We start from the raw sequence: 57,671 nt of genomic DNA, 5'->3' as shown, positions 1-57,671 counted from the left end.
GCGTTACTCGCATTCTCCATGCAAATGGTGCTGGTATTAGTCACAGGTTTTGTATTGGCCAGTAGCCCGATATTTAAAAAAGGGCTGGGTAAATTGGCCAGTTTGGCAACGTCACCCGGCAGTGCGATTGTCTTGGTCACCTTGGTATCGCTTGCAGCAAGCTGGATCAACTGGGGTTTTGGCTTGGTTATTGGGGCTTTATTTGCCAAAGAGTTGGCAAAGCGTGTTGAGCATGTTGATTACCGCTTATTAATTGCCAGTGCCTATTCTGGATTTATCATTTGGCATGCTGGATTTTCTGGCTCCATTCCATTATCCATTGCCACAGAGGGGCATCCATTCGCGGATAAAATCGGCATTATTCCAACGAGTGCAACGATTTTTGCCAGTTATAATTTAATCATCGTTGTGGCGTTAGTGATTATCGTCCCATTACTAAACCGTTTGATGATGCCAAAAAAAGAAGACACAATCGCCGTCGATCCTAAACTTCTCGTTGATCCGATCATGGATGAGCTGCCAGCAAAATCGGAAATGACACCAGCCGAGCGTCTGGAAAACAGCTGGATAATATCTATGATTATCGGTGCACTTGGTATTGCCTTTATCATTTATTATTTTGTCCAAAATGGCTTTGCGTTGACGCTCGACTTGGTTAATTTTATGTTTTTATTCCTTGGAATTATATTCCACGGAACGCCTCGCAAGTATTTGATTGCCGTTCAAGAAGCTGTCAGAGGAGCGGGTGCCATCATCGTTCAATTTCCGTTTTATGCAGGAATCATGGGAATGATGACAGCCTCTGGTTTGGCAGGAGTAATGTCAGAGGCCTTCGTCAACATTTCAACGGCAGATACGCTGCCACTTTTCGCGTTTTTAAGTGCAGGGCTTGTCAATTTTTTTGTCCCCTCAGGTGGTGGGCAATGGGCAGTTCAAGCACCCATTATGTTAGAAGCAGCAGAAATGCTGGGTAGTGACCCTGCAAGAGTGGCCATGGCAGTTGCATGGGGTGATGCTTGGACAAACATGATCCAGCCGTTTTGGGCATTACCAGCCTTAGCAATTGCTGGACTAAAAGCCAAAGATATCATGGGTTTTTGTGTGATTGTATTGGTTGTCAGTGGTGTTGTGATCGGCTTAGGATTGTTGTTTTTATAAATGTCATTTAAAGACTGAAAAAATCTGGCCTTGCCTTTTTTATGGGTGAGGCCTTTTTTATGGGTAAAGGTATCAAGGTGACTCAAAAGGAAATTTTCGTAGTCCAATTGGGAAATTTCTGAGTTAGCTTTCACGCCTCACTCTTTGATGAAAAAATGTTTTACGTGTGGTTGATTGGCCAAACTCTTCTCTCCAAATCCTTCCGCTTTCCCTATTCCTTTATAGACCCAACTTCCCACGTAGTCATTCGTCAAAATCTCTGCCCTCTCATTCTCTTACCCATCATTAACCACTATAGTGAATTTTATTCATTTTTTATTTAATTTACATCGTTTTTATTCATGTAATGATTCAGGCATAATTCACCTCATACACAAATTTGGTTTTATCTCAAATAACAAGATTGGTTTAGGGTGGCAGATTATCATGAGTAAAGAATTTACCTGTTCAATTAAGCGCATTCGTTTTGATGAAAATTATCATCCTGCAGACAGCACGCGTCTGACCACTAACTTTGCGAATTTGGCGCGCGGCGAGCATCGCCAAGAGAATTTACGTAAAACATTGAGAATGATAAACAACCGTTTTAACGCTTTGGCGCATTGGGATAACCCAACAGCAGACCGTTATTCTGTTGAAGTTGACATCATTTCTGCAGACATGGATATCGAAGGTAATGGCCATACCTTTCCTGTCATCGAAACGCTGAAAACAACGATTGTTGATCATAAAGACAACACCCGTATTGACGGTATGATCGGCAACAGTTTCTCCTCTTATGTGCGCGATTACGACTTTAGCGTCGTACTGCTCGAGCATTTTGATAAAAATCCAGCATCTGCGCCACCAGAAGATTTTGGTGACTTACATGGCAAATTATTTCAATACTTATTGAACTCAGAGGCATATAAAGCCAACTTTCATAAAAAACCGGTGATTTGCCTCAGCGTGTCAACCAGTAAAACCTATTACCGTACGGCCAATCAGCATCCTGTATTAGGGGTTGAATATAAGCAAGATGACTACTCGTTAACCGATGCGTATTTTCACAAAATGGGCTTAACCGTTCGTTACTTCATGCCTGCAGATAGTGCTGCGCCATTAGCGTTTTATTTCGCCGGTGATTTGTTGAGTGATTACACCAATTTTGAGCTCATCAGTGCGATAAGCACTATGGAGACATTCCAAAAAATCTACCGACCTGAAATTTACAATGCCAACTCAAGCGCAGGTGACGTGTATCAACCAAGTTTGACCTACCAAGATTATTCACTAACTCAAATTGTGTATGATCGTGAAGAGCGTAGCCAAATGGCAGTAAAGCAAGGCAAGTTTACAGAAGAGCAATTCATCAAACCTTACCAAGACATTTTAGAGCAGTGGGCTGCCAGCTATTCTGTGGAAAAAGGTGCGCTTAAAAAATATGCTGCCTAACTGTCCGATATGTAAAAAATTAAAATATAAAAACAAAATGTGAAAAATGGATCAATATGAAACTATTATTACCGACATCTACCGCTGGCAGCTTACCAAAACCATCTTGGCTAGCAGAACCTGAGAAAATCTGGTCACCTTGGGCACTAGAAGGCGCGCACTTGATTGAAGCCAAACAAGATGCGCTACGTTTGACCCTGCAAGAACAACTGCATGCAGGCATTGATATTGTCAGTGATGGCGAGCAGACCCGTCAGCATTTTGTGACCACTTTCATCGAACATTTAGATGGCGTTGATTTTGAGAGGCGCAAGACCGTACGCATTCGTAATCGCTATGAGGCCAGTGTGCCCTCAGTCGTGGGTGCGGTAAGCCGTCAAAAACCTGTATTTGTTGACGATGCTAAATTTTTACGTCAACAAACCGATCAGCCTATCAAATGGGCACTGCCAGGTCCGATGACGATGATTGATACCTTGTATGATGGTCATTATAAAAGCCGTGAAAAATTGGCTTGGGAGTTTGCCAAAATTTTGAATCAAGAAGCCAGAGAGTTAGAAGCGGCTGGCGTGGATATCATCCAGTTTGATGAACCAGCATTTAATGTGTTCTTTGATGACGTCAACGACTGGGGGATTGCCACATTAGAGCGAGCAATCGAAGGACTAAAGTGTGAGACGGGGGTGCATATCTGCTACGGCTATGGCATCAAAGCCAATAACGATTGGAAAAAAACACTGGGTTCAGAGTGGCGTCAATATGAGCAAGCCTTTCCTAAATTGCAGCAGTCGAATATTGATATTGTCTCTTTAGAGTGTCAAAACTCCCATGTACCCATGGATTTGATTGAGCTGATTCGCGGTAAAAAAGTGATGATTGGCGCCATTGATGTGGCAACCAATGCCATTGAGACCCCCGAAGAAGTGGCAAATACGCTACGCAAAGCACTGCAATTTGTCGATGCTGACAAGCTCTATCCTTCGACCAACTGCGGTATGGCACCGTTGTCTCGCGACGTGGCACGAGGCAAGCTGGCAGCATTAAGCGCTGGCGCAGCCATCGCTCGTCAAGAGCTGACCGTTTAGTTTTATTCATAAGCCCTAGCTGGTTTGAGCTGATAAGTGACCTCAGTTATCAATGCACTTAAAGATTTAAAATTTAGGAGTTAAGCCATGATTGAAGCCACCGGTTTTAGAGATGCCATGTCTTTGTTAACAACCGCGGTCAATATTGTTACCACAAAAGGCCGCACTGGTGCACACGGATTTACCGCCTCTGCGGTGTGTAGCGTCACCGACACACCGCCAACCTTGCTGGTTTGCATGAATCAGACGTCCCGCTCACATGCCCATTTTATTGAGAATAGAACGTTAAGCGTTAATGTGTTGGGCGCACAGCACGAGCCAATATCCAACGCTTTTGCCTCTAAGTTGAGTTCGCAAGAGCGATTTGAATATGGCTCTTGGAGTACGTTAATCACAGGCGCTCCCGTCTTAGAAGATGCGTTGGTCAGCTTTGATTGTGAGATTGAGGACATTCAGCAAGTGGGCTCGCACAGCATCTTTATGTGCCGGGTGGTCGCCATCAGCCAAAGTGAGCAAGCAGAAAGTTTGGTGTATTTTAATCGTGCCTACTCTCGAGTTGGTCAAGTGGACCAAGTAGAAATCGCTTAAGTTAGCTTTTAAACTGACTTATTATCACTTAACTAAAACAACCATCGCACTAACTCTAAATAAGAAGCAAATATCCCGTGGAACTAATCATTTTTTTAATTATAGGCGCGCTAGCAGGATTTGCTGCGGGGCTATTTGGTGTGGGCGGTGGCACAATTATCGTGCCATTATTATTTATCGTCTTTACGCAAATGGGTTACAGTCCTGACAACATCATGCACTTAGCATTAGGTACGTCATTGGCGACCATCATTATCACCTCTATCAGCTCGTTAATGGCACATAATAAGAAAGGCGCCGTCATGTGGCCTGTTTTTAAAAATCTGGCACCAGGCTTAGCGGTTGGCTGCTTTTTAGGGGCAGGCATAGCAGGACAGATATCTGGGCTGTACCTCCAACTTATTGTTGGGGTGTTTTTGCTTTGGGTCGCCTACAAGATGTTTTTCGGTGGCAAAAAACAGCTCACAAGTCATGCTACCAATGCGAGTAGTGCCAATGATGCTAATACAGAACTGCCTTCAAAACCTAAGCAATTGGCAGCAGGTGGGGTTATCGGGATTGCCTCTGCCATTTTCGGTATCGGTGGCGGCAGCTTAACCGTACCTTATCTCACTCGTTATGGTGTGGTCATGCAAAAAGCCGTTGGTACGTCAGCTGCGTGTGGCTTACCTATCGCCATTGCCGGTGCATTAGGGTTTATGTTCTTTGGGATGCAGCAGCAAGTCAATGTGCCCAATACCATTGGCTTTGTGCACATTTATGCCTTTTTAGGAATTAGCATTATGAGCTTTTTTACCGCTAAGCTCGGTGCAAAAGTCGCCCATATACTATCGCCAGCGCTTTTAAAGAAATGCTTTGCAATATTACTAACTGTCGTGGGGTGTTACTTTATTTTTAAGGGAGTGCTTTGAGTACATTCTTCCTACTCTAGCATCACTTTGGATTGCGTTGCGATAATGTCTAAGTGGCTGGTAACGTCTTCTTCAGTTGATACTTATTATCTCCTGCTGCCTGAATGATTTTTATAAAAATGAGACAAAAGAAATGAGACAAAGACTATAAAAGCAACATAGTCGAGATAAAATTTTTATCAAAATCGGCGCTGATCGATCCATGAAAGGTGTCACAAACATTCCGTATGGTTTTATTAACACTGTCCTAGTTGATCATTTTATGCGCAGTGCTGGCAGAGATTATTTATTTCTTATCGCGCTGGAAAATTGCTGGTTGTTATAGTGCTGTAATAACAGCAAGGTCTAAGACGGTTGGCAGATGTCTTTGCTTAAAAATTGGATTATAGTAGATATTGATAATATTTATTTAAACAAATTGAGGGATTAAACCATGAAAACACTAGGATTGTGTGTGCTCACAGGGCTGGGATTAAGCGCTTGTGCTGGCGGTATGAATGGTGGGGCACTAGGTAATACCAATCAAAACAATATCGTTACGCAGTATCCTATTGAGACTGCTATGCTCAATATTTATACCAAACAACGGAGCGAAAAATTGGTGGCCGTTATAGGCAATCAAAGCGTCTCAGCAGACATCCAAGTTACGCCTAAAGGCAGCATGCGCTTCAACAATAAACCCGTACAAGGGGCCGAAGTAAACACGATCAATAAAGTAAACAACCAAATCACTGATCAGTCCGTCGCTATCAACTACTTTACCTTGAACCCATTGGTGTTTCATGGATTTACTGACAGTACGGGCAAGTATTCACTATCGAACCAAACGAGCACTATACCTAAGATGGCTACCATTGGTGACTCAAGCGCATTAATGACTGAAAATGTCTACGCGGACAACAGCATGCGCACAAAAATAGGCACTTACCACCAAGACTGGTCTCTGACTCGAGATACCAATAACACGGCATGGTTCTGTATAGAGACGTCAAGCAACTTGCTACTCAGCTATGATCCTGCAGGTACTTCCTCAGAATGCTACAAGATCAATGCCAAAGGCGATATTCTAGCGAGCAAGGTAACTATCAGTCAGCCTGCTAGTAATGGTACTAAACCGGTGACGTTTACTAGTCAGTAGTAGTTATCTTTGTTGCAGAAAAAGTCACATAAAAAAAATAAGAAAGATGGCGCCTTTAATTGGGGCCATCTTTTGAAGAACAAATCACCTAGATAAGCCATGTACGCTCTCTGTGTGACGGCTTATCTCGTGAATAAAAACAGAAATCCATCAGTCATGCGCGGCTTGCCATGCTCCCATTGACCCTAGGTAGATATCAATGTTTTCAAAACCACGACTAGCAAGCCATCCTGCCGCTACTGTCGCTCGAGCACCACTGGCACACATTACTGTATAGTGGCGGCTCGGATCGAGTTCTCGCCAACGTTCATTTAGATGCCCAACATAGATATGCTGTGATCCTTCAATCGCAGTGGCATTTCGTTCATCGATATCGCGAACATCAAGCAGTGTCCAGCATTCAGCGTTATTAAGACGATCCTCAACCTCAGACGTGCCGATCATAGGAGTTTGTTGTATCTTTTCACCCTGTGCAGCAGCCGGTACCACGCCCACATAGCCACCCACTACATTATCAAGGGCGATTCGTACCAGATGCTCCATGGCAGTAGCAAGCTGCTCTTCATCAGAGGCAATCAGTGCGATGCTTTGTCCTTCTTGCACAAACCAGCCAGCAAACGCAGGGAGCATATTCACAGGCAAACTCATTGATCCAGGCAGGTGCCCTGAAGCATAAGCCATCGGCTCGCGAATATCGATAAGATGATCAGCATCACAGCTGTTCAGTTGATCAAGCGAAAGGTTACGCGGGCGCATCACGGTTGGCGGCGCATCACCACCTTCCATATTGAGGCGCTCCATCAGTCGAAAATAGGGCGGCTGATAATGATTTTCACCAACCTTAAACTCAATAAAAGCATCCCGGTCGGTAATCTGTAAACGCGGGTTATTCAATCTCTCGTGACCAACGGTAGAGAACTCACGCTCTGCCATGCCTGACCCGCAGACGGACCCGGCACCGTGCGCTGGGTAAATGATGGCTTGATCACCTAAAGCAAGGATATCTTGTAGTGAGTCATAAAGCAGACCTGCAACTTCTTTGCGGCGATTAGGATAGAAATCAGTACGGCCAACATCACCAACAAACAGGGCATCACCAGTAAAAACGCCTACCGCCTTCTCTGGATAAGCACTATCAAACAGAGCATAAGCAAGGTGGTCATCAGTGTGGCCGGGCGTTTCTAGTACACGGATTTCAAGTTGACCGAGAGTAAAGCAATCACCGTCACGTGCGGTCTGCGCATAGGCAATCGGTTTCTCTGGATTGGGACCATGCAGTACCGATGCGCCCGTCAACGTTGCTAAGATCGGCGCGCCAGAAACCAAATCTTCATTACGATGCGTCTCAAAGATATGAGTGATCTGAAGTCCTGCTGCTCGTGCCTTCTCTACATATATCGCACAATCACGACGTGGGTCGATCACCGCGGCCTGCCCGCCTGATCCCACTAGATAAGATAAATGTGAAAGACCAGGTGTTTTAATCTTTTCTAATAGCATAGCCTTGTCCTTATTATTAAATCAACTAAACGCCTGCTCTTGACAGATAAACACTGTTAGAATGACGCGAAGCCACGGTATTTAATAAAACTAGCACACACTCAAGGCAGCAATCAATATACAATAACATATATTAACCTGATTATTTTTAAGACTCTCTACGCTTCTGCCGTATGGTTCGGCCACCGTTTCTGTGGTTTGAACTCACTTAGTGCCTTATACTTTGTTAGATTTCAATTTTTATCCTTATATATCCTTAAAAACGATATTGCTAATGCTTGATATTAATGAGCATCCAAGCTTTACTCGGCATCAGGTTTGTCATGCACGCCGAATTTTTCTATCATCGCTTGGCTTGCTTCATTGAGACCTATCAGCTCAACGTCAGTCCCTTCGCGGCGAAACTTAATCATGACTTTGTCTATGGCAGCGACGGCCGTCACATCCCAAAAGTGCGCTCGCGATACATCAATGACCACTTTAGAGACAGACTCTTTGATATCAAATGAGTCAATCAAGCGCTCAGCTGATGAGAAAAAAACTTGTCCATCGACCTGATAATAACGCGTTCGTTCTGCTTCATCCAATTGCGTATGCACACTCATATAACGCTCAATCTTATTGGCAAAGAACAGGGCTGATAGCAATACACCAATGAGCACGCCGTACGCCAAGTTATGAGTCGCGACCACTACCGCAACCGTGGAGATCATGACGATATTACTTTGTAATGGCTTCGTTTTTAGCTCTTTAAAAGAACCCCAGTTAAACGTACCAATTGACACCATGATCATCACAGCGACTAATGCTGCCATTGGAATAATCTTTAACCAGTCGCTTAAGAACACCACCATCAATAATAAAAACACCCCAGCCACCAAGGTCGATAGACGGGTATAACCGCCAGATTTTACATTGATGATAGACTGTCCAATCATGGCACAGCCCGCCATACCACCAAAAAAACCACTGACGACATTGGCAATACCTTGACCTTTACACTCTTGGGTGCGATCACCTTTGGTATCGGTCAAGTCATCCACAATGGTCATGGTCATCATAGACTCAAGCAAACCGACGATCGCAAGACTGATGGCATACGGCAAAATAATGAGTAGAGTATCTAAGTTTAAAGGAATATCAGGCAGTAAAAATATGGGTAAAGTATCCGGTAGCTGACCCATATCATTGATGGTGCGCGCCTCTGCGCCTAATAAAATGGCGACTGCCGTCACCAGTACAATACTGACCAGCGGTGACGGAATCACTTTGCCGATTTTTGGGAGGTAGGGATAACCATAGATGATCACTAGACCGAGAGCCACAAGACCATAGACGTGTACTAAGTTTGAGCCGTCTTGCGGCATCAGCTCCGGAATCTGCGACATAAAAATCAAAATCGCCAAGGCATTAATAAAGCCTAAAACAACAGATTGAGAGACATACTTCATCAAATTACCCAGCTTTAAAAAGCCAAAGATAATTTGTATGACCCCTGTCAATACACTGGCAGCCAGTAGATATTGCAAGCCATGCTCTCTCACCAGCGTGACCATGAGTAGTGCCATTGCACCAGTTGCGGCCGAAATCATCGCCGGACGCCCGCCAACGAACGCAATCACAACGGCAATACAGAACGACGCGTAAAGACCCACTTGGGGATCGACACCAGCAATGATAGAAAACGCAATGGCTTCAGGAATAAGGGCTAACGCAACGACCGTACCAGCTAGGACGTCGGCTCTAACATTGGATAACCAATGCTCTTTAATGGTATTTAACATGTTGAACTCAGTTTTTAGAAACTGCTTTAGTCTGTCAATAATCGCGATATTTAAGATAAGAAATATCTAAAATAAGAGATACTTAAAATCAAAGGTCTAACACATTTTTAGCTAGGCACAACGCCCATTAAATAACGAATACAAAAATGTGAACCATCATATTGAGCGAGTTATTGTCACAACTTGCCTTTAATAGCTTGCTCTTAATAACTCAATAGATAAATCGATTATGGATACAGACATTAAAGCCGTGCACGTGCACAGGAAAAAGCGTCAGACGCTCTATGAGAGTAATTGCTATAGGGAGCAATTATTTACTGAGGAGGGGGAGAGACAACTAGATTGGCATATTCATCTTTATAGTAAGGTTTACATCGCATGACATGCTGTGACTTTGTTACTATTATAACTAGGCCTATAACTAGGCGCCACAGCAATATCCTTTTAATAATGGCACTAATGTTAGCACACTAGCACATTCAAAGTAAGACACTATCAGACTGGCAGCGATGCTGTCGGATAAAAAATAGACTCTACACGCTCATCATTTTGCCAGAAAAGAAAACCCTAGGCCGTCATTGAAAAAGCTTAGGATCAAGTAGAACCTCAGTACTTAGTCATCACTATCCGCGGTGCGGGCTTGACTGCGAATGATATTACCAGTCGTGCTATCAATAACGATTTTATAAACCTGATTGTCTTTACCAATTTCAACCTTATAGACAGGTTTGCCAAAATCTGTCTCGAACTCAGCTTCTAGCACGGTACCTTTTAGGGTTTGGTTGGCCTTGCTGATGGCTTGCGTCAAGGTAAGTTTGGCTTGTTTCATGGCTTTGTATTCTGCCATATCTTCTTTATCTAAGCGCTCTACTTCCTCTTTTGTGACCTTACCTGTATTGGCGTGGACTTTTACTTCCTGTTCATTATTATTGGTAATAATTTTGATCTCGTAATTTCCATTTACCGTACGATCTTCTTGATCATACCCTACACTGACGATGTCCCCTTTCACTGCCTTATTGGCGAGTAACAGCGCTTGCTCTAGATCAATCTTACTCTGTGAAGCCGCCTGTAGCTCACTGCTCGGTGCCTTGGTGGTAGCAGCTTGACTGACTGCCACAGTTACCACACTGATACTGGCCATACTTAGTGCCATTACGAGAGGTTTGCTCAATGTTGATAGTTTTTTCATAGTGTTATCCTAGAGTGCTCCAATTTTTCTAAAGACTGTTTATGAGTTTAGACAGTGCCGTGCAACCTGCCTACCTTCATAAGATATTGATTTCGATTTGAATAATGACATAGAGTCAATTGGGATGTCTAAGTGATTTATGCTGTCAAAGCGTAACTGCTCGATTTATTTAGAGATGCCACGCTTCGACTACAGCTATGAAAATACTGGGGTTTTTAGTGATAACAAACGCTATTTAACAAGCGCTCTTTGCAAAACATAAACCACAAATCTGGCCTCAGTCCTAAACGCCTCTTTTTCAACGGTGGCCACTAACGCTTGTCTTTTCTCACTTTTGGCACGATAGGCATACGGGGTCATGGTCATTAGATCAGCCAAATCATCGGCTGACAAAGACATCTCAGCACTGACGCGATAAGTATTCATCAGAGTAAAATATGGGGCTAATTCTTGTAGGAACTTATCTGAATCGTGCTCGCGGACGCTATCAAATAACGCCTCACGCATTGACGCTAAATGCCCCTCATCTGGTTTGGCAATGATTAAATAGCCATTGTCAGTCAACACCTCAGCAAAAGCCTTAGGCAAAATCGGACTAAAAATACTGCTGATACCCGTCATACTGTGAGCACGTAACGGTAGATGAGCGGCGCTCGTTACGAGGGGATAAATGGCGGTTGCCTTGTCGGTGTTATCTGTGTTTTTCTGATACCAAAGCCTTCCCGCCGCCTTGCTCTCTTTCGCCAATTCAACCAATGCAGGCTTGCTGATGTCAGCTGCGATTAAGGCATCTATGGTATCTGGCGTTATTTTTGCCATAGCCTGCGTGTAGTAGCCCTCACCGCAACCGACATCTAACCAATTAACAGGCATGTTATGCGATGTCGCTACTGGCTCACGCTGCGCGAGTAACTGCCCCATTGTCTGACCAATTAACGCTTGCAACTTTTTATAATGTCCCCTATTCAAAAAGCGCTTTCGCGCCTCGATAGACGCTTGGCTATCACCTGGGGCCTTGGACTTCTTTTGTTGCACGGGCAACAGGTTGACATAGCCTTGCCGTGCCACATCAAAAGTATGGACGGTTTGTTTAGAGTTTAAGCTGCCATCACAGCGCCACGTATCTAGCGCGGGCTGTAGTGGTGATTGACAAAGCGGGCAAACAAATAAGGACACAAGCATCTCAAGATCATCGCAATATGGCGAGTATTTTAACAAAGTTCAGACTCGCTAAGTAATAAAAGGCGCAATAAAAAAGCCACCTCAATCACATGTGAGATGGCTTTTGATTGAATGATAAAACCATCAATCAGGTATGTCTGCTTTAACGCAGTTTGAGCGTCATTAACCCAAGGATGACCAATATGATGGCAATGATCCAAAACCTTGCCACCACTTGCGTCTCTTTCCAGCCAATTTCTTCAAAGTGATGATGCAGTGGTGCCATACGAAAGACGCGTTTTTTGCGCAGTTTATACGAACCAACTTGTAACATCACTGACAGTGCTTCGGCCACAAATAGCCCGCCCATAATCGCAAAGGCAATCTCTTGCCGCGTCATGACGGCTATGGTACCGAGCATCGCACCCAGTGCTAGCGCCCCAACATCACCCATAAACACTTGCGCTGGATGAGCATTGAACCATAAGAAACCAAGTCCGGCGCCAATCATCGCACCGCAGACAATAATCACTTCAGAGTTGTAAGCAATATAAGGCACATGCAAGTAATCAGCAAAACGTACGTCGCCTGACACATAAGCCATGGCACCCAGACCTGCCGCGACCAAGACCACAGGCAAAATTGCCAAGCCATCCAAGCCGTCGGTTAAATTAACAGCGTTAGACGCGCCATTAATCACAAAATACGTAAAAATAATAAAACCAATACCAAAAGGCACCGCCGAAAACGGAATCATCCAATCCTTAAAGATGGGCAATAACAAGTCTTGCATCTCACGAGTGGTGGCGACATCTGGTTGGAGCGTCGCGATATAATACAAAGAAACGCCGACGAATAACGCCCCCATGGATAACCAAAAGTACTTTTTGCGCGCGATTAACCCTTTCGGATCTTTGTATTTAATCTTGAGCCAATCATCCGCCCAGCCGACTGCGCCAAAGACAACCATCACAACGAGCAAAATCCAAACATACGGATTGTTCAAACGAGCCCACAGCAAGGTCGATACCCCAATCGCGCTCAAAATCAGCACCCCACCCATGGTCGGTGTGCCAGTTTTGGCCAAATGCGATTGCGGACCATCATTGCGAATGGCCTGACCATACTTAAGCGCCCGTAGACGCCGAATGACACGCCCGCCAAAAATCATGCTGAATGCGAGGGCGGTAATGACCGCGAGTAACGCACGTAGCGTGAGTGAGGAAACCGCAGAAAACGGTGTATAATACTGGCCAAGCCAGCCAAACAACCAAACTAACACCGCCTACTCCTCTACTAGCGCATGAATAAGGGTTTCCATCTGCATGGAACGAGAGCCTTTGAACAGCACAGTGCAAGGCTGAGACTGTTGCGCCTGCAAATACGGTTGTAAATACTGTAGTAAAAGGTCTTTATCGGTAAAAGCATGGGCACTGATATCAGAAATCTCTTGCGCACCCGCCACAGTGTAAGGCGCATATTCACCAACACAAAGCAGTACGTCAATACCAGTAGTCGCAATCGTACGTCCCAAGCTTTGATGTTCGCTAACGGCTGCGTCACCCAGCTCTCCAATGTCTCCTAACACCATAACCTGTATTCCCGTTTGCGCCGCCAGTACTTTTGCAGCTGCACGCACCGAGTGTGGGTTGGCATTATAAGTGTCATCAATCAGGCGATGCATCCCAAGCAGCTGACTGTTTAAACGGCCTTTAGCAGGGCGCGCATTTTCTAGCCCAATCACAATGTCACTCGCAGCAATATTTAACGCATGCGCACAAGCAGCAGCGGCTAACGCATTGTTGACGTTATGCTCCCCTGCGAGCGGCAAATTGATGTCATGTAATTGGTTGCCAATATGCAGTTTAAACTCACTACGCTCAGGCTCTACATCCAAGTGACTCGCACTCACGTCGGTATTACCAAAACCAATGACATGCGAGGTGTATTTTTCAGCGATACGGCGTAGCTGGTTGGTAAAATCATCTTTGTCAGGAACAATGGCAAACTGCGTGTCTGATAAGGTGTGATAAATCTCCGCTTTGGTTTGGCAAATGCCTTCACGACTACCAAACTCACCCAAATGGGCGGTACCAATATTTAAGATACAGGCCACGTCAGGCTGGACAATCTCAGTGGTATAAGCAATCTCGCCAATATGATTGGCACCCAACTCTAAGATGGCATAACGATGATGATCTGACAGCTCAAGAAGCATCATCGGCACACCCAAATCATTGTTTAGATTACCACGGGTAATCAATGTCGGTGCCAGTCGGCCAAAGATACTACCGAGCATCTCTTTACAGGTGGTCTTACCGCTAGAGCCAGTAATCGCAATCACGGTCAAGTCTTTATGCTGCTGGCGACGATACGCGGCCAATTGGCCGAGCGCCAAACGTGTGTCTTTCACCACCAACTGCGGAATACTCGTAGAAATAGGACGCGAGACGATAGCAGCGACCGCGCCTTTTGATGCCGCCATGTTGATATAATCATGACCATCAAAATTCTCACCACTGAGCGCCAAAAAGATGTCGCCGTTTTTTATGGTGCGCGTATCGGTGGCGATACGGTTACTCACCACTGCGTTTTTTGCTAGCTCTGACTGCCCGGTACTTACTTGCTCTTCTGAGAGCTGCCAATGCCCAGCAAGTGCGGTTGTCGCTGCGAGCAAATTGTCTACTTGCCACACATACAGCCCTTGTGACTGGATGGTGTTATCGTTATCGGCTGTCATAGTGCTTACCTTATATGATGACTACTTATTTTTTATATTTGAATTTTTTGTGAAACATGAAAAACCGCGTGCAGCCGCTTCTATCTACACTCGACCAGCGTTGCTGAGGGCATGTTGTAAGACCACACTGTCATCAAAATCATAACGTACATTGTCAATTTCTTGATAGGTCTCATGACCTTTACCCGCGATAACCACAATGTCATCGACAGCTGCATGACTGACCGCATATTCAATGGCGGCTTGGCGCGCAGGTTCAATATGGGTGCGCTGGTATTGCTCGTCACTCATACCTGATTGCATATCTTGCAAAATCACATTGGGATCTTCAGTACGTGGATTGTCTGCCGTTAAAATGACTTGGTCTGCACCCGCCAGACCTGCCTGCGCCATCAATGGGCGCTTGCCAGCATCACGGTCACCGCCACACCCAAATACTGCCCATAGCTGCCCCTTACAATGGGTCTTAAGACTCGCCAATACCTGACGCAGGGCATCAGGCGTATGAGCATAATCCACGATAAAACAACCATTATTAGAGGGCACGCGCTGCATACGTCCAACCGCACCTTGCAGCTTTGGCACCGCCGCAGCAATGCGCTCGATATCAGTATCAACATCAGAGCCAAGTGCCACTGTAGCCGCCATAGCGGCAAGCAAATTTGCCACGTTAAAGCCTCCCAACAGTGGGCTAACGATACTAACACTGTCATTTTTTTCGCCACCAAGACCCGTACCATCACAGTCAGTACTATCAATATCGACGCGCAGAGCAATCTCGACACCTTGTAGGCTTGGTTTGATGTCAGCGGCCACAAAAGTCGCAGTTTTGGACGCGTCTAAGCTGTATGTCCACACGGTTAAATCGCTGGCATGCGCCGTGTCCAGCATCACTTGTGCATACTCGTCATCGATATTAATAATGGCGTGGGTCAAATCTGGAAAGTGCGCTTTATCAAATAATTTGGCTTTGGCCGCCGCATATTCTGTCATATCAGCATGATAGTCTAAATGGTCACGGCTCAAGTTGGTATAAATCGCAACCGACACCGGTACGCCTTGCAAACGCTGCTGATCCAGACCGTGTGAACTCGCCTCGAGTGCGAGTAACTCAGCGCCATCACAGCCCATTTGATATAAAAACTGCTGTACGGCTAGCGCATCACCTGTGGTGTGGCTGGCTTGAACCAACGCCCCCAGTTTACCATTGCCTGCCGTCCCCATCACCGCACTGCTCATGCCAGTTAGCTGGGTTAACTGGGCAACCAATTGACTGATGGTGGTTTTGCCGTTGGTGCCTGTCACTGCCACGACGGTGGGTAAACGCACTGGCTGTTGGTACTGCAAACGCGCTTGACACAAATCCCCTAAAAAATCACGAATGTTGGGTACGTATAAAACTGGACAAGCCAGCGCTGTGAGTTGCTGCTGTGCCGATGACTCGGTAGTATCAGAGGTTAAGGCAATATTGGCATGTGGGGGTACATTGGCGGTCGCGAGCAGCGCGATAGGATCGATTTCTGATAGGATAAAAGCCGCCTTTTTAGCGGCTTGATAGAGGTAGTCGCGGCTTTTTTGACAGTTTGGTATTTGGCTTTTTAATAAGACAAACACATCGCTGGTTGCTAACTGACGACTGTCTAAACGAAACTGGTGAAACGGGATATGGACAACCAAAGACACTTGATTTTCAGTCACTTGATTGACTGATGTTTGCGCCGATGTCGTGATCATCGCGTTTAAGGCTTGCTGTAAACCATGTCTATGACTACTGCTGGCTTCAGCCAGTTGCTGCAAGGTGACAGTAGCGCTGCTTGGCGATGAAGTAGACGTGGTCATTGGCATATCCTAAACGGTTAAAACAAATCAAATAGTGAGTGGTGAAACAGGCAAAAATCTTATAGCAATATCTACTGAGCTTCCGTCTTTAATGGCTTATCCAAGGGCACATTATATAAACGTAGTGCCTCTTTCATAACATTATGAAAGACAGGTGCCACCGTTAAACCAGCATAAATTTGACCGCGTGGGTCTTCGATTAACATCACACCAACCAGCCTTGGGTTCGACGCTGGCGCCATACCAGCAAAAACGTTACGATACTGATCGGTATGATAGCCGCCTTCTGGATTGATACGGCGCGACGTTCCGGTTTTACCGGCGACGCGATAGCCATCGATAGCAGCGCCTTTAGCCGTACCACCATCTTCGGTCACACTTTCCATCATTTGTACGATCGCCATCGCTTGTTCATGTGCCATGATACGTTTGCTGGGCTGTGGTTCGTTATCTTTAATGAGTGTTAAAGGATGCATAACCCCACCTGCCGCCAGTGCTGAGTAAGCCTGTGCGACCTGTGCCAGCGTCACTTGTAGACCATAACCATAACTGACCGTCGCGCGCCTTGCTGTTTCTTTTTCTTTTGGCGTGACCACCAGCCCGCTACCTTCGCCTGGGAACTGTAACGGCGTTTTTGTCCCAAAGCCAAACTGTTTTTGCATATTGGTAATAGCATCAGCGGGTAGCGATAGCGCAATCTTGGTTGAAGCCACGTTACTAGACTTCTGTAACAGCGTCGCCATATTAATCATGCCCAAATTATTATGATCGCGAATGGTATAACCACGAACACGGATAGAGCCAGGATTGGTATCAATTAAAGAGGTGGCTGTATATTTGCCTGAATCTAAGGCGGCAGCAACCGTGAAAGGCTTCATCACTGAACCGGGTTCAAAGACATCAAGAAGCGCACGGTTACGCTGGTTTTCACCCGTCATCTCATTGAGGTTATTGGAGTTAAATGATGGCCAAGTTGATAAGGCGAGCACCTCCCCAGTTTGTACATCGACGATCATGCCAGTAGACCAACGCGCTTTTTGTAAACGTCCGGCTTTTTCCAGCTCTTTATACAGCAAGTATTGCAAACGCGAATCAATGGTCAATGCCACATCTTTGCCCGCTATTTCAGGTTCAATCTGCTTAATTTCTTTAAGACTGTTTTGTTTGGCATCTTTTAGCACCAGTACTTTACCATCGGCACCCGCCAGCTCAGCTTCATACTGGCGTTCAACACCGGCACGCCCTTCGTAACCGCCTTCAGGGTCATTGGCGTTTTGTCCCATAAAGCCTAACAGTTGGGCATTCGGTTGCGGCTGTGGATAATAGCGCTGAAAGAAGTTTTTTTCATAGACGCCAGGAAAATCCAGCGAGCTGACACTTTGGGCAATCTCGGGCGTCACTTTATTCAAAAGAGGAAGATAATGCGAGCCTGCACCAGATGGCAGTGCCGCTTTGACGGCTTCTTCATCAGTCACATCGATACTGTCATCGATGGCAGTTGCTTTTTTTAGCTCACCGACCGAGATGTTGGCTGCCGCCGCCAATTGAGTTAAGTCCATGTTGTCCAAGCGCTTTTGCATACGCGCGACCAGCTGCGGACTCTCAGGGTTGGTGATGATAATGCGTTTAAGCTCGTAATATTCGCGAGCATAATCGTGTGGACTAAAAGAGACCGTCGCCAGTGGCGCACTAACCGCTAATGGCAAATGATTACGATCCGTAATCATACCGCGATAAGATTTTTGCGTCCGCACGCTGGTGATAAGCTCATCGCCTTTATCTTGATAAAACTGGGCATTAGCGACTTGTAAATAATAAGCACGGGCGATTAGCAAGCCCAAGATGACAAGAGCAATAGCCCAAATCATACGAAAGCGATTTTTATCCTGCTCAAAGCCGCCGCGAGATGAAGCCCCAGAGGCTTTCCCCAAAAACGCTCTTTTATTTTTCAGGTTTTTGACACTGGTATAAGCGCCTTGTTCTTCGTTCTTTTTTAGACGGCCAAATAGCGTGGATTTGCGGTTATCGGTGGATTGATTGTCAGCTTTGCTGCTCTTTTGTCCAGATTTAGCCGCACTCACACGGCGTAAAGGCTTGGTGACTTTTCCACTGGTGCCGCTGGTTGGTTTTTTGCTCGTATTCTTTGCGGTGGCTTTGTCGCTATTGGCGTTAGACTTTTTATCCGTCATTGTCCTGCCTCCGCTAGGTCGGAATCGGGCGCAGACATCTCATTAGCGATTGCTGGTGCGATAATATCTGAATCATTAGCCGCAACAACCCCATCCGAGCCACTAGAACCGACTGGTGCTACCGCGACCGCCGCCCCCGGCTGAATAATCAGCTTATCCTCTAACGTCGGTGAAAACATACCCAACTCAGCGACCGCACGACTGGCAATTTGCGGCGTCGCACTAAATGTCTGCTGCTCAATTAACAAACGCTGATGTTCAACTTGTAGCTTACGCTCTTGTTTTTTCATATCTTGCAAGGTTTTATAGTCCTGATGGTATTGCTGAACGCCGTCGGCCGTTTTGATACCACTCCATATAATAGCCGCTGCCAACAGCAACAGTATGACCACATAAATACTAACCACATTAAATCGGCGCACAAACAGTTCGCCAACATCAGCATTGTAGGCCGCTGCGGTACGACGGTTTGCAGGTTTGTCAGATATTGCCATGACCATCTCAAAAAAGTGAACTTCAAAATATAAAAAACGATAACGGTTGGTGAGTTATTAAAAACTCATGAGCCATCAGCATCATCAATAAGCGTAAAACCAAACCAAAAAGTAACTGCCGAGCCTAGCAGATAATGTTTACAGCTTTTTAACAGCAGCGTAATCATTAAAGCATTTACTCGTCTCTAGTCGCTAGAAAGCCGATTAAAATGATTTCCAGCAAAAAAGGAGCGGTTTATTGCTCGACGTCAGGTAAATAATCACTATCAGTACGTGTCGCCAGTCGTAACCACGCACTACGCGAACGTGGATTGTGGCTTATTTCAGCTTTACTTGGACCAACACGTTTAGGCTTACTAAAGTAACGCGGGCGCTTGGGCGGCATCGGTAAATTCTCATCTTCTGGATACTGCCCTTTGCTATGACGCTGCAAAAACTGCTTAATACGGCGATCTTCTAATGAGTGAAAGCTAATGACCGCAAGCTGTCCACCCGGCTTTAAAATTGGAATACTTTGCGCCAAAAAGTCATCGACGTCGCCAAGCTCATTGTTAATAAAAATACGCATGGCTTGAAAGCTTTGTGTCGCAGGATGTTTGCCGCGCTGCCAATTAGGATGGGCAATCTTAATCACTTCAGCCAGCTCAAGCGTTGACTCATAACTGTCCATCTGTTTGATGGCACGGGCGATGCGGCGACTGTGACGCTCCTCCCCAAACTCATACAGCACATTGGCCAAGGTTTCGTCATCGACTTTTTCTAGCCACTCAGCAACCGACTGGCCACGGCTGGTATCCATCCGCATATCGACCGCCCCATCGCGCATAAAGCTAAAGCCGCGGCTGCCATCATCAATCTGGGGTGATGAGATACCCAGATCTGCCATCAACCCATCCACTTGCGTAATACCGAGCGCGGCCAGACTGGACGTCAACGTCGCAAAACTATCATGTACCACATGTACCCGGCTGTCCGTACTTGCCAGCTCTTTGGCAACGCTAATGGCAGTCGGATCTTTATCAAAGACAATAAGCTTGGCATCATCAGCAAGATGACTCAATAATAAGCGACTATGGCCGCCGCGGCCAAAGGTTGCATCCACATAAATGCCGCTCATTTGTAAGCTATTTTGACCTTTGGTGGCATCTTTTTGGGGCGGTAAGGACTTGACGCCCAATACCGCCGCGACGGTCTCTGGCAAAAGCACGGCATCATGGATAAAACTCAACTCATCAGACGTGGCACAGTCTTCACCTGACTCTTGGGCGATATGTTGCCTACTCTCTTCAGTCAGGTTTTGAGCAGAATGAGCTTCTACAGAAGACAGGTTGGTCGCTGACTCAGCATGATCAGCAGCTGAAGAATCGTTGGCGTTAGAATTGGGCGTAGGTTTTGACTTCGATTTTGATAGTGACACAAATAACTCAGTAGATGACGACCATTTTGGCCAGTAATAGTAAAAAATCAGATGAAAATAAACAAGTTATGGCTTGTCTAGCATTATTATCGCAAGGATACACTGGTAGTCAAGCTCTAGAAGGGCATTTCGTTAAAAATATCCCATCTCTCTGTTATACTAACGCTATATTTTACGCTATTTTTCAACTTTGACTGCTATTGTTTCATCCGTATTTTTTACTCATATTTGTGGCTGATACTTGTCATTACCTTTTTTCACTATCTACAATATTCTGAGACCCCTATGATGCAAACCTCGACGACCCTGACGACAACTGCTAGCAGCAAGCGCCCTGTCCGCACGCGTATTGCCCCATCACCTACGGGCTTTCCTCATGTGGGAACGGCTTATATCGCCCTTTTTAACCTAGCCTTTGCTAAGGCACACGGTGGCGAATTTATTTTGCGTATCGAAGACACTGACCAAACTCGCTCGACTGAACAATCTGAAAAAATGATTTTAGATGCGCTGCGTTGGGTCGGTTTGGATTGGAGCGAGGGTCCAGATGTCGGTGGACCACACGCCCCTTATCGTCAAAGCGAGCGCAGTGAGATTTATAAAAAGCACGCTGAGCAATTGATTGATGCTGACCACGCATTTCGCTGTTTTTGTACCAGTGAAGAGCTAGACGCTATGCGCGCTGAGCAAATGGCCAATGGCGAGACGCCGCGCTATGATGGACGCTGTGCCCACCTCGCCGCCGAGAAAACCGAGCAATTGGTGAGCGAGGGCAAGCCCCATGTCATCCGTATGCGTGTGCCAACCGACGGCATCTGTCAGGTACATGACATGCTACGCGGCACCGTTGAGATTCCTTGGACCCAAGTTGATATGCAAGTGTTGCTCAAAACCGACGGCATGCCAACTTATCACTTAGCAAACGTCGTTGATGACCACTTGATGGATATCAGTCATGTGATGCGCGGTGAAGAGTGGCTGAACTCTGCGCCCAAACATCAGCTGCTTTATGATTACTTTGGTTGGGAGATGCCAGTCCTGTGTCACATGCCACTACTGCGTAACCCAGATAAATCCAAACTGTCTAAGCGTAAAAACCCAACGTCTATCACCTACTACCGTGATGCTGGCGTGTTGCCTGAAGCCCTACTCAACTATCTGGGCCGTATGGGCTACTCAATGCCTGATGAAGCGGAGAAATTCACCTTGGATGAGATGGTTGCGAGCTTTGATATTCAACGTGTGTCGCTCGGCGGGCCTATATTTGACATCGAAAAGCTTAACTGGCTCAACGCCGAATGGCTCCGTGCGCTCACGCCTGAACAGCTAAAAAATAAAATCCTTGCTTGGGCAAATGACAGCGATAAATTGACCGCTATCGCCGCCGCTATTCAACCCCGTATCGAGCTGCTGTCTGACGCGGTCAATTGGGGTGGTTTTTATTTCCAAAATCTGCCTGATATTAACGCTGAAAGCTTTACCCATAAGTCGCTGACGCCTGAGCAAATCATAGAAATGCTACAACTGGCACTGTGGCAGCTAGAGACCTTACCGACGTGGTCAGAAGAAAACATCTACGCGACGTTAAAAGGCCTTGCTGCTCATCTTGATATCAAAATGCGCGACTTTATGGCCCCATTCTTTATCGCCATCGCTGGTAGCACTTCATCGACGCCCGTCATGAACTCTATGGCGATCATCGGTGCTGATATGACGCTGACCCGCTTGCGCCATGCGGTTGATATATTAGGCGGCCTCGGTAAAAAGAAACTCAAAAAACTAGAGAAACAAGCGGCAGAGTTGCCAGATTTTTTGGCTGATAAATAGCTTGGCAGTTGCATAACAAATGAGCGGAAGTTTTTGAGTTTAAAAGGGTCAGGCAAGTTCTGACCCTTTTTTTAATTTATAACAACTTTGTACTGAACATCGCAACTGGAAACAAACATGACCAGAAAAACCGTCACAATAGAAAGCAAAGATTATGTCTTTAACACCCTAAAAGAAGCGCAAAAATACTATGATGCCATCGTAAAAGAGCTTTTTGAGGCAAACCTTACCCTAACAACAGGACAGGATTTTGAAGATTTAACATGGATATACAGCACTTACTGCGCCTATACCAAGCATAATCTAGAGAAATTAGGCGCATTTGATATTACAGGCTTTAAAGGTATAAGAACGATCCGAGAAAAAGGCGGTCAGTATGTGCCAGCGGAATGCTGTGCTGTCGTCTTTTCTGATGGCACAGAAGAAGAATTTCACACCGATAAAGCCATCAAAGAGATCGCGCTTAAGCAAAATCCACGCTAATTTGGGCTTGTTGAGCCTTTAAAATAGGCTAAAACGCTTTTTTTTGCATATTTATGAATTATTTTTAAAATAGCTGTTGACAAGAGCGCTGCTCTTACCTAAAATACGCACACTCTTAGCGAGGGGCTATAGCTCAGTTGGTAGAGCACTTGCATGGCATGCAAGGGGTCAACGGTTCGACTCCGTTTAGCTCCACCATCTTATTTATAGCAATGCTCAGCATGGCTGAAACTTGATAATAAATACTCGCTAGAAGGACGATATCAGCACCTAGGCAACGCTTGCTCTATTATTAATAGGTAAGCTATCTGATATTGTGAAGTATCGTTGTAACCATTGGTTATAACACTCTATGCGTCCCCATCGTCTAGAGGCCTAGGACACCGCCCTTTCACGGCGGTAACGGGGGTTCGAATCCCCCTGGGGACGCCACTATTCGGCGTCACTTATTAGCCCTTTTGCGCTGCATTAGATAAGACTAGTAAGCGAACAATAAAAAAGCCCAGTCACAAAGTATGTGACTGGGCTTTTTTATTGTCTGAATTTTATCCCATGCCTAATTTTAATAGCGACTTACTCTCTACCTCTCCTCCAACTCCTCACCTGTCTCTAAAAATTCGTATAAATGTTAATAGTTTAGCGCCTCCTACTTACACCTAGTTACATGTCAGCGATTTTGTCACTTACCTTAACATTGTTATACATAACGATTGTGTTTCTCTACTTAACAGTATTATTAATGCTGGGTTCTTTTCCTTATGCTGTCACTATATTCACTATTAATTGTCTCTGGCGAACACACGTTTAAGCGTAAATCCTGACAGTAAGATAGTGAACACTCTAAACATTAACGAAAGATTAGTGACCTTTAAAAAGGAATGATTATGTTAACTACTTATACCCCCCAACGTCGTCCATCGTGGCGCGGTGTGCTTGCCGGTCTTGTCATAGGCCTGATCGTAGTCATGGCAATGATTGCCCTCGCTTTGGTATTAAGCTCATTTTTACCATTTGATTTAAAAGGCACTAGTATCGCTGGTGGTATTTATGCTGCTATCACTGCTTTAGTGAGTGCTTTTGTCGCTGGTTATTTTGCCATTAAATTTTCAGCCCCTGAAGCTATATTCGGTGATGGGACGGCTATCGACTCAAAAGATGCCACCTTAACTGGTATATTAACGGCCGCATTGATTGTGTTGTTTACCACCTTTTTTACCTTAAGTAGTGCAACTGGCATTTTATCATCAGCTGGTAACGTAGTCGGTAGCACGGTGAGCACAGTAGCTAAGACCGCTGGTGGCGTAGCCGCAGCCAGTACATCAGCCGCTGGTACTGCAGCAGTAGCCGCACCAGATAGCACGGTAGAGCAAGTACAACAAACCGCTCAACAAGTCTATCAAACCGTATCTGGAGACATTAGCAAAGCTGATATCAGTGCGATGGTCGCTGAAAACACTCAGGATTTAAATGATCAACAAATCGAAGCGACAACCAATGTGTTGGATGAGATGATCAACAACACGCAAAATGATGTTGCTGCTATGGACTTCACCAGTGTCGACACATGGCGTAACATCGATGAGTACGCAAAACAGCGTATGGCATCGATTGAACAAACGCTACAAGGTCCTGAACTTATCAATCGCTTACAACAAGAAGGTCTAACTGAAGCGCAGGCTGTCGAAGTACGTAACGAAGTGACTCAATCATTTAATGAGTATAAAACTCAAACTGAGCAATATATTGCGCAGGCCCAACAGACAGTCGATCAAAACCTACAACAAGCTGAAGAGATTGCCCGTAAAACAGCGCTATACAGTGGTCTATTTTGGTTAATCAGCACGATCCTAACATTCGTTGCAGCTACTATGGGTGCAAAAAGTGCCGCTGCAAATTATCGCTTAGACAAGCCTATTGTCACACTCGGTGATAATGTTCGCTAAGACAGTATAAGTATAATTAATAAAATACTTAGTTTAAGTAGAGAAAAGCCCAGTTTATCACTGGGCTTTTTTTTATGAGGTTTTCTGTCTTATCAATTAAAAAGTTGATGCAGTTACCCTATACGTCATACCAATTTTTGTTCTTGAGAACCTAAGGTTTTATTAGACGCACCACGTAAATAGAAGCGCCAATTTGCAGATATTACTGCGCTAAATTATCCACCTCACCCTATAAAATACATAGGAATAGACTATGGTCAGTTGAAAATAAAACGGTTATATAAATTTAAACGCGCTACTAGCACAAATTTTACTTGCGTGCTGTGCCTACGCAGACAGAGGCTGCGTAAAATTCATCCTAGTAGCGCTATAACACTTTTTAAATGCATCGACTATATATAAAAAAGAGCGCAACACAGACAGTAAAGTGGTGGCTCCTATTATAAATTGAGTAGCGTCTAAACGTGCTATGCACGTAACACTTTATCACCGCCCAAAAAAAGCCCAATCCCCTACTTTGTCTGGGATTGGGCTTTTATCATACTAAGACTAACGAGCCATTATGCAGCGTTTTTACTATCCGCGGCCAATTGACGTAGGACATAGTGCAACACCCCGCCATGACGCACATACTCACGCTCTTTTGGCGTCTGTAGCATCACGTTGACATCAAAGGTCTCCGTCGAGCCATCAGCACGGGTAGCCGTGACTGTCGCGGTCTTACTCTCGCCATTATCCAAACCAGTGATGCTAAGCACTTCTGACCCATCAAGCTGATAGGTGTCTGCGTTTTCACCGTCTTTGAAGGTCAATGGTAATACGCCCATACCGACTAGGTTCGAACGATGAATACGCTCAAACGAGCTGGTCAGCACCGCTTTTACACCAAGTAAAATCGTGCCTTTGGCCGCCCAGTCACGACTAGAGCCAGAGCCATATTCTGCGCCGCCAAGCACGACTAATGGGCGCTCGTCTTCCTTATACTTCATCGCAGCGTTATAGATAGGCATTTCTTCGCCATCTGCTAGCGTCGCGTTATCATCTTTGAAGTAATAAGTGTAGCCACCTTCTTTACCGTTCATCATGGTGTTTTTGATGCGAATATTAGCAAAAGTACCACGGGTCATGACCGCATCATTACCACGGCGTGAACCATAGCTGTTGAAGTCCGCTTCCATCACGCCGCGCTCTTGTAAGTATTTACCCGCTGGCGAGTCTGGATCGATATTACCTGCTGGTGAGATGTGGTCGGTGGTGATTGAGTCTCCAAACAAACCTAAAATACGGGCACCTTCAATATCAGGAATACCTTCTGGCTCCATCGTCATACCATCAAAGAACGGTGGGTTTTTGATGTACGTTGAGCCTTCATCCCATGGATACAGCTGACTGTCCGCCGAGCTAATCGCATTCCACGCTGCGCTACCATCGAACACTTCGCCATAGTTTTTGCGGAACATATCCGCATCAATATTGTTGGCAATCAGCTCATTAATCTCTTCTGAGGTAGGCCAGATGTCTTTTAAGAACACATCATTGCCGTCTTGATCCTGTCCTAGTGGATGTGTCGTCAAGTCAATATCGACCGTCCCCGCCAAGGCATAGGCGACAACCAGTGGCGGCGATGCTAAGTAGCTGGCCTTAACATGGGAGTGAATACGACCTTCAAAGTTACGGTTACCTGATAACACGGCAGCAGCAACCAAATCGTTTTTTTCAATACCTTTTTCGATTTCTTCAGGAAGTGGTCCTGAGTTACCGATACAGGTCGTACAACCATAGCCCACTAGATAAAAACCGGTTTTTTCTAGCTCATCCATCAGTTTGGTTTTTTCTAGGTAGTCTGTGACCACCTTAGACCCTGGCGCTAATGAAGTTTTTACCCAAGGCTTGGCTTTGAGGCCTTTTGCCGCCGCTTTTTTGGCAACCAAACCTGCCCCAATCATGACCGCAGGGTTTGAGGTGTTGGTACAAGAAGTAATGGCTGCAATGACCACTGAACCGTCACGTAATTCATGCTGCTTATCATCAATATTGACGTTTGAGAACACATTGTTAGCAGGCTGATACTGACTGTTATCCTCACTATGTGTGTCAACCTCAATCTTTGGTTCCGCTGCTAAAGTTTCGGCTTGTACTTGCTCGCCGCCCTCTTGATCAAAACGTACCTTACCTTCGATTTCTGATTTGCGGTCTTTGGTCATTTTTGCTAACGTTTCACCGAATTTTTCGTGCATGTCAGACAGGTTGATACGTTGCTGCGGCAAGTTAGGACCAGCAAGGGCTGGCTGTACGGACGCTAAATCCAGCTCCAGCTTACTTGAGTAGGTCGCAGCTGGCGTATCAGCATCGTGCCATAGACCTTGTGCTTTCGCATATTTTTCGACCAATTCAATTTGCGTCTCATTACGACCCGATAGGCGCAGATAATCAATCGCCATTTGGTCGATGGGGAAAATACCACACGTCGCGCCATATTCTGGTGACATATTGGCAATGGTGGCACGGTCAGCGAGCGGCATACTGTGCAGCCCCTCCCCATAGAACTCCACAAACTTACCCACTACGCCATGGGCCCGTAGCATCTCTACCACACGTAATACCAAATCCGTTGCGGTGACGCCTTCAGTCAGCTTACCCGTCAACTCAAAACCGACGACCTGAGGAATGAGCATGGAGGATGGCTGGCCGAGCATTGCCGCTTCTGCTTCAATACCGCCCACACCCCAACCAAGAACGCCAATACCATTAATCATCGTCGTATGGCTGTCCGTCCCAAACACGGTATCAGGATACGCTGTCAGCTCGCCTTCCACTTCGGCTGCCATGACCACACGTGCTAAGTACTCAAGGTTTACCTGATGCACAATGCCCGTCGCTGGTGGTACCACAACGAAGTTTTCAAAAGCATTACGACCCCAATGCAAGAACTCATAACGTTCATTATTGCGCTTAAATTCAATTTTTTCGTTCAGATCCAACGCATCTTCGCGGCCATAAGCATCCACTTGCACTGAGTGATCGACCACAAGCTCGCTCGGAATAAACGGATTGATTTGCTCCGCTTTACCGCCCAGCTCAACCACGGCATCACGCATGGCTGCCAAATCGACCACCGATGGCACACCCGTGAAATCCTGCAAGACGACACGGGCTGGCATAAAGGCAATCTCTTTTGACGCTTCAGCGCCCGCATCCCAATTGGCAACGGCTTCGATATGGTTTTCACCGACAGATTGACCACCATCCTCATTCCGTAATAGATTCTCTAATACGATTTTCATGCAAAATGGCAGCTTGCTAATGTTCTCAAAGGTTTTGGTCAACTTGGGCAAACTGTAATAGGCATGATCCTTGCCATCGACCGAGATAGTGTCTTTTACATTGAAAATGTCACTCATGGTAGCTTCCTTATCGTTGTTATAAACCCTAACCGCAAACGCTGGTATGCTTGGGCTAAGGAGTGGTGGCTAGACAGATGATTGATCCATTTTTATTCACAATATCCACTGTTGGAAATAGGGAGACATAGGTTTGAGGTCACAAAATAGATAAGCATCTATTTAATACTTAACAATAACTTGCTATTACCATAACAAACATAGGGTCATTTGTTAACGCCTAGACGTTGTCAAATCGTGGCATAATCGTAACCGTAATAAGGGTTTCATGGTCTATAGATAAGAGCCATTCCTATTAGACGTACGGTCGGTCTATGGTATGATGTAGCGCTTTTTTACTGCTAGATAAGCGGTTTGATATGGCAGTTTTTGGCGCTATTTATTAATGAGTTCTTATGGCAAATTTTAACACCCACTTAAATGTCGCTTTCATGGTCAGTGGTACGCTAAGTTTAACGGTTTATAAAGCGGGATTGATTGATGATTCGGGGTTTTTGATGTGTGTGGCGCTTGGCACTATCGGCGGATTGTTGCCAGATTTAGATTCTGATAACTCAACCCCAATCAAGCTGGGTTTCAACATTATCTCTTTTATATTTGCCTTTGGTTTGGTCATGCACTGGCGCAGTGAGCTGAGCCTACTGGCGTTAATAGTGTTATGGCTGATTGGTTACGGCTTTATGCGGTATGTGGTTTTCTCTGTTTTTACCACCATAACCGTGCATCGTGGCGTGATCCATTCTGTCCCTTACATGGCGATACTGGGATTGGGGTTGACCTGCCTCAGCTACTACGGGTTGCAGCTGCCACTGACGACCAGCTGGTTTTATGGTTCATTTCTGTTTATCGGTGCATTGGTACATTTGTTATTAGATGAGCTATATAGCGTCAACTTGTCTAACATGAAAATGAAGCGCTCATCCGGTACCGCCATGAAGTTTTATCAACACAAAGACAAATGGTGGTATCTGCTTTTATATGCCACTGTGGTGCTATTGGTATACGCCGCCCCGCCCTTTGAGCTGTTTTGGTCAAGACTAAGTAACCCTTCAGCATGGGCTCAGCTAAAAGTGGGTATGCTGCCTGAGATGATAGAAAACATGCTGCGTTAAAATCTATACCGCCATTCAAACCAACATAAACATCAGAGTAAAGTATGCCATTCAACCTACACACTTGTCCTTGCCAGATCACTCCAGTCTCAAACGCTATCAGCTCGGTATTGGCGTATCAGGATTGCTGCCAGCCCTATCATGACGACGTTACTCGGCTGGGCGGTATCACAGCGGACACAGCCGAGCGACTGATGCGCACGCGATACAGCGCCTTTGTTTTGGTAAAACCCGATTATATCGTCAAGACCACGTTACCCGCCCAGCAAGCATTGCTTGATGAAAAAGCGATTGAAACGTGGGCAAAAGAGACAGATTGGGCAGGATTGGCAATCGTACAACACGTGCCACAGCTTGGTAAGCGCCACGCACAGGTGGCGTTTAAGGCCTATTTTAATACCGTAGACGGTATACAGGCGCATCATGAGCTGTCTGCCTTTGTAAAGGTAACAGACAAAGCACATCATGACGCGCGCTGGTATTTTTTAGACCCAACAGTGGCGATGACTGTCACCCAAAAGCAGCCGTGTATTTGCGGGTCTGGAGAAAAGTTTAAACGCTGTTGTGGGAGTTATTTGATTTAACAGCGCAGCCTTAAACACTTGCCCCAACCGCTCGGGCAATCGCAACTCCTTCCTCAATTGTTAAAAACTTACGCTGGCTAGGACTGTCTTTGTAAATCACGTCGCCGTCTTGAAAGATAAGACACTCATTGACCGCAAGCTGCTGCCATTTTTCATTTTCAGTGAGCGGCACGGTCACTAGAATCGTTACTTTGTCTTTATCGGTGGTGACGTCGCCAAAATTAATCGCCAAATCATCATCGGCCAATTTCGCCTCACCAAACGGTGCTTGGCGCGTGAGATAAAACAACAAACTACCCGCGTAAGCCAATTGCCACCTGCCGTTTGATATCAAGCAATTAAACAAACCATTGGCCGATAAATAGCGACATTGCGTGGTCAAAAAATTAAACAGCGTTTGGTCATCAGGGCGGGTTTTAAAACTGCTTTTTAGGCGATTGACCAAATAACAAAACGCCATTTCCGAATCGGTTGAACCGACGGGTTGGCAATGCGCGGCGTTACCATTGTCTTGTAGACGCTGACAGCGTTTAATAAACTCACTATTCATCTGCCCGTTATGAGCAAACACCCACTGCTCGCCCCAGACTTCACGGACAAAAGGATGGGTATTCGCCAAACAGTTCTGCCCTTGGGTGGCTTTACGAATATGAGCGATGACATTCATGGCCTTAATGGGATAGTTATTGACCAGATCGGCAACGGGCGATAAGTGACTGGGACGGTTGTCGTGAAACAAGCGCAGTCCAGTTGAGGTATTTACCGATTCGTCACGATTGGAGCGTTCATGATTAGAGCAGTCACTACGCTCAAAAAACGCAATGCCAAAGCCATCTTCATGGCTGTCAGTCATGCCGCCGCGCTTGCGAAAACCGGCAAAGCTAAAACCAATATCGGTTGGCGTATTACAGTTCATCCCTAAGAGTTGACACATTTATAGATTACCGCCGTTATCGTTGTCTTTTGCAGGATTTAAAGTGGCATTTATAGTGGTGTCTGCCGGTTCATCAAGCATCTCATAAGGAGCGGTGTCTCCCTCCGTATCGATACTATTTAGAATACGCTGGGCATGTGCCAGATCGGTATCTTGTATCCACAATACAACCCCTGAGTTCATACCTGGCATCGCGCTTAGCGGTTGCAAGGAGACGGTAATACCGTTATTGCGTAGCAGATTGGCATGCAGCTCGCCTTGCATATTGGTGTCATAACGTGCCAGTTTGTGCCAGTTATCAATTTGATCGGTCATGGGAGCACCTTTATAATGTAGAGACAGGAATAAATGAATAAGCCGTGTTTACAGACAGTGATCTAGCGTATATTCTTTGATTGACATGTTACCGCTATGGCATAAGTCGTCACGCGCTTGTTCCGCTTGGGTAATACTGCTAAAGACACCTATTATGTGACTACCTTGCTCAACATTCACGTCCGCATTTAAGAGTATAAAAACGGTACTTTGCGCTTTTTCTACGTGCGCCCAATGATAAGCAGACAGACGTTTCATTAAGTCAGGGTTTTTGACCATGATATTGTCGCCCGTACGCCCTTCCGTACGGTTATAGTGGATCACATTTAGACGCAATAACCAAAAAATAACCGCCGCTTTGGCCAGCATCACGGGTAAAGCGCGCTTTTCATCAGTACCAAGAGGACGCTTAGACTCATATCCTTGTAAAAAGGCTGCCATTTTACTGCGGTCAAAATTCACCGATTCGCCTTGCTCAGCGTCGCCCCACGTGGTACAAAAATCATTAATGGTAATGGCAATATCCATGACGTAATGCTCGGCACTGACCTCGGTAAAGTCTAATAGCCCCGTCAAACGCGCCTCGCCTTTTTGCAAATGCCACAAGGTATTGTCCGCAAACATATCTAGATGACACAAGCCTTTTGGCAAGGTTGCAAGTGGTAAATCGGTATAAGCACGCCAAATGTCACTCATCAGCTTGGCTTCGTCACTTGGCATAAATTGGATCTCACGGTCGCGTACCTCGCTCCATGGATACAAAGGCACGCCATATTTTTCGCTAGGTTGCAAGGCTTGCAGGGTTTCATGTAACAATGCTAAGGCAGCGCCAATCTCATGACACATCGCTTGGGTGGTTTGTTCTGGATGCGCTCCTGCAAGGCAAGGCACCAGCGTAATCGCTTTGTCTTCATAATGGATCACATAGCGTTTATCGCCATCAGAGCCCGTTTTAGCCGCATCGGGCTCAATCACGGCGAGTGGCGCGGCAACGGGTAGCTTGCCATCCAACTGATTGAGAATAACTGCCATCTTTTCGATATCAGCAGGAGGACGCTCTTCAAATAAGGTAAACACGTAAGAGTGCGCGCCTGCTGCGTCGTCAGTCGTTTGAATAAACCAGTTAGAGTTTTTGATGCCTTGCGTAATCGGAATGGCACGGGCAAATGACACGCCAAAGCTTTGGCAAAAGGCGGCGAATTGGTCATCGGTTAACTGGGTATATACAGACATGACATCTCACTTTTGGCAATTGAATAAGAAGCTAAACAAGGTGGATATAGAGGGTACTAACAGTAATTGTACCGCGTATGAACAAACTGTGGCGAAAAGCGTAATAATCTTGCGAAAACCTGCCTGAAAGGGCAGTGATTTTGCTAGACTAGCGCTTACGAATGAATTGATTATAAGGTGAAAGACCCTATGTTAGCAAAGCGTATCATTCCTTGTTTGGACGTGGACAATGGCCGCGTGGTCAAGGGCGTGCAGTTTGTCGATATTAAAGACGCAGGCGACCCTGTCGAAGTGGCAAAACGCTACAACGAGCAAGGCGCCGATGAGATTACCTTTTTGGACATTACTGCCACCAATGATGAGCGCGACACCACCTATCATACTGTTGAACGTATGGCAGAAACCGTATTTGTGCCCTTAACGGTCGGCGGTGGCGTGCGTAAAATCGCCGATATTCGTAATTTGCTGAATGCTGGCGCGGACAAAGTCGCGATTAATTCAGCCGCTGTCTTTACCCCTGAATTTGTGGGCGAAGCCGCGCAAAAATTCGGTAATCAGTGTATCGTTGTGGCCATTGATGCCAAACGCGTCGATGATATTACCGTTGATGGCATTGTTATGCCGCGTTGGGAGATTTTTACCCATGGTGGTCGCAAGCCCACTGGTATTGATGCCGTCGCGTGGGCCAGCAAAATGGCAGAGCTGGGTGCAGGCGAGTTGTTGGTCACCTCGATGGATGGTGATGGCACCAAAAAAGGCTATGATTTGGCGCTCATGCAACACATCACCAGCTGCGTCAACGTCCCTGTGATTGCCTCAGGCGGCGTTGGTAACTTACAACATTTGGCCGAAGGCGTCTTAGAAGGCGGCGTCGATGCAGTGCTCGCCGCCAGTATCTTCCATTTTGGTGAGTATACGGTTTTAGAAGCCAAAGAATACATGGCAGCACAAGGTATACAGATGCGTTTATAAGACATTGGTAAAATGCCAATAAATTAGAAAAAATGTTATCATAGCGCTAACCATTTATTTTTGTTCATTTAACTACCCATTCATTTGACTATTTATTCACGAGTAAACAGTCAAACAAGTTATTTAAACCTCTCTACTGTATTTAGCGATTCGTTTACTCCTATATCCCCATTACAAGCCAATTAAGCAAAGGATCTTTTATGTCGAATTTACAACAGCAGCGCAATGACGTCACCCATATCGATGGTAATTTGCATCAAAACACCGATGTCCGTATCGGTATTGTGGTTGGTCGTTTTAACGGTTTTGTCGTTGAATCTTTGGTAGATGGTGCGATTGATGCGCTTTTGCGTCACGGCGTATTGGGTAGCAATATTACCGTGATTCGCGTGCCGGGCGCTTTTGAGTTGCCATTGGTTGCTCAGCGCGCTGCGGAATCTGATCGCTTTGATGCCATTATTGCTTTAGGCGCGATTATCCGTGGTAGCACGCCGCATTTTGACTTTGTCGCAAGCGAATCTGCCAAAGGTTTAAGCAGCGTGGCTATTGATTACAATATCCCAGTGGCCAATGGCGTATTGACGACCGACAGTATCGAACAAGCCATCGAACGCTCTGGCACCAAAGCTGGTAATAAAGGCTCTGAAGCGGCTATGGTTGTGTTAGAGATGATTGCTGTGCTCTCACAGCTAGATATTGATGATGATAGCGATGATGCTTAAGCGTTATTAATCAAGCGGCCTTTGTTTCAGCTACCGCTGTGTCAACGCTCTTTGTTCAAACGAAGGCCCAATGATTCACGTTGTCTAGTCTAAACGTTTGCTTTTAGCGGCTACTTGTTGATAATAACGACAATTAAATAGCCGCTATAACCAACGATAAAACACTGATTGTTTATTGAATTTTCGCCGTATTTCTATACCTTTTCCAAAATATAAAGTAGTGAAAGACGCAAACACACGCCCTATAAGCGGTACGTTTGAGGATTTCCATGGCACCCGTTGCTGACTGATGTGTTGGTTAGGTATTATCTCAAAAATTTAGGTACAGACCCCCTATGACTGACCAACTCAAGCGCGCTATTAGCGCTGCGAAAACCGCACAAGCCAATGATCAACAAGCTGAAGCTACCCGTATAGCGAGCAGTAGTGCGGGCGATCAAACCTTCGATATGAGTGAGTCTTCTTATAAGACCAGTCACACTGCCATCCGTAAGGCACGGCGCTTTGCCATGCAAGGCCTATACGAATGGCTTGTCACTGATCGCCGCTTTGATATAGATGGTAAACTTGGCTGGAAAGCCAATCCCCCACATGACATCGCCGCTCGTACACGCGCGACCAATGCCATGCATACCGTACACATCGGCTATTATCACGAGATGATGCGCGATATCCCAGAGCAGATTGAAGCGCTAGATGCCCTTATCAGCCAGCATCTTGATCGTGGCATTGATAAACTGGATACCGTTGAACACGCCATTTTATTGATTGGGGCTTATGAGCTACAGAATCGTTTAGAGATTCCATATAAAGTAGTGCTTGATGAGGCGATGAAGCTCAACAATCATTTTGGGGCGACTGATGCCCATAAATTGATTAACGCCGTACTCGATAGAATGGCCATTGAACTGCGTGCCGTTGAAGTAGAGTCAGACACCAAAGCCAATCTACGCACATCACAAAAAGCCGTCAGTAAACAGTCTGAAGCCAAACCAGTTAATACGACTGAAACAGCTCCTGAGACCGATAGTGACAGCCAACCAACTGCCTCAAACAAACCGCGTATCAGTGCCAATAATGCCAGCGTCAAACGTAATAGCGCTAGCAAAGCCAGTGCTAATATCAGTGAGTTTAAGGCCAGTAAAAAAGACGCTAACACCAAAAGCCAAGACTGATCATGAACGAATTTGAGCTGATTGAGCGCATATTTTCACAAATGCAAGCAGCACCGCCACCCTCAAGTAGTATCGAAAAAGGTATTGGTGATGATGCCGCGGTAATGGCATTGCCTGCAGGTTCGCGCTTAGTCAGCTGCATTGACACACTCGTTCAGGGTCGACACTTTAGTGCCGACTGGGAACAGGTTAACACCCTAGCCTTTACGATTGGTTATAAAGCGGTGGCCGTTAATGTCTCAGACATTGCGGCCATGGGGGCCACGCCGCATAGTATTTTGCTCGCGTTGGCGCTACCTGAACGTTTAGCAAATAACGAATGGCTCACTGAGTTTGCCAAAGGGTTATTTCATGCTTGCCAGCTATTTGGTGTGGCCCTAATCGGCGGTGATACCACACGCAGCGATAATCTAGTACTGAGCGTGAGTGCGCAGGGAGTTCTAGCTGCTGATACGCCAGCGGTTTACCGTTCAGGTGCGCAAGTAGGCGATAAAGTCTATGCATCAGGCACACTTGGTGATGCCAGTTACGCGTTGCAAAACCCTGACAACGTGCAAGGTATAAAGCTTGCGCATCGTCTGCACATGCCCACCCCAAGGATTGCCTTAGGGGCCGCATTGGCAAAAATCGGTGCCACAGCAATGATAGATATCTCTGATGGTCTCTATCAAGATTTGGGACACGTCTGTCATCAAAGCGCCGTTAGTATGCGCCTACATCTAGAACAGCTACCTATTAGCACGCCATTAGCGACCGTTGATTTGTCTGAGCGTCTGTTGTGTCAGTTGACGGGTGGTGATGATTACGAGCTGGCTTTTACCTTACCTGCTCACATCGAACCGCCTAACGGCAGTACGCCAGTAACTTGTATTGGTGAAGTGGTGGCGCTAGCAGGTAGTACAGACACTACTGTAGAAGGGGCGACAAGTCTGTGTCCTGAGCTGTGTTATCAAGGACAGTCAGTCACCCCCTCCCATCCCGCTCCGTTTTCCACATGGCCCACTCTGACGGGTTACCAACATTTTGCAGGTTAACCCATGACCGATCATGACTTATCTAAGCCCGATATTCGTAAAGCCAATGACTGCCCACCTCTGCCAGTAAATGCCAATATGCTTGACCGTACGGTCTATTGGCTCGGTATTGGTTTAGGTAGTGGTCTACCCCGCCGTGCACCCGGTACTTGGGGTACGGCGGGTGGTCTGATTGTAGGCGTGCCGCTCATAAGCTTGGGGTTTATCCCTTTTTTAGCGCTGACCATTTTGTCTTGTTTGGTTGGGGTTTGGATCTGCGGACGTACGTCTGATTTGATGCAGGTACATGATGATCCGCACATTGTGTGGGATGAATGGGCAGGCATGTGGATTACCTTATTACCTTTGTCTTATATTTTTTCTTATGTGTTCCCGACACCTGAGGACCCCTTGTTGATGCTGTTGCAGCCGATGTTTTGGGGTTGGCTACCGACGGCATTTATCCTATTTCGCGTGTTTGACATCTTAAAACCGCCACCGATTGGCTGGGCGGATAAAAAAGTGGCTGGTGGTCTTGGCGTGATGTTAGACGACATTATTGCCGGTGTCATGGCAGCAGTTGTGTGGCTGGTTATTTTTATAAGTGTGATGACATTTGTTCCTGATAGCCTACCCTTGTTGATACCTCAGTGACTGACATAAGTGACATAAGTGACATATGATTATTAAAAGACAAGCTCAATCGTAAAACGCGATATATTTGACTGCTGATAAGTGCTTACTATCAATCGCCGTAACTTTCTATCAGGTTTTTTTGCTGCTTTTAGCGTCGTAATGTGCTACAGCGTTTGACCATACTGGGTTACAAAGCCTGAACGCGTTGGCACTTTTTTGTCGATACTTTTAGGCTATACTTTATAAAATATTTAGTTACATGTTTAGGATTTTTATGCAACCGTCTCTGTCTGTGATTATTTTAGCTGCCGGTAAAGGCACACGTATGCAATCGGCCAAGCCAAAAGTACTGCAAACGCTGGCTGGTAAATCCCTATTGGCTCACGTATTAGATACCTGTCACCAGCTCACTGTGGATGAAACGATTATTGTCCACGGTTTTGGTGGTGAACAAGTAAAGTCAGAAATTACCAATCAGTATACCCAGTCCTCCATCACTTGGGTCGCGCAAACTGAACAGCTAGGTACTGGCCATGCGGTCAAAGTCACTCTGTCTGATCTACCAACAGAGGGCCAAAGCCTTATTCTGTATGGCGATGTGCCGTTGGTCAGCTGCCAAACATTAGCAGCATTAAAAACAGCAAATACAGATGGTGTGTCTATGCTGACGTTGACCGTTGATAATCCATTTGGACTCGGCCGTATCAAGCGTGACCAAGCGGGTAATATTACTGCCATCATTGAGCAAAAAGACGCGGATACTGATGAGCAAGGTATCAAAGAGATCAACAGCGGCATTTATTGCGTTGATAATGCGCTACTACATAAGTACTTGCCTGAGTTGTCTAACGACAATGCCCAGCAAGAATACTATCTGACCGATATCGTAAAAATGGCAGTCGCTGACGGTATTACTATTGCCGCCATTGAACCTGAGCATACGTTTGAGATTGAAGGCGTTAACAACCGCCAACAGCTCGCCAGCTTAGAGCGTACATGGCAAAGCAAGCTGGTCGCTGACTTACAAGAAGCAGGTGTACAGTTCGCCGACCCTACCCGCGTTGATATTCGTGGCACTTTGACTGCTGGTCAAGACGTGTTCGTCGATGTCGGTGTGGTATTCGAAGGCGATTGCACGTTAGGCGATAATGTCTATATCGAAGCGGGCTGTATCATCAAAAATGCCCACATTGGTAACGCTTGTCACCTCAAGCCTTATTGTGTGATTGATAGTACCGAAGTCGGCGCGGCGGTCGATATTGGTCCTTTTGCCCATTTGCGTCCTCAAACCGTATTGGCTGATAACAGTAAAGTGGGTAATTTCGTCGAGATTAAAAAATCGACCATTGGTCACGGCAGCAAGGTTAACCACTTAAGCTACGTTGGTGATGCCACCGTCGGGTCAGGCGTTAATGTTGGTGCAGGTGTGATTACTTGTAATTATGACGGGGTCAATAAGTCACAGACCATTATTGAAGATAATGCATTCATCGGTTCTAACGCCAGTTTGGTGGCGCCAGTAACCATAGGAGATACCGCTACTGTGGCAGCCGGTTCAGTGATTACCAAAGACGTGGATGCTAAGGCGTTAGCGTTTGGACGTGCTCGGCAAACACAAAAAAACGATTACCAGCGCCCCACTAAAAAGTAACGGATACATTCGCTAAATCAATGACAATCATCCTTTAGCACACTGAAGCAGTGCGGCAATTTTTGTGGTGCTGCTTCATCATATTTATCAATCCGTCACGGTATGCGTCGCTAATCATCAAACAGACGTCTTATTGACTAAATATAATCACTCTCAAAACATCAAAAATTAACTTTAAGGAATAGCCATGTGTGGAATTGTAGGAGCAGTTGCTGAGCGTAATATCGCCAATATCTTACTTGAAGGTCTCAAGCGCTTGGAATACAGAGGCTATGATTCTGCTGGTTTAACCGTTATTCGTAATGGCGAGCTACATCGCGAACGTCAAGTGGGCAAAGTGCAGGCACTGGTCGATGCCGTTGCCGTCAACCCAGAATTCTTTGATGGTCATATCGGTATCGCTCACACACGCTGGGCGACTCATGGCGAACCCGCCCAACGTAATGCACACCCGCATGTGTCCGGTAAAATCGCCGTGGTGCATAATGGTATTGTTGAAAACTACGCTGAGCTCAAAGAAACGCTCGTGGCCAAAGGTTATGAGTTTACCTCACAAACAGATACCGAAGTCGTGGCCCATTTGATTAATGATATCTATCAAGAAACGCCTGACTTACTAGAAGCGGTTCGCACTGTGACCCCACTATTACACGGTGCTTTTGCCCTTGGCATTGTGCATATCGATTGTCCAGATGAGCTGATTAGCGTACGTCTAGGCTCACCACTGGTGATTGGCGTCGGTATCGGTGAGAACTTTATCGCCTCAGATCAGTTGGCACTGTTACCCGTGACCAACCGCTTTATGTATTTAGAAGAAGGCGACATTGCCAAGCTGACTCGTAAAAGTATTCAAATTTATGCTGATGGTGTGGAAGTCACCCGTCAAATTCATGAAATTGATGCAACCCAGCACAATGCTGACAAAGGTGAGTTTAAGCACTATATGCTCAAAGAAATCTATGAGCAGCCAGATGCGGTCGCCCGTACTATTGAGATGGCTTTAGACAATAATGAAACCTCTAAGCTGCGTGATGACTTCTTGCAGCGTTATGAGACGCAACTTGCAGGTATCCGCCACGTACAGATCCTCGCTTGTGGAACCAGTTATCACTCAGGTCTGGTCGCAAAATACTGGTTTGAAAGTCTTATCCGGGTGCCCTGTTCCGTTGAAGTGGCCAGTGAATTCCGTTATCGCAATCCAGTCGTCGTGGATAACTGCTTGGTGATTTGTATTTCTCAGTCGGGTGAAACTGCTGACACGTTATCCGCGCTACGTGATATCCAAAAGCAGACGCCAGCAGGCCTCGTAAGTTTAGCATTGTGCAACGTCCCGACCTCGTCACTGGTACGCGAGACAGATATTTTCTTACCGACCCTAGCAGGACCAGAAATTGGCGTGGCTTCTACCAAAGCCTTTACGACTCAACTTGCCGCTTTAATGTTACTGGTGTTAAAGGTCGGGGTTATTCAACAGCGTGTGACCGGTGAGCGTTTGACTACGTTGATTGGCGAGCTACAACAACTGCCTGGTCAGCTGTATGCCAGCTTAAACCTCGATGCGCCTATTAAGACAATGAGCGAGCATTTTGAAGACAAGAAAAGCTGCCTGTTTTTGGGACGTGGTCTCCAGTTCCCAATTGCACTAGAGGGCGCACTAAAACTAAAAGAAATATCCTACATTCACGCAGAAGGTTATGCCGCAGGTGAGCTCAAGCATGGCCCATTGGCGTTGGTCGATAAAGACATGCCAATCGTCGTACTCGCCCCGAAAGACAGTATGTTTGATAAGCTCAAAGCCAACATGCAAGAAGTACACGCCCGTCACGGTGAGCTATTTGTCTTCGCCAGTGAAGCCAGTCAAATGGTCGCAGAAGACCGTTTGCACGTGGTGTACGTGCCTGAAGTCTGCGAAGTCTTAGCGCCTATCGTCTATAGCGTGCCAGTGCAGCTATTGTCATACCATGTGGCTGTGATGCGCGGCACCGATGTCGACCAGCCACGCAATTTGGCAAAATCAGTTACAGTAGAATAAAGTTTACTATTTTGATGATTTTTTATGTCATTGAGTAATTACCTATCATACCAAGTAATAAAGATTCATACTGAGTAATAAAGATTCATACTATTAACCCCTGCTATTGTTGAGCGCAACATTAGCAGGGGTTTTTTATGCCCTCACAATGACTAAAAAATAGCTTATAGATAATCGTATCGCACGCTGTGTGAGTAAACCGTTAAGTGAAGACCTTTAAATATTAATCTAAATGCTAAACATTTTTCTAATATTTCGTAAAAAGTTAAATGACTGTGTATAAAAAATAGTGATACCCCGATCTTAAATGAGGTATCACTATTAGGAGTGTGCTTAACTAATGATTATGTTTAGCTATTTTAAAGGCGTTTAGTCTCTTTCTAGCACCACTCTATAGCGCGCGTTACCGCTCTCTAGGCGCTCAAATGCTTCGTTAATCTCAGACATTTTGTAGGTTTCAATCACTGGCTGAATATTGTATCGAGCGGCAAAATCTAGCATTTTTCGAAGGGTGGATGGTGAGCCAACTGGTGAGCCTGAGAGACTGTTTTGAGCCATAATCATTGGCGCAGCCGATATCTCTAGCGGCGCTTCTAAAATCCCAACAAAGTGTAGCTTACCCTTTGGTCTCAACGTCTTAATAACCATATCCCAGTTCATATCTACGTTCACTGTTGAGATGATTAAATCAAAAGAGCCCGCGGCTTTTTCGATCTCGCTATCCTCTCTTGAGTTTAATGAGTGGTGAGCGCCCATCTCTTTTGCTTCTTCCATTTTTGACTCACTGGTAAATGCCGTCACTTCACAGCCCCACGCATTGGCAAATTGCAGTGCCAAATGACCTAAGCCGCCAATACCAATCACAGCCACTCTAGAGGTTGGCTTGATGTCGTACTGCATAAGCGGGTTGAACACAGTGACGCCGCCGCATAGCAATGGTCCTACAGCATTAAAATCAAGCCCTTCAGGTATTTTGATAACGCTGGTGTCTTTTGCCCGTACTTTATCCGCAAAGCCGCCATGGTTACCAATGATCGTACCTTCTTGCTCAGGACACAGGTTGTGGTCGCCACCGATACATAGATCACAAACGTTGCAGTATCCTTTATGCCACCCCAGACCCACTTTATCGCCTAACTCGATATGTTTGACGTGCTTGCCTTTTGCAAGAACTTTCCCGGCAACTTCATGGCCACCTACAAACGGATACTCGGTCATGCCCCATTCGTTTTGCCACATCGACAAATCACTGTGGCAGATACCGCAGCTATGTACTTCGATTTCTACCTCATGATCACCCAAAGTGCCAGGGTCATATTGATACGGTACAAACTTTCCGCCTTTTTCTTCTGCTGCATATGCGTTAATCATCGCTATTCCTTATTTTTTCGTATTTGGAGGTATGGGTTTATCGTTCTAGTAATTATTAAGTTAATAATAAATAAGACACGGATAAGATACTGATAAACACAGTGCCTTTAACATACAGTGCCTTTGACCAATTCAACTGAAGCGACTATAGCAAAGACGGGGTTAATTAAGCCACTCAACTTACCCGTTTAAGACTAACGTCATACAAATAACCATACTTAACGCCCATAACCTTAGTCGCTTGTCTCTCAACAATCTATATGACGCCTATTCAATTTTATAAAAGCATCCTCTAGTAGCGAATAGCTGACCCATCAAAAATCTCAAACTGTATTTAGAGACAGTTTGAGCTTTTTACGTCACTTACTAAGGAGGATGAATACTGTGAGAGCGCTATTTTTCCTCCGTCACTGTCTCTGGCTTACCATGCGGCGTGAGCCACTTAGCAAACCAACCTGACACATCATCCATCAAGGTGTAAACCACTGGAATCACCACCAAACTCAATAACGTAGAGGTCACCAAACCACCCAATACAGCCGCCGCCATCGGGCGTCTAAACGTAGGGTCAGCGTCTCCCCAACCAAACACTAATGGCAACATGCCAGCACCCATCGCAATGGTGGTCATAATAATAGGACGCGCACGTTTACGACACGCATCAATAATCGCTTCAAAACGTGCCAAACCGCGACGCTGGGCAATCAGTGCATAATCAACCAGCAAGATAGAGTTTTTGGTCGCGATGCCCATCAACATAATAAAACCAATCATTGAGGGCATAGAGAGGCTACTATTGGTAATAACCAAGCCCACAAAGGCGCCGCCAATAGAGAGCGGTAACGCCATCAGAATGGTAAAAGGTTGTAGTATACGACCGAATAGTAAAATCAGCACCCCTAAGATACAAACCACACCCACCGACATCGCAATCACAAAGCCACTAAATAGATCCGCCATGTTCTCGGCTTGACCTTGATCAATAATAGTAATCGAAGGCGGTAATTTTTGCATCGCAGGTACGGCTTTGACCGCTTGCACCAAATCGCCAAGCTCGCCATTCGCCGGCTGAACCGTAATACTAATAGCACGCTCTCGATCAAGCCTATTAATTTGTGCAGGCCCTGTACCAAAGTCTAAGGATGCGACCTCACCCACACGCACGCCCTGTCCTGCTGGTAGTGAGCTTGGCACGTACAAACCTTCTAACTGACTAACGTTTTGCTTGGCAACATCTGGCAGGCGTATCACAATAGGAATCTGGCGCGTGTCTAAATTGAGCTTGGATAAACGCTGCTCATAGTCACCAACGGTCGCCACACGTAACGTCGTAGCGATGTCTTGTGTGGTCACGCCCTTATCAGCCATCGCCAATCGGTCTGGTGTTACCGTCAGCTCTTGACGCGGCAGACTGCGGTCACTGGTCACTGAGCCTGCACTAGGCAGACTTCGGATCTCTGACATAATCTGCTGAGCGGTCTGTTCAAGCAACTGCGGATTGGTACTGGTCATCGAAAAGTTATAGCCGCTTTCACCGCCACTCGACAGACCGACAGTAAAGCGAGCGCCGGGCACCTCTGCCAACAAACGGCTAATTTTTCGTTCAATCTCTTGTTTGGTGCCGCGCTCTGCCCTTGGGGCAAGCACAATATCTAAACCAGCGATGTTCTCAGCCTTGCCGCCACTCGAGTTTGAGTCCATCGTCGCTTGAGCTTCCCCTACTGACGTAAAAATATTGGTCACTTCAGGCATGGCTAAAATACGCGCGCTTGCCAGTGCTGCTACTCGTTCAGTATCTTCTAGCGCCACATCAGGGGTCAGCTCAATTGCCACACGCGTTTGGTCAATGTCATTATCAGGAATAAAAGACGTGGGCAATAGCTTCACAAGCGTCAGCGAGGCCACAAATAATATTAAAGTTGCCCCCATCGTAAGCCAGCGATGATGCAAGGTCCACGCTACTATTTTAAGATACCTATCCATCAGCGCGCTTTGTTTTTCAACATGCTTTTTTTCTGGTCGCAATATATACGCAGCCATCATGGGGGTAATCAGACGCGCGACCATCAATGACGCAAAAATCGACAAGGCTGCCGTCCAACCAAACTGGCGAAAGAACTGTCCAACAATGCCGCCCATAAAGGCCGTGGGCAAAAATACCGCAATCAAAGTAAAGGTGGTTGCTACCACCGCCAAACCAATCTCATCCGCCGCTTCCATCGCGGCTTCATAAGGCGTCTTACCCATGCGCAGATGTCGTATGATATTTTCGACTTCGACGATAGCATCATCAACCAGTACGCCGATCACCAAAGATAATGCCAACAGCGAGATGATATTGAGACTAAAGCCAAACAAATACATACCCAAAAAGGTTGGAATGACAGACAGTGGCAAGGCAACGGCGGCCACGATGGTCGCCCGAATATTGCGTAAAAACAAGAAAACCACCACCACTGCTAATAGGCCACCTTCAATCAGCATGCGTAATGAGGCCTGATAGTCCTCAGCAATTGGCGTTGCCCGATCATAGACTTTTTCGATACTGATATTGCCGACATCGGCCGTGAGCTTGGCAAGCTCTGCATCGACAAGTTCCATCACTTCAACTTCACTGGCACCGCGTGATCGGGTAATATTAAATGCCACCACGGTTTGACCATTTAGCTTGGCAATAGAGCTTGGGTCCGCCGCGCCATCCGTGATTTGTGCCATACGCCCAAGGGCCTGCGTGCCGCCTGTAGGGACAGCCACTTGTAAGTCATTAAGCTCACTAGCACGCTCAACAGCGCCAAGTACTCGAATGGTCTGAGTGGTTTTGCCCACCTCTGCTTCACCACCTGAGCTGTCTTGCTGAATCCCTGCTATTTGCTGCGATAACTGTGTAATAGGAAATGTTAAGCCGCTGAGTGCGATTGGATCAGCGGCGACGGTAATCTCACGCTGCAGCCCACCAATACGGCTGACCGTGCTGACACCTGGGATATCAGAGAGTCGTTTGGTGACGGTATCATCCACAAACCATGATAAGTCTTCCACATTCATGTTTTCAGACGCGACAGAGTAAGTCACGACTGGAAACCCTGCGGTTGAGACTTTGGTAATAATAGGATCATTAGCGGCAGCCGGCAGATCGCCACGTACTTCGCCGACCGCTGACCGCACATCATCCACCGCTTCTTGGATGTCTTTTTCTAGGACAAATTCAGTAACCATGGTGGCTGCACCAGTTTGGAGCGTCGTCCTAATATGCTTGACGCCTTCGATGCTGGTGAGTTTGTTCTCTACCTTTTTGGCAATGTCATTTTCGAGCTGTGCTGGCGCAGCACCCGGTAAAGTGACCGTGACCACGACCGCAGGTAGGTCAATATCCGGAAACTGCTGCACCTTCATTTTCATAAAGCCGTATATGCCGCCGAGCGTCAGCAGCACAAACAGTAAAATAGCGACCAGTGGGTTTTTAATCGAGTAAGCTGAGACATTTAAACTCATGCGCGCGCCTGCGTGGCTGTGCCAGTGGTTGTTCTATCCGTCGTAGTATCTGCTGGATTGTCTGTTGAGCGCGCACTATTAACGATGCGTACCAAATCTCCATCATTTAAGAAACTACCGCCCTGTTGCACAATTCGACTGTCGCTAGGGAGTGGCTCTGAGACCGCGACACTATCGCCCAAGCGTTCGCCTAACGTGACTCGCTGTTGCTGAATACGACCGATTGTTTGACCGTTTTTAGTCGTTATGTTGGTGACCAGCATCACATAGTCGTAACCATCGTTGCTCACAATAGCGCTATTGGGAACCGTTTGTGTGCTGGTACTGCCCAAGAGGAACTCACCAGTTTGATACATACCGGCGCGTACTTTGGCATTGGCAGCTAAGCTGGCATAAATGGTAACCTGACGGTTGTTGTCCGCCGTCGGTGCAATACGGCTCACTTGCCCCATCACAGAATCCCCATCTGGCAAGCTCACGCGTACGGGCGTACCGATATTAATATCACTGACCAGCTTAGGGTCGATATCCGCACGCCATTCTAAAACGCCGCCTTTAATAATGGTAAACAATGGCTCACCACCGGCCACCATACCAACCTCAGCCATTTTTTCACTAACGATACCACTGACTGGTGCGACAACTTCGGCGTTCTCTAACGTCAACCGCTGCGTACTTAATCTGGCTTTTGCTGCCTGCAAAGCGGCTCTGGCTTTCATCTCGGCGGTGCGATAGCGGTCGGCCTCTTGTTTACTGATGGCATCAATATCTATCAGTGGCAAAACACGCGCGGCATCGGCGCTGGCATTGGCAAGCGTTGCCTCAGCCTCTGCAACATCTGCTTCTGCTTGTAAGACTTGCTGCTCCATGGCATCGGTATCAAACACTGCCAACACTTGGCCCGCTTTGACGCGATCACCTTCTTCAACCAATATACGCTCAATAGCGACGCCGGTCACTTTTGCACTGACATTCGCCGTATTTTTGGCATTGATCGTGCCATCAGCACTCAAGGTATTACCAATATCATCTTGGTTTGGCACAATCGTTTCTACTGACAATACCGCTTGCTCAGCACTAGCAGCACTTGGATTATTACCATCACTTGGCGCACTGTTAGAGGCTATTGAATCAACGTCGGCTGTTTCGTTATTACTGCCCCAATACTTGCCAAGCAACACACCGATGACGAGCACCACTGCCAATACTGGCAACAACCATAATGGTAGCTTTGAGGGCGATTTTTGTGCCCCTGAGTCAGATTGACGATAGGGTGGCAGCTCTGTTTCTACAACTGGCTTGGGGTTGGTTTCTTTAAGATCGCTCATGATGACTCTCTGTAAATACGGGCAATAATAAAATTAAAAGGTCAGATATGTGAGTGCTAATAAAAGAATATTCATACGTCACATGAATCATAAAAAAATAACAGGTCATTGGCATAACATCTAAATCGCTTTACTGCGCGGCTTATCTACTAGAGAAAACTCTCACTCTCTAAAGTGCTGTTTATTATTACAATATCCGATGAAGTTATTGAGAATAGCACATATTAGATCACCGTCTTATGCTTATATATAGGATATGCTGTTCACAGTTTTGGTAAACCCACCCGATAATTTAGGACAAAAAATCAAAAAGATAGGCCATAAAACAATAAAGACAACACGTTAATAAATTGGATCGAACGGTCCATAAATCATAAACTATTGTAAGGCTGGTCTCTCAATCAAAACCCTAATTTTTGGTATACGTTCATACAGACACCTTTCTCTAATAGTCTCCTGCTATCTGAGCAGATAACTTGCCACAGCTACTCATCAGGCATTAGTATAACGACTCGCCTCTGGCATCCAGCGATGAATAAGCTGACTGACATCAGCTTTGCGCGCTGGATCTGCAATCAAGTGTTTGGCCAACCGCTGTGCTATGGCAAATAGCTGCTCATCACGGATGAGGTCGGCCAAGTAATAACCCACATTGCCCGTTTGCCGCTTACCCAACAGCTCCCCCGGTCCGCGCAGCTCTAAGTCTTTTTGTGCAATGACAAAGCCGTCTGTACTATCACGTAGAACGTTTAGGCGCTCAGTCCCCGTTTCAGACAATGGCTTTTGGTACAGCAGGACACAGTAGCTTTTGGTTGAGCCACGTCCAACGCGCCCGCGCAATTGATGTAATTGCGATAGACCCAATCGTTCTGCATTTTCAATGACCATTAATGAGGCATTGGGCACATCGACGCCAACTTCAATGACCGTGGTAGCAATCAATAAATCCAGATGACCTGCTTTAAAAGATTGCATGATGGCTTGTTTGTCTGCTGATTTCATTTTGCCATGTACCAGCCCAATACGAATATTTAACCGCTCGTTTAAATCTTCATAAGTCGCTTCGGCCGCTTGCGCATCGAGCACACTAGACTCTTCTACCAGTGAGCAAACCCAATATGCTTGCCTGCCAGCTTCGCAGTTAATCGCAATACGCTCAATCACATCATCACGGCGGTTGCGGTCAATCGTCACGGTAGTAATCGGGGTCCGCCCAGGCGGTAACTCATCGATAATCGAGGTATCCATGTCGCCGTAGACACTCATCGCAAGCGTACGCGGAATCGGCGTTGCCGTCATAATCAGCTGATGCGGCGTACTGTTGGCCACGCCTTTATTGGTCAATGCCATACGCTGCTCGACGCCAAACCGATGCTGCTCATCAATAATAACCAGCCCCAATTTGGCAAATTGCACCTGCTCTTGAAACAGCGCATGAGTACCAACGACGATCTGTACCGTGTTTTCTGCCACCGCTTCTAACGCTTCACGTCGCTGCTTTGCGGTTTGCTTACCCGCAAGCCACCCCACCCCAATACCTAACGGTTCAAACCAGTGTTTAAAGTTAAGTAAATGCTGCTCTGCCAAAATCTCCGTCGGTGCCATAACCGCCACTTGCCAGCCGCTATCAAGAGCATAGCCTGCTGCCCCTGCTGCTACCAACGTCTTGCCAGCGCCCACATCCCCTTGTACCAGTCGCAGCATAGGAATCGAGGTTGCCATATCAGTCGTGATATCTTTCATTACCTTTTTTTGTGCGCCTGTTAAGTCAAAAGGTAATGCAGCAAATAGTTGCTCAGCCAATGGGCTTTTAATGGCACATTTGGGTGCCTTATGCTGATGCAATTGCTGGCGGCGATATAATAAGCTGAGCTGATGAGCCGTCAGCTCCTCAATGATTAAACGCTGACAAGCAGCGTGCGTGCGCGCACTTAATTGCATTAACAGTTTATACTGCTGACCCGCATCGGTATAAGTGGGCGGCGTATGCAGTAACACCAGTGCCTCAAATATCGTCAAATTATAGACATTATTATTGGACACTCTAACGGCCTCGGTAATGGCATTATGATTGGCGTCATAAGCCATGGTATTGGTTTGATTGAGACTGTTATCTGGCACACTACGCGCCAATGTGGAGAAGATATCTTCTGGATAGTCTGGCTCTGTCGTAAGCGACTTAGTCGGCTCAAAAGGCACTAAGGGTAAGTCGGCCACGACTGAAAAATCTGCCGCTGTCAATAGTGTCATTGGCAGGTCTTGGCTGCGCACGGTCTGTAACGCAAGCTTAATCAATGTGCGCAGCTTATTCTGGTGTAAGCCTTTGACGCTTGGATAAATGGGCTGCAAACCTGTATTGGTAATAGCGGCGTTATCAGTAATGATGTGATATTCAGGATGATGCATCTGTTTGCCGTAACGACTGACTTTGACTTCACCAAACAGTTGCAACCTTGTACCTAGGCTCATGGTCTGGGCCAGACCACGATAAACCTTAAAAAAGCGCAGAGATATGGTGCCAGTATCATCATCTACCACCACTGTCATACCGCTGCGTTTGGCATCAACGTGTACCACACGTCCTGTGATTAACGCCGATTGCCCATGAGCCACCTCTGCGATAGACAATAATCGACTGCGATCTTCATAAGCACGTGGCAGATGCAGCAGCAAATCAAATATTCGTTTAATGCTCAGCTGTTCTAATTGCTCGGCCACTTTTACACCCACACCAGCCAGCGCAGTCACTGGCATCTCTAGCGCCGAGACTGGTGGCTCCGACCTAGGAGGGTCTGAGGGACTGATTGAAGAGTGACTAACCGATGTGGGCATCAAAGATCCTAAAGATAAGGTTTTTAAATTTTATATACGCGACTAACTTATATTACAACGTACCGTGTGTTATAAGCGTAATAATCCGTGCGCGATAAAACATGACTTCAGTTATATCATACCAATAACTGCTGTCTTCTTTGCTAGATTATGGCAATTATATAAGGTCTTTTTTATGCCTGCTTCTTTCGTTTCGCATCTATACCGTCATCATTCAGTAGTAACGCATGTGAGCACACTTATAGCATTGACACTATTTATGAGTGCTTGTAGCACAGTGACCCCAACGATTAAAGCACCTGCAATAGCGTCACCTAGTGTTGCGTTAGTTTTGGGTGGTGGCGGAGCCAAGGGCTTTGCTCATATCGGGGTGATTAAAGCATTAGAAGAGAACGGTATTACGCCGACGCTCATCGTTGGTACCAGCGTCGGCAGCTTGGTTGGCAGCCTATATGCCAGTGGCTATACACCAGCGCAGCTTGAGCATTTAGCACTGACGACGGCTGATAACGAGTTAACAGACTTTGTCTTATCTAACCAAGGTTTTGTCGAGGGCTTCAAACTCAGAAATTTTATCAATAACAAAGTGGATGGACGAGCAATAGAAGACTTCCCAATCGGCTTTGCGGCGGTCGCTGCGGAAAAGCACACGTTAAAAAAGACTGTCTTTACCTCAGGGAATGCCGGACTGGCCGTCCAAGCTTCCTGTAGCGTGCCCAATATTTTTATCGCCCCACGTATTCCAGAAAAAGTGGGCAAAAAATACATCGACGGCGGTGTGGTGAGCTTGGTACCAGTTGATAGTGCCCGTGCTTTGGGCGCTGACGTTATCATTGCTGTTGATGTGACCACTGCTAATAACCGCTCTTTTGCTCTCAAGCGCATATCAACCTTCAATTCAATGAGCAGCTTTTGGGGATTTTTAGAGCATAATATCACCACTCAGCCAAACACCAATCGCGCCTTATCAATGCGTCATGAACGGGATCGTGCTGACATTGTCATTACCCCTGACGTGGGTCACATCAGCTCAATAGATACCAGTCAGCGCCAAGCTTTGATTACCGCGGGCGCGCAAGCCACGACTTCACAAATTTATGCCATTAAACAGTTAATCAAACAGAAATCTGACAGTAAATACGCGACTCTCTGATTTATTGATAAGCAGCCCTGATAAAAATATCTAGATCTTGACGAAAAAAAGCACCACAGTTTAAAGCTGTGGTGCTTTTTTGATTTTATCCATGACAATTAAGCAAAAAATTATATTAAACGTCTACTTACTTAACGCGCGCGCGATACTTAACCACGACTGTGTCATTGAGGCCCACACCTTCAAGATCCCAACGAACCGCTTTGTAATACTTCATTGCGACATCTTGTAGCTGATTATCAACCTTTGTACGTAGTGGCATACGCGCAAAATTGTTGCCATCGACACTGCCATATGGAAAATCAGGAGATACCGTCTTCAATAATTCTACTTGCTCAGGGATACTCATCGTCACTGTCATCTTACGGACTCGATCCGCATTGGTATTGGTAAAATACCCTTGATACTCTAAAACATTCCCTGATTGCAAGCGTGTGCTGGCATTTACAGGAACCAAAACTTCTTGACCATTTGCGTCCGTACTAATCAGTGACGCGGTAATTTTACTATTGACGGCTTGCGCACTTGAGTTGCTGCTTTGATTGGCGCTTGCCTGCACAGCCACGGACCCATCAACCGCTTGTTCTGGCGTCGGCAGCATTGCTGAAGCTTGCGTTACTACCATGGCACCGATGAGCGTACCAGCAACAACGTGAAACAAGCGATGGCCGCTCCAAGCACTAAATGGACTAGCAAATTGGTTATTTTTTTTCATGACTTTCATTATCCCTAGTTAATATATCGGTAAAACGCAGCTGGTAAAGCAATAGCGTTTAGCATAACAAAAAGCGTTTGTACGTACACTAACCCCGTGTAGAGGTTGTGTATATAGTCAATCCCTGATCAACATTGATGAACACTATGAAATAAAAGATAGCTCATAACGGCGTTTTTTGCTATGGTAAATCTTTAGCGATAGGCATTTTTTTGCTGCGCCCTTTTTCTTTTTCTGACAATCACTGCTCCTATTATGACTACTAGCGCTATGCCACAAATCAACCCAGAATACGTCCATTGGTTTCGTAACTCCGCTCCCTACATTAATACCCATCGCGGCAAAACTTTCGTGATTATGTTTGGGGGAGAGGCGGTAAATCATCCTAACTTTAGCACTCTGATACACGATTTCGCCTTGTTACATAGCTTAGGTATCAAGCTCGTGTTGGTGCATGGGGCGCGACCGCAAATTGAGAATAATCTAAAAAACACCGGTATCGCCTCCCCACTACATCAAGATATTCGCATTACCCCAAGGGTCGCGATGCCCGCTATTTTACAAGCGGTAGGGGCGATTCGCTTGCAAATTGAAGCACAGCTGTCGATGGGACTGGCCAACTCCCCTATGTACGGCTCGCGCATCGATGCCATATCAGGGAATTTTGTCACCGCACGCCCTTATGGTATCCGTGATGGTGTCGATTACCAAATGACGGGGGAAGTACGCTCTATCGATGTGGAAGCCATCAAAAATAACCTTTTACACGACCATATCGTGATTTTAGGTTCAATGGGCTATTCAGCCACTGGTGAAGTCTTTAATTTACTGGCTGAAGATGTGGCGCTTAGCGCAGCCGTGGCACTGGGTGCTGATAAGCTCATATTTTTGGGTGAAGAGGCTGGCATCAATCACGACGACCGCCTGTTACGCGAAATGATTCCAAACGAAGTCGACCGCTTTTTACGTGATCGTGATTTAAACTGTGAGATTAACTACTTTTTAAGCTGCGCCAGTAATGCTTGCCGCCAAGGTGTTCATCGTACGCATATTATTTCCTATGCCAAAGATGGCGCGCTACTAGAGGAGCTATTTACCCGTGATGGTTCTGGCACCCTTATTAGCCATGATCCTTATGAAGAAATTCGTCGTGCCAATATTGACGATGTGGTCGGGCTTATTGAGCTGTTATCACCTCTGGAAGAACAAGGCATTTTAGTCAGCCGCTCGCGTGAGCGCTTAGAGCAAGAGATTGATCACTATAGTGTCATTGAGCGTGATGGTATGATTTTAGGCTGTGCCGCCCTTTATCCCCTAGATGCAGACTCAGCAGAAGTGGCTTGTGTGGCCGTACATCCTGAGTATCGTAGCGGAAGCCGTGGCGCTGACTTATTAGCATTTTTAGAGCAACAAGCACGCAGTCATGGTCTGCATAAGTTATTTGTTTTGACCACTCGTACAGCCCATTGGTTCGTCGAACAAGGCTTTGCTGAAGTTGAGGCCAGCGCCCTACCGGAATCACGTCAAGAAAAATACCACAACGGTCGCAACTCCAAAGTATTCCAAAAAAATCTGTAACTAATGCCGAACTGACAACGCATTTATGAGCCAGTTCACTTTTTGAACAGACTGACAACACTCAAATGCAACCAGTTCATCCATAAAAAAGCCTTCATAGTCGCTATGAAGGCTTTTTCGTTCTTTAGCAATGCTTAGCTAATAATGCATTATTTTACGTCTAATAGCTCAACCGTAAAGATAAGCGTGCTATTTGGCTCAATACCTGCATTACCCGCTTCGCCATAAGCGATGTCTGATGGGATATAAAACTCGTATTTACCGCCATCTTTCATCAACTGAAGCCCTTCCGTCCAGCCAGCGATGACTTGATTTAATGGGAACTCAATTGGCTCACCACGCTCATAAGAGCTATCAAATACCGTACCATCAATCAATTTACCTTCGTAGTTTACTTCGACCACGTCAGTGGCTTTTGGTGATTGACCCGTACCAGCTTCGATGACTTTATACTGTAAACCAGAAGCCGTTTCTGTTACGCCCTCTTTCTTAGCGTTTTCTGCTAAGAAGGCTGCGCCCTTGGTTTTGTTTTCTGCCGCTTTTGATTCCATATCTTTAACAAACTTCTCTTCTTGCTCTTTTTGATATGTCATCAATACTTCTTGCATCTGCTCTTGCGTCAACGCGGATTCGTTACCTTCGTAACCATCACGGAAGCCTTGTTCAAAAGTGTCAAGGTTTAGATCACCGACCGCTTCTTTATTCCCTTCAGCCATCATGTAACCCAAACTATAACCTACTTTTTCATTTGCTGAGCTTTGTTCGGTGATAGAAACGCTTTGAGCGGCTGTCTCTTGGTTGCCGTTATTGGTGCTACAACCTGTGATCAATAACATAGCACTCGCAAGTGCACTAACGCTTAAAGTAGTGATTTTTTTCATAAAGTACTCTCAAATTGTAAGAATAGTGGCGAGATGTCACATGCTTCTATCATAACAAATCTTAGTTTTAGGAGCCATATTTGGGATGAAATTATCGGGCGAATGTACAGTCTATGTAAATATACCTCATCATAATAACAAGTTATCACACAAATACAGTCTCACGTTAAGCTTTCTATCTTTAAAACCAGCAATACATAAGCTAAGCTGAATAAGTTAAGGTGATAAGTAATTGAGCGTAAATTTTTATCATGGTTATTTAGAGTTTGGTATTAACGCTATCAAGATGAGGCAAACCGATACTTTTGATAAGACTATATCCTCAAAAATTGTAATATCGCCGCCTAACTTAATTAAAAAATTACTATTTATTATAATCATCTATATATTGGTTCCGCTCACTAATAGCTATCTGCATATTTTTTAGCGGCTTTTATATGATGCTTCAAGGAGGATAAGATGAACCCAACGTATACATCGTTCAATGGTTATTTGGGTGGACCTATTGGTTCTATTATCGGCGCTATTTTAATTTTTATCATCGGTTGGTTGGTGGCCCTTGGCATCGCAGCTCTGGTCCGCGGAGTGTTAGCCAAAGTTAACTTAAACCAACGTATGAACTCGTCAACAGGTAAAACCTACGATCTTGAGGGGATTATCTCTAAGATTGTTTTTTGGTTTATTTTTATCATCGCGATCTCTGGGGCACTTAGCCAATTGAATTTAAACTCTATTTCGGCACCATTTGCAAATATGGTCAACCAAGTATTGGCGTTTATTCCTAACCTGATCGGTGCTATCGCCATTGGTGTGATTGGTTGGGTGGTGGCGACAGTTGCCCGCACAGCGATCAATGCAGCCCTAGCCAAAACGTCAATGGATGAGCGTTTGAGTGCGCGAGCTGGCGTAAAACCAATGAGCAGCACCATTGCTGATATGGTTTATTGGTTTATCTTATTGGTGGTTTTGACCATGGTACTTGGCCAGTTAGAGCTTGATGGTTTATTTGCTCCATTGACGAATATGGTGGATAAAATCTTTAGCTTTATTCCTAACATTATCATTGCTGGTGTGGTTTTCGTGGTCGGTTATATCATTGCGAAAGTCGTACGCGGCATTGTGACCAACCTTGTTTCTACTTTTAATGTACAAGAACTTGCGTCAAAAGCAGGCTTGAGCGAACAGAATAGCCTACCAAATATTGCGGGTTCATTAGCATTTTTAGTGATTATCATCCCAACTATTATTGCAGCACTAAATGCTCTGAAAATCGAAGTCATTGCTCGTCCGGCGACGAACATGCTAAACAAAATCATGGAAGCGCTACCAAACATCTTTATGGCAGCGGCTATCCTAGTGGTCACTTTCTACGTCGTACGTATGGTCGCTAACATTGTCAAAGGTCTAATCGAAAATACCGAGGTTAATCAGCTGCCAGCCAAGGTTGGCCTGCAAGAAACCATGGGTAACCAGAAAATCTCTGACCTCGTTGCCTATGCAATTATCTTCTTTGCCATGTTGTTTGCTGCTATCGCCGCCGCTGATCTATTAGGGTTTGAAGCTATCTCAGCCATCATCACGATGTTTATCGCTTTTGGTGCCAATATCATCTTAGGCGCCATCATTCTATTTATTGGCTTTTGGCTTGCCAATATCATTGCTGGAGTCGTTGAGCGTTCTGAGCAAGGCTCACAGTTTCTAGCCAATATCGTACGCGTATTGATCATGGGCTTGGTACTTGCGATGGGTCTCAAAGCGATGGGTATCGCTGATTCGATCGTTAATCTAGCATTTGGTCTGACACTAGGCGCTGTCGCTGTCGCCTTTGCACTATCATTTGGTCTTGGCGGTCAAGAAGCAGCCGCCCGCTTCCTACGCAAGATGCAGGATAAGGTAGAAGAAGAACGCACTGGTCTTAAAGTAAAAACCACGCGTCACACTAAGACCACATCAGACACTGCAGATAAAGTTGCTGATTCAGTTCGTGAAAACACGCCGACTGCATCAAGCACACCAACATCGACAAGCACGTCAACGACTGACTTGCGTACGGATGTAGTGGACACACCTCACGTTAATACTGATGACATTCACAACGATAACGTGGATGACAACAATACAGTCAATAACGATAAATTACTGCCTGGAAGCGGTCTTAACGACGACTTCAATAATAAGTAGTTATTCATTATTCTTTAGTCTAAAATACAAAAAAAGACAGCTTAAGCTGTCTTTTTTTATGGAAATAGAGGTCTTAAATCTTTAGTCATTTGACTGATGAGTGGCCTCTAAAAACACTACTTTGCTACAACTAAGACTCGCCTTTACGAGCAGGAATAGATAAGTGTAGCCGCACTTGAGACAATTTACTGGATTGTTCGCTTTTTACCATGTTGTCCTTACCCATTGCCTTATCATCGAATGCCTCTATCATTTTGTACGGCACGTTGCTAATGATGAGATAAAATCCCTATTATGAGCACGGCAGATATATTTTGGCCACGAAAATTTAAGCTACATAAGCGCTATCAGACACAGTCGCTTTCATAGCAATGAATTGTTATGATGATATCAAAGCAATATAGCTTGTACGTAGGTCTTACAGTTATAGACTGCGCTCACGTACCCCTTGTAAGCTGTCCATCACAGGTACGTGTATTAAGACTATTTAATGACCCTCATATAATAACAAGGATTGAACATTATGAAACGCTTTAAAGAAAAAACGGTTATCGTCACAGGTGCAGGCTCAGGTATTGGCCGGGCAACCGCCATTCGCTTTGCTCAAGAAGGCGCCAGCGTTGTTTTAGTAGGCCGCACGCCTGAAACCTTACAAGCCACCGCTCAAGAGTTTCCGGAAGATCATTCTTGGATTCACACTGACAACTATCTGACCGTGACGTGTGACATTAGCGTACAAAGCCAAGTACAAGAGATGGTCCAGGCTGTGATAGATAAGTTTGAAAAGATCGATATTTTGGTCAACAATGCGGGCAAAGCCACGCAAGGAAAAATAACAGACCTATCTGCTGAGGACTGGAAGTCAGCCATTGATGTCAATTTAAATGGGACTTTTTATGTCTCACAAGCTGTCATGCCGCATCTAATAGCAACTAAAGGCAATATTGTGAATGTCTCATCACTATCAGGGGTGGGCGGTGATTGGAACATGGCCGCTTACAATGCCGCCAAAGCTGGAGTGACCAATTTAACGCGCACTCTCGCCTTAGACCATGGACCGGATGGCGTTCGTGTCAATGCCGTCAACCCAAGCGTGACTAAAACAAACATGACGACTGCCATTCAAGACAATGAGGCGAAACAGGATAAATTCTTTGCCCGCTCTGCCCTTGGTCGTCTGGCAACGCCCGAAGATATTGCCGCCGCGATTACTTTTTTAGCGAGTGATGATGCGGCTATGATTACAGGCGTTAACTTGCCTGTTGATGGCGGTGTCAGTGCCTCTAATGGTCAGCCAAATTTTTAGCATCTCTGATATTTTGAATGGATAAATATTTAACCCATGTAACCTGACAGTAAAACCCCCCCCTGATATGTACTATCAGTGAACTGACCCCCATAAGTTGGACTCAACTTATGGGGTATTTTTATGCGTTACGATCTGGACTTTAAGATGCAAGTCATCGCATACTATCGG

Annotated in this window: 41 protein-coding genes, 2 tRNA genes and 1 pseudogene (1 of these 44 running past the window's edge); 24 read left to right on the top strand and 20 right to left on the bottom strand. The window is 45.8% G+C overall.

What is annotated here, in order from left to right:
• From B2P60_RS06705 to B2P60_RS06680, 6 genes are all read left to right on the top strand, one after another.
• On the top strand, positions 1-1,158 hold the 3' portion of the coding sequence (locus tag B2P60_RS06705; protein ID WP_193006513.1) for a short-chain fatty acid transporter. It extends 162 nt beyond the left edge of the window; 1,158 of the gene's 1,320 nt are visible here — the last part of the coding sequence; the start codon falls outside the window, past its left edge; the stop codon is at positions 1,156-1,158.
• Between the two features lie 426 nt (positions 1,159-1,584).
• Positions 1,585-2,592, top strand: coding sequence for a DUF1852 domain-containing protein (locus tag B2P60_RS06700; RefSeq protein WP_286740161.1), 1,008 nt, complete (start codon positions 1,585-1,587; stop codon positions 2,590-2,592).
• Between the two features lie 56 nt (positions 2,593-2,648).
• On the top strand, positions 2,649-3,677 hold the full coding sequence (locus tag B2P60_RS06695; RefSeq protein WP_286740159.1) for a methionine synthase: 1,029 nt from the start codon (positions 2,649-2,651) through the stop codon (positions 3,675-3,677).
• Positions 3,678-3,764: 87 nt separating this feature from the next.
• Positions 3,765-4,265, top strand: a complete 501-nt coding sequence (locus B2P60_RS06690) for a flavin reductase (protein ID WP_230710315.1) — start codon at positions 3,765-3,767, stop codon at positions 4,263-4,265.
• A gap of 77 nt (positions 4,266-4,342) precedes the next feature.
• On the top strand, positions 4,343-5,176 hold the full coding sequence (locus tag B2P60_RS06685; RefSeq protein WP_230710313.1) for a sulfite exporter TauE/SafE family protein: 834 nt from the start codon (positions 4,343-4,345) through the stop codon (positions 5,174-5,176).
• A 433-nt stretch (positions 5,177-5,609) separates the two neighbouring features.
• Positions 5,610-6,314 (top strand): hypothetical protein, encoded by a 705-nt coding sequence (locus B2P60_RS06680; protein ID WP_286740155.1) that lies wholly within the window; start codon positions 5,610-5,612, stop codon positions 6,312-6,314.
• Between the two features lie 150 nt (positions 6,315-6,464).
• On the opposite strand, the gene B2P60_RS06675 is transcribed toward B2P60_RS06680, so the two are convergent.
• The 10 genes from B2P60_RS06675 to rsmH form a co-directional block, all read right to left on the bottom strand.
• Entirely contained in the window at positions 6,465-7,814 is a 1,350-nt protein-coding gene (locus B2P60_RS06675; RefSeq protein WP_286740153.1) for an MBL fold metallo-hydrolase, read from the bottom strand.
• A 302-nt stretch (positions 7,815-8,116) separates the two neighbouring features.
• Positions 8,117-9,598, bottom strand: a complete 1,482-nt coding sequence (locus B2P60_RS06670; protein WP_286740152.1) for a SulP family inorganic anion transporter — start codon at positions 9,596-9,598, stop codon at positions 8,117-8,119.
• A 613-nt stretch (positions 9,599-10,211) separates the two neighbouring features.
• Complete coding sequence (locus B2P60_RS06665; protein WP_286740150.1) at positions 10,212-10,790, bottom strand: PepSY domain-containing protein; 579 nt, start codon at positions 10,788-10,790, stop codon at positions 10,212-10,214.
• Between the two features lie 231 nt (positions 10,791-11,021).
• The gene (locus tag B2P60_RS06660; RefSeq protein WP_286740148.1) at positions 11,022-11,972 is read right to left on the bottom strand and encodes a putative RNA methyltransferase; all 951 of its coding nucleotides are present in this window, start codon (positions 11,970-11,972) and stop codon (positions 11,022-11,024) included.
• 142 nt (positions 11,973-12,114) lie between these two features.
• Positions 12,115-13,233, bottom strand: a complete 1,119-nt coding sequence (gene mraY / locus B2P60_RS06655; protein ID WP_193006503.1) for a phospho-N-acetylmuramoyl-pentapeptide-transferase — start codon at positions 13,231-13,233, stop codon at positions 12,115-12,117.
• Between the two features lie 3 nt (positions 13,234-13,236).
• Positions 13,237-14,691, bottom strand: a complete 1,455-nt coding sequence (locus B2P60_RS06650; RefSeq protein WP_193006502.1) for a UDP-N-acetylmuramoyl-tripeptide--D-alanyl-D-alanine ligase — start codon at positions 14,689-14,691, stop codon at positions 13,237-13,239.
• A gap of 84 nt (positions 14,692-14,775) precedes the next feature.
• Positions 14,776-16,530, bottom strand: coding sequence for a UDP-N-acetylmuramoyl-L-alanyl-D-glutamate--2,6-diaminopimelate ligase (locus B2P60_RS06645; protein ID WP_286740145.1), 1,755 nt, complete (start codon positions 16,528-16,530; stop codon positions 14,776-14,778).
• A gap of 71 nt (positions 16,531-16,601) precedes the next feature.
• Entirely contained in the window at positions 16,602-18,719 is a 2,118-nt protein-coding gene (locus tag B2P60_RS06640) for a peptidoglycan D,D-transpeptidase FtsI family protein (protein WP_198334404.1), read from the bottom strand.
• Positions 18,716-19,213, bottom strand: coding sequence for a cell division protein FtsL (gene ftsL, locus B2P60_RS06635; RefSeq protein ID WP_286740143.1), 498 nt, complete (start codon positions 19,211-19,213; stop codon positions 18,716-18,718). The genes B2P60_RS06640 and ftsL overlap by 4 nt, the downstream gene beginning before the upstream one ends.
• A gap of 235 nt (positions 19,214-19,448) precedes the next feature.
• Positions 19,449-20,483, bottom strand: coding sequence for a 16S rRNA (cytosine(1402)-N(4))-methyltransferase RsmH (gene rsmH / locus B2P60_RS06630; RefSeq protein WP_227670116.1), 1,035 nt, complete (start codon positions 20,481-20,483; stop codon positions 19,449-19,451).
• Between the two features lie 432 nt (positions 20,484-20,915).
• Here rsmH and gltX point away from each other — a divergent pair, with 432 nt between their 5' ends.
• The 5 genes from gltX (at position 20,916) to B2P60_RS06605 (ending at position 24,883) form a co-directional block, all read left to right on the top strand.
• On the top strand, positions 20,916-22,457 hold the full coding sequence (gene gltX, locus B2P60_RS06625) for a glutamate--tRNA ligase (protein WP_286740142.1): 1,542 nt from the start codon (positions 20,916-20,918) through the stop codon (positions 22,455-22,457).
• Positions 22,458-22,574: 117 nt separating this feature from the next.
• Positions 22,575-22,940 carry a hypothetical protein gene (locus B2P60_RS06620; RefSeq protein ID WP_193006496.1) on the top strand — a complete coding sequence of 122 codons (366 nt, stop codon included), beginning with the start codon at positions 22,575-22,577 and terminating at the stop codon, positions 22,938-22,940.
• Positions 22,941-23,062: 122 nt separating this feature from the next.
• A tRNA-Ala gene (locus tag B2P60_RS06615) sits at positions 23,063-23,138 on the top strand.
• 158 nt (positions 23,139-23,296) lie between these two features.
• Positions 23,297-23,372: transfer RNA gene (locus B2P60_RS06610), tRNA-Glu, on the top strand.
• A gap of 452 nt (positions 23,373-23,824) precedes the next feature.
• Positions 23,825-24,883, top strand: a complete 1,059-nt coding sequence (locus tag B2P60_RS06605) for a hypothetical protein (RefSeq protein ID WP_193006495.1) — start codon at positions 23,825-23,827, stop codon at positions 24,881-24,883.
• 560 nt (positions 24,884-25,443) lie between these two features.
• Here the strand turns inward: B2P60_RS06605 and B2P60_RS06600 are convergent.
• The gene (locus B2P60_RS06600) at positions 25,444-28,284 is read right to left on the bottom strand and encodes an aconitate hydratase (protein WP_230710297.1); all 2,841 of its coding nucleotides are present in this window, start codon (positions 28,282-28,284) and stop codon (positions 25,444-25,446) included.
• Between the two features lie 395 nt (positions 28,285-28,679).
• Here B2P60_RS06600 and B2P60_RS06595 point away from each other — a divergent pair, with 395 nt between their 5' ends.
• Both B2P60_RS06595 and B2P60_RS06590 read left to right on the top strand, forming a co-directional pair.
• A complete protein-coding gene (locus B2P60_RS06595; protein ID WP_230710295.1) occupies positions 28,680-29,396 on the top strand; it encodes a metal-dependent hydrolase in 717 nt (238 codons plus the stop codon).
• 44 nt (positions 29,397-29,440) lie between these two features.
• Positions 29,441-29,980 (top strand): YchJ family protein, encoded by a 540-nt coding sequence (locus B2P60_RS06590; RefSeq protein WP_230710293.1) that lies wholly within the window; start codon positions 29,441-29,443, stop codon positions 29,978-29,980.
• Positions 29,981-29,990: 10 nt separating this feature from the next.
• On the opposite strand, the gene B2P60_RS06585 is transcribed toward B2P60_RS06590, so the two are convergent.
• Genes B2P60_RS06585 through B2P60_RS06575 form a run of 3 tightly spaced genes read right to left on the bottom strand, consistent with a single transcriptional unit; the run spans position 29,991 to position 32,462 of the window.
• Positions 29,991-30,914, bottom strand: coding sequence for a class II glutamine amidotransferase (locus tag B2P60_RS06585; protein ID WP_230710292.1), 924 nt, complete (start codon positions 30,912-30,914; stop codon positions 29,991-29,993).
• Positions 30,915-31,229: a hypothetical protein gene (locus B2P60_RS06580; RefSeq protein WP_198334394.1), complete on the bottom strand. Its 315-nt coding sequence runs from the start codon at positions 31,227-31,229 to the stop codon at positions 30,915-30,917.
• 48 nt (positions 31,230-31,277) lie between these two features.
• Complete coding sequence (locus B2P60_RS06575) at positions 31,278-32,462, bottom strand: homoserine kinase (protein ID WP_286740139.1); 1,185 nt, start codon at positions 32,460-32,462, stop codon at positions 31,278-31,280.
• A 189-nt stretch (positions 32,463-32,651) separates the two neighbouring features.
• On the opposite strand from B2P60_RS06575, the gene hisF reads away from it, so the two are divergent.
• The 7 genes and pseudogenes from hisF to glmS all read left to right on the top strand — a co-directional run bounded on the left by hisF (position 32,652) and on the right by glmS (position 40,663).
• The gene (hisF, locus tag B2P60_RS06570; protein ID WP_193006489.1) at positions 32,652-33,434 is read left to right on the top strand and encodes an imidazole glycerol phosphate synthase subunit HisF; all 783 of its coding nucleotides are present in this window, start codon (positions 32,652-32,654) and stop codon (positions 33,432-33,434) included.
• Positions 33,435-33,634: 200 nt separating this feature from the next.
• Complete coding sequence (gene ribE / locus B2P60_RS06565; protein WP_193006488.1) at positions 33,635-34,156, top strand: 6,7-dimethyl-8-ribityllumazine synthase; 522 nt, start codon at positions 33,635-33,637, stop codon at positions 34,154-34,156.
• Positions 34,157-34,491: 335 nt separating this feature from the next.
• Positions 34,492-35,307 (top strand): annotated as a pseudogene (gene nusB / locus B2P60_RS06560) (transcription antitermination factor NusB); the annotation flags it as partial.
• A 26-nt stretch (positions 35,308-35,333) separates the two neighbouring features.
• Entirely contained in the window at positions 35,334-36,365 is a 1,032-nt protein-coding gene (gene thiL, locus B2P60_RS06555) for a thiamine-phosphate kinase (protein ID WP_286740136.1), read from the top strand.
• Positions 36,366-36,368: 3 nt separating this feature from the next.
• A complete protein-coding gene (locus B2P60_RS06550; RefSeq protein WP_286740134.1) occupies positions 36,369-36,998 on the top strand; it encodes a phosphatidylglycerophosphatase A family protein in 630 nt (209 codons plus the stop codon).
• Between the two features lie 256 nt (positions 36,999-37,254).
• Positions 37,255-38,631 (top strand): bifunctional UDP-N-acetylglucosamine diphosphorylase/glucosamine-1-phosphate N-acetyltransferase GlmU, encoded by a 1,377-nt coding sequence (gene glmU / locus B2P60_RS06545; RefSeq protein WP_286740132.1) that lies wholly within the window; start codon positions 37,255-37,257, stop codon positions 38,629-38,631.
• 187 nt (positions 38,632-38,818) lie between these two features.
• Complete coding sequence (glmS, locus tag B2P60_RS06540; protein WP_198334389.1) at positions 38,819-40,663, top strand: glutamine--fructose-6-phosphate transaminase (isomerizing); 1,845 nt, start codon at positions 38,819-38,821, stop codon at positions 40,661-40,663.
• Positions 40,664-41,032: 369 nt separating this feature from the next.
• On the opposite strand, the gene ahr is transcribed toward glmS, so the two are convergent.
• The 4 genes from ahr to recG all read right to left on the bottom strand — a co-directional run bounded on the left by ahr (position 41,033) and on the right by recG (position 49,686).
• Positions 41,033-42,034 (bottom strand): NADPH-dependent aldehyde reductase Ahr, encoded by a 1,002-nt coding sequence (ahr, locus tag B2P60_RS06535; RefSeq protein WP_286740130.1) that lies wholly within the window; start codon positions 42,032-42,034, stop codon positions 41,033-41,035.
• A 393-nt stretch (positions 42,035-42,427) separates the two neighbouring features.
• On the bottom strand, positions 42,428-45,526 hold the full coding sequence (locus B2P60_RS06530) for an efflux RND transporter permease subunit (RefSeq protein ID WP_286740129.1): 3,099 nt from the start codon (positions 45,524-45,526) through the stop codon (positions 42,428-42,430).
• Positions 45,523-46,854, bottom strand: a complete 1,332-nt coding sequence (locus tag B2P60_RS06525; RefSeq protein ID WP_286740127.1) for an efflux RND transporter periplasmic adaptor subunit — start codon at positions 46,852-46,854, stop codon at positions 45,523-45,525. Before B2P60_RS06525 ends, B2P60_RS06530 begins: the two co-directional genes overlap by 4 nt.
• A gap of 492 nt (positions 46,855-47,346) precedes the next feature.
• Positions 47,347-49,686: an ATP-dependent DNA helicase RecG gene (gene recG / locus B2P60_RS06520; protein ID WP_286740125.1), complete on the bottom strand. Its 2,340-nt coding sequence runs from the start codon at positions 49,684-49,686 to the stop codon at positions 47,347-47,349.
• A gap of 175 nt (positions 49,687-49,861) precedes the next feature.
• Between recG and B2P60_RS06515 the strand changes: the two genes are divergently transcribed.
• A complete protein-coding gene (locus B2P60_RS06515) occupies positions 49,862-50,839 on the top strand; it encodes a patatin-like phospholipase family protein (RefSeq protein ID WP_286740124.1) in 978 nt (325 codons plus the stop codon).
• A gap of 127 nt (positions 50,840-50,966) precedes the next feature.
• On the opposite strand, the gene B2P60_RS06510 is transcribed toward B2P60_RS06515, so the two are convergent.
• Positions 50,967-51,554, bottom strand: coding sequence for a hypothetical protein (locus tag B2P60_RS06510; protein ID WP_286740123.1), 588 nt, complete (start codon positions 51,552-51,554; stop codon positions 50,967-50,969).
• 255 nt (positions 51,555-51,809) lie between these two features.
• Between B2P60_RS06510 and argA the strand changes: the two genes are divergently transcribed.
• Positions 51,810-53,132, top strand: a complete 1,323-nt coding sequence (gene argA, locus B2P60_RS06505; protein ID WP_193006476.1) for an amino-acid N-acetyltransferase — start codon at positions 51,810-51,812, stop codon at positions 53,130-53,132.
• Between the two features lie 149 nt (positions 53,133-53,281).
• On the opposite strand, the gene B2P60_RS06500 is transcribed toward argA, so the two are convergent.
• Positions 53,282-54,013 (bottom strand): FKBP-type peptidyl-prolyl cis-trans isomerase, encoded by a 732-nt coding sequence (locus B2P60_RS06500; protein ID WP_286740121.1) that lies wholly within the window; start codon positions 54,011-54,013, stop codon positions 53,282-53,284.
• A gap of 459 nt (positions 54,014-54,472) precedes the next feature.
• On the opposite strand from B2P60_RS06500, the gene B2P60_RS06495 reads away from it, so the two are divergent.
• Complete coding sequence (locus tag B2P60_RS06495) at positions 54,473-56,194, top strand: mechanosensitive ion channel (protein WP_286740120.1); 1,722 nt, start codon at positions 54,473-54,475, stop codon at positions 56,192-56,194.
• 523 nt (positions 56,195-56,717) lie between these two features.
• Entirely contained in the window at positions 56,718-57,500 is a 783-nt protein-coding gene (locus B2P60_RS06490; RefSeq protein ID WP_193006473.1) for an SDR family NAD(P)-dependent oxidoreductase, read from the top strand.
• Positions 57,501-57,671: the final 171 nt, after the last annotated feature.

The sequence above is a fragment of the Psychrobacter sp. UBA3068 genome, assembly GCF_002366815.1.
Taxonomy (GTDB): Bacteria; Pseudomonadota; Gammaproteobacteria; order Pseudomonadales; family Moraxellaceae; genus Psychrobacter; species Psychrobacter namhaensis.
The sequence above is the reverse complement of the archived record's forward strand: the minus strand, read 5'-3'. Positions and strand labels throughout refer to the sequence as shown.

Bases quoted from the DNA above. Each gene is read 5' to 3' on its own strand.
- gltX (WP_286740142.1), top strand. From the start codon at position 20,916: ATGATGCAAACCTCGACGACCCTGACGACAACTGCTAGCAGCAAGCGC.
- glmS (WP_198334389.1), top strand. From the start codon at position 38,819: ATGTGTGGAATTGTAGGAGCAGTTGCTGAGCGTAATATCGCCAATATC.
- B2P60_RS06620 (WP_193006496.1), top strand. From the start codon at position 22,575: ATGACCAGAAAAACCGTCACAATAGAAAGCAAAGATTATGTCTTTAAC.
- B2P60_RS06550 (WP_286740134.1), top strand. From the start codon at position 36,369: ATGACCGATCATGACTTATCTAAGCCCGATATTCGTAAAGCCAATGAC.
- B2P60_RS06690 (WP_230710315.1), top strand. From the start codon at position 3,765: ATGATTGAAGCCACCGGTTTTAGAGATGCCATGTCTTTGTTAACAACC.
- B2P60_RS06510 (WP_286740123.1), bottom strand. From the start codon at position 51,554: ATGAAAAAAAATAACCAATTTGCTAGTCCATTTAGTGCTTGGAGCGGC.
- B2P60_RS06515 (WP_286740124.1), top strand. From the start codon at position 49,862: ATGCCTGCTTCTTTCGTTTCGCATCTATACCGTCATCATTCAGTAGTA.
- B2P60_RS06490 (WP_193006473.1), top strand. From the start codon at position 56,718: ATGAAACGCTTTAAAGAAAAAACGGTTATCGTCACAGGTGCAGGCTCA.
- B2P60_RS06660 (WP_286740148.1), bottom strand. From the start codon at position 11,972: ATGCTTGTGTCCTTATTTGTTTGCCCGCTTTGTCAATCACCACTACAG.
- B2P60_RS06585 (WP_230710292.1), bottom strand. From the start codon at position 30,914: ATGTGTCAACTCTTAGGGATGAACTGTAATACGCCAACCGATATTGGT.
- B2P60_RS06645 (WP_286740145.1), bottom strand. From the start codon at position 16,530: ATGACCACGTCTACTTCATCGCCAAGCAGCGCTACTGTCACCTTGCAG.
- thiL (WP_286740136.1), top strand. From the start codon at position 35,334: ATGAACGAATTTGAGCTGATTGAGCGCATATTTTCACAAATGCAAGCA.
- B2P60_RS06575 (WP_286740139.1), bottom strand. From the start codon at position 32,462: ATGTCTGTATATACCCAGTTAACCGATGACCAATTCGCCGCCTTTTGC.
- B2P60_RS06605 (WP_193006495.1), top strand. From the start codon at position 23,825: ATGTTAACTACTTATACCCCCCAACGTCGTCCATCGTGGCGCGGTGTG.
- B2P60_RS06665 (WP_286740150.1), bottom strand. From the start codon at position 10,790: ATGAAAAAACTATCAACATTGAGCAAACCTCTCGTAATGGCACTAAGT.
- ribE (WP_193006488.1), top strand. From the start codon at position 33,635: ATGTCGAATTTACAACAGCAGCGCAATGACGTCACCCATATCGATGGT.
- B2P60_RS06495 (WP_286740120.1), top strand. From the start codon at position 54,473: ATGAACCCAACGTATACATCGTTCAATGGTTATTTGGGTGGACCTATT.
- hisF (WP_193006489.1), top strand. From the start codon at position 32,652: ATGTTAGCAAAGCGTATCATTCCTTGTTTGGACGTGGACAATGGCCGC.
- ahr (WP_286740130.1), bottom strand. From the start codon at position 42,034: ATGATTAACGCATATGCAGCAGAAGAAAAAGGCGGAAAGTTTGTACCG.
- B2P60_RS06600 (WP_230710297.1), bottom strand. From the start codon at position 28,284: ATGAGTGACATTTTCAATGTAAAAGACACTATCTCGGTCGATGGCAAG.
- ftsL (WP_286740143.1), bottom strand. From the start codon at position 19,213: ATGGCAATATCTGACAAACCTGCAAACCGTCGTACCGCAGCGGCCTAC.
- B2P60_RS06695 (WP_286740159.1), top strand. From the start codon at position 2,649: ATGAAACTATTATTACCGACATCTACCGCTGGCAGCTTACCAAAACCA.
- B2P60_RS06670 (WP_286740152.1), bottom strand. From the start codon at position 9,598: ATGTTAAATACCATTAAAGAGCATTGGTTATCCAATGTTAGAGCCGAC.
- B2P60_RS06595 (WP_230710295.1), top strand. From the start codon at position 28,680: ATGGCAAATTTTAACACCCACTTAAATGTCGCTTTCATGGTCAGTGGT.
- B2P60_RS06680 (WP_286740155.1), top strand. From the start codon at position 5,610: ATGAAAACACTAGGATTGTGTGTGCTCACAGGGCTGGGATTAAGCGCT.
- B2P60_RS06650 (WP_193006502.1), bottom strand. From the start codon at position 14,691: ATGACAGCCGATAACGATAACACCATCCAGTCACAAGGGCTGTATGTG.
- B2P60_RS06675 (WP_286740153.1), bottom strand. From the start codon at position 7,814: ATGCTATTAGAAAAGATTAAAACACCTGGTCTTTCACATTTATCTTAT.
- glmU (WP_286740132.1), top strand. From the start codon at position 37,255: ATGCAACCGTCTCTGTCTGTGATTATTTTAGCTGCCGGTAAAGGCACA.
- B2P60_RS06590 (WP_230710293.1), top strand. From the start codon at position 29,441: ATGCCATTCAACCTACACACTTGTCCTTGCCAGATCACTCCAGTCTCA.
- recG (WP_286740125.1), bottom strand. From the start codon at position 49,686: ATGCCCACATCGGTTAGTCACTCTTCAATCAGTCCCTCAGACCCTCCT.
- B2P60_RS06530 (WP_286740129.1), bottom strand. From the start codon at position 45,526: ATGAGTTTAAATGTCTCAGCTTACTCGATTAAAAACCCACTGGTCGCT.
- B2P60_RS06700 (WP_286740161.1), top strand. From the start codon at position 1,585: ATGAGTAAAGAATTTACCTGTTCAATTAAGCGCATTCGTTTTGATGAA.
- B2P60_RS06640 (WP_198334404.1), bottom strand. From the start codon at position 18,719: ATGACGGATAAAAAGTCTAACGCCAATAGCGACAAAGCCACCGCAAAG.
- argA (WP_193006476.1), top strand. From the start codon at position 51,810: ATGACTACTAGCGCTATGCCACAAATCAACCCAGAATACGTCCATTGG.
- B2P60_RS06580 (WP_198334394.1), bottom strand. From the start codon at position 31,229: ATGACCGATCAAATTGATAACTGGCACAAACTGGCACGTTATGACACC.
- B2P60_RS06525 (WP_286740127.1), bottom strand. From the start codon at position 46,854: ATGAGCGATCTTAAAGAAACCAACCCCAAGCCAGTTGTAGAAACAGAG.
- B2P60_RS06500 (WP_286740121.1), bottom strand. From the start codon at position 54,013: ATGAAAAAAATCACTACTTTAAGCGTTAGTGCACTTGCGAGTGCTATG.